The 57,671-nt window shown below is 51.6% G+C and carries 57 protein-coding genes and 1 tRNA gene (1 of these 58 running past the window's edge); 15 read left to right on the top strand and 43 right to left on the bottom strand.

Going from position 1 to position 57,671, the window contains the following annotated elements:
- Together alaA and yfbR are read left to right on the top strand one after the other, a co-directional pair.
- A protein-coding gene (gene alaA, locus ACJHX4_RS05095; protein WP_000074527.1) for an alanine transaminase AlaA crosses the window boundary here: on the top strand, positions 1-425 show its 3' portion. 793 nt of this gene lie to the left of the window's left edge; the window shows 425 of its 1,218 coding nt (coding positions 794-1,218); its start codon lies beyond the left edge, outside the window; its stop codon occupies positions 423-425.
- Positions 426-508: 83 nt separating this feature from the next.
- Entirely contained in the window at positions 509-1,108 is a 600-nt protein-coding gene (gene yfbR / locus ACJHX4_RS05090) for a 5'-deoxynucleotidase (RefSeq protein WP_000813854.1), read from the top strand.
- A 58-nt stretch (positions 1,109-1,166) separates the two neighbouring features.
- Here yfbR and ACJHX4_RS05085 read toward each other — a convergent pair whose 3' ends face one another.
- The 4 genes from ACJHX4_RS05085 to yfbV form a co-directional block, all read right to left on the bottom strand.
- On the bottom strand, positions 1,167-2,999 hold the full coding sequence (locus tag ACJHX4_RS05085) for an SLC13 family permease (RefSeq protein ID WP_001012895.1): 1,833 nt from the start codon (positions 2,997-2,999) through the stop codon (positions 1,167-1,169).
- An 86-nt stretch (positions 3,000-3,085) separates the two neighbouring features.
- Entirely contained in the window at positions 3,086-3,736 is a 651-nt protein-coding gene (hxpA, locus tag ACJHX4_RS05080) for a hexitol phosphatase HxpA (RefSeq protein ID WP_001203415.1), read from the bottom strand.
- 10 nt (positions 3,737-3,746) lie between these two features.
- Positions 3,747-4,241, bottom strand: coding sequence for a YfbU family protein (locus tag ACJHX4_RS05075; protein ID WP_000426124.1), 495 nt, complete (start codon positions 4,239-4,241; stop codon positions 3,747-3,749).
- 82 nt (positions 4,242-4,323) lie between these two features.
- Positions 4,324-4,779 carry a terminus macrodomain insulation protein YfbV gene (yfbV, locus tag ACJHX4_RS05070; RefSeq protein WP_000106627.1) on the bottom strand — a complete coding sequence of 152 codons (456 nt, stop codon included), beginning with the start codon at positions 4,777-4,779 and terminating at the stop codon, positions 4,324-4,326.
- A gap of 337 nt (positions 4,780-5,116) precedes the next feature.
- Here yfbV and ackA point away from each other — a divergent pair, with 337 nt between their 5' ends.
- The 3 genes from ackA to yfcC all read left to right on the top strand — a co-directional run bounded on the left by ackA (position 5,117) and on the right by yfcC (position 10,248).
- Positions 5,117-6,319, top strand: a complete 1,203-nt coding sequence (gene ackA / locus ACJHX4_RS05065; RefSeq protein WP_000095707.1) for an acetate kinase — start codon at positions 5,117-5,119, stop codon at positions 6,317-6,319.
- 74 nt (positions 6,320-6,393) lie between these two features.
- Positions 6,394-8,538 carry a phosphate acetyltransferase gene (gene pta / locus ACJHX4_RS05060; protein WP_000086709.1) on the top strand — a complete coding sequence of 715 codons (2,145 nt, stop codon included), beginning with the start codon at positions 6,394-6,396 and terminating at the stop codon, positions 8,536-8,538.
- A 189-nt stretch (positions 8,539-8,727) separates the two neighbouring features.
- Entirely contained in the window at positions 8,728-10,248 is a 1,521-nt protein-coding gene (yfcC, locus tag ACJHX4_RS05055; RefSeq protein ID WP_001274489.1) for a putative basic amino acid antiporter YfcC, read from the top strand.
- 32 nt (positions 10,249-10,280) lie between these two features.
- Here the strand turns inward: yfcC and yfcD are convergent, their stop codons facing one another.
- Genes yfcD through yfcF form a run of 3 tightly spaced genes read right to left on the bottom strand, consistent with a single transcriptional unit; the run spans position 10,281 to position 12,132 of the window.
- Positions 10,281-10,823, bottom strand: coding sequence for an NUDIX hydrolase YfcD (yfcD, locus tag ACJHX4_RS05050; protein ID WP_000437935.1), 543 nt, complete (start codon positions 10,821-10,823; stop codon positions 10,281-10,283).
- A gap of 57 nt (positions 10,824-10,880) precedes the next feature.
- Positions 10,881-11,432 (bottom strand): phosphodiesterase, encoded by a 552-nt coding sequence (gene yfcE, locus ACJHX4_RS05045; protein WP_000772452.1) that lies wholly within the window; start codon positions 11,430-11,432, stop codon positions 10,881-10,883.
- Positions 11,433-11,487: 55 nt separating this feature from the next.
- Complete coding sequence (yfcF, locus tag ACJHX4_RS05040; RefSeq protein ID WP_000042440.1) at positions 11,488-12,132, bottom strand: glutathione transferase; 645 nt, start codon at positions 12,130-12,132, stop codon at positions 11,488-11,490.
- Positions 12,133-12,267: 135 nt separating this feature from the next.
- Here yfcF and yfcG point away from each other — a divergent pair, with 135 nt between their 5' ends.
- Genes yfcG through ACJHX4_RS05025 form a run of 3 tightly spaced genes read left to right on the top strand, consistent with a single transcriptional unit; the run spans position 12,268 to position 14,248 of the window.
- Positions 12,268-12,915, top strand: coding sequence for a GSH-dependent disulfide bond oxidoreductase (yfcG, locus tag ACJHX4_RS05035; protein ID WP_000566494.1), 648 nt, complete (start codon positions 12,268-12,270; stop codon positions 12,913-12,915).
- 56 nt (positions 12,916-12,971) lie between these two features.
- Entirely contained in the window at positions 12,972-13,334 is a 363-nt protein-coding gene (folX, locus tag ACJHX4_RS05030; RefSeq protein ID WP_000068458.1) for a dihydroneopterin triphosphate 2'-epimerase, read from the top strand.
- Positions 13,335-13,354: 20 nt separating this feature from the next.
- Entirely contained in the window at positions 13,355-14,248 is an 894-nt protein-coding gene (locus ACJHX4_RS05025) for a TIGR01777 family oxidoreductase (RefSeq protein WP_001028309.1), read from the top strand.
- Positions 14,249-14,406: 158 nt separating this feature from the next.
- On the opposite strand, the gene hisP is transcribed toward ACJHX4_RS05025, so the two are convergent.
- From hisP to pdxB, 15 genes are all read right to left on the bottom strand, one after another.
- On the bottom strand, positions 14,407-15,180 hold the full coding sequence (gene hisP, locus ACJHX4_RS05020; protein ID WP_001293592.1) for a histidine ABC transporter ATP-binding protein HisP: 774 nt from the start codon (positions 15,178-15,180) through the stop codon (positions 14,407-14,409).
- A gap of 7 nt (positions 15,181-15,187) precedes the next feature.
- Positions 15,188-15,904, bottom strand: a complete 717-nt coding sequence (locus tag ACJHX4_RS05015; protein WP_000569958.1) for an ABC transporter permease — start codon at positions 15,902-15,904, stop codon at positions 15,188-15,190.
- Entirely contained in the window at positions 15,901-16,587 is a 687-nt protein-coding gene (gene hisQ, locus ACJHX4_RS05010; protein WP_000965530.1) for a histidine ABC transporter permease HisQ, read from the bottom strand. The genes ACJHX4_RS05015 and hisQ overlap by 4 nt, the downstream gene beginning before the upstream one ends.
- 89 nt (positions 16,588-16,676) lie before the next feature.
- The gene (gene hisJ / locus ACJHX4_RS05005) at positions 16,677-17,459 is read right to left on the bottom strand and encodes a histidine ABC transporter substrate-binding protein HisJ (protein ID WP_000737621.1); all 783 of its coding nucleotides are present in this window, start codon (positions 17,457-17,459) and stop codon (positions 16,677-16,679) included.
- A 220-nt stretch (positions 17,460-17,679) separates the two neighbouring features.
- A complete protein-coding gene (argT, locus tag ACJHX4_RS05000; RefSeq protein WP_000748258.1) occupies positions 17,680-18,462 on the bottom strand; it encodes a lysine/arginine/ornithine ABC transporter substrate-binding protein ArgT in 783 nt (260 codons plus the stop codon).
- 265 nt (positions 18,463-18,727) lie between these two features.
- Complete coding sequence (gene ubiX, locus ACJHX4_RS04995; RefSeq protein ID WP_000825701.1) at positions 18,728-19,297, bottom strand: flavin prenyltransferase UbiX; 570 nt, start codon at positions 19,295-19,297, stop codon at positions 18,728-18,730.
- 94 nt (positions 19,298-19,391) lie between these two features.
- The gene (purF, locus tag ACJHX4_RS04990) at positions 19,392-20,909 is read right to left on the bottom strand and encodes an amidophosphoribosyltransferase (protein WP_000334229.1); all 1,518 of its coding nucleotides are present in this window, start codon (positions 20,907-20,909) and stop codon (positions 19,392-19,394) included.
- Between the two features lie 36 nt (positions 20,910-20,945).
- The gene (gene cvpA / locus ACJHX4_RS04985) at positions 20,946-21,434 is read right to left on the bottom strand and encodes a colicin V production protein (protein ID WP_000262113.1); all 489 of its coding nucleotides are present in this window, start codon (positions 21,432-21,434) and stop codon (positions 20,946-20,948) included.
- A 440-nt stretch (positions 21,435-21,874) separates the two neighbouring features.
- The gene (gene dedD / locus ACJHX4_RS04980; protein ID WP_332279019.1) at positions 21,875-22,537 is read right to left on the bottom strand and encodes a cell division protein DedD; all 663 of its coding nucleotides are present in this window, start codon (positions 22,535-22,537) and stop codon (positions 21,875-21,877) included.
- Positions 22,527-23,795, bottom strand: a complete 1,269-nt coding sequence (gene folC, locus ACJHX4_RS04975) for a bifunctional tetrahydrofolate synthase/dihydrofolate synthase (RefSeq protein WP_000584587.1) — start codon at positions 23,793-23,795, stop codon at positions 22,527-22,529. Before folC ends, dedD begins: the two co-directional genes overlap by 11 nt.
- A gap of 69 nt (positions 23,796-23,864) precedes the next feature.
- Complete coding sequence (accD, locus tag ACJHX4_RS04970; protein WP_000118404.1) at positions 23,865-24,779, bottom strand: acetyl-CoA carboxylase, carboxyltransferase subunit beta; 915 nt, start codon at positions 24,777-24,779, stop codon at positions 23,865-23,867.
- Positions 24,780-24,934: 155 nt separating this feature from the next.
- Positions 24,935-25,594 (bottom strand): DedA family protein, encoded by a 660-nt coding sequence (locus ACJHX4_RS04965; RefSeq protein WP_000364337.1) that lies wholly within the window; start codon positions 25,592-25,594, stop codon positions 24,935-24,937.
- A gap of 82 nt (positions 25,595-25,676) precedes the next feature.
- Positions 25,677-26,489: a tRNA pseudouridine(38-40) synthase TruA gene (truA, locus tag ACJHX4_RS04960; RefSeq protein WP_001283598.1), complete on the bottom strand. Its 813-nt coding sequence runs from the start codon at positions 26,487-26,489 to the stop codon at positions 25,677-25,679.
- Entirely contained in the window at positions 26,489-27,502 is a 1,014-nt protein-coding gene (locus ACJHX4_RS04955; protein ID WP_001289165.1) for an aspartate-semialdehyde dehydrogenase, read from the bottom strand. Before ACJHX4_RS04955 ends, truA begins: the two co-directional genes overlap by 1 nt.
- Positions 27,503-27,567: 65 nt before the next feature.
- On the bottom strand, positions 27,568-28,704 hold the full coding sequence (gene pdxB, locus ACJHX4_RS04950) for a 4-phosphoerythronate dehydrogenase PdxB (RefSeq protein WP_000699128.1): 1,137 nt from the start codon (positions 28,702-28,704) through the stop codon (positions 27,568-27,570).
- Positions 28,705-28,802: 98 nt separating this feature from the next.
- On the opposite strand from pdxB, the gene flk reads away from it, so the two are divergent.
- Entirely contained in the window at positions 28,803-29,798 is a 996-nt protein-coding gene (flk, locus tag ACJHX4_RS04945) for a flagella biosynthesis regulator Flk (RefSeq protein ID WP_000615816.1), read from the top strand.
- On the opposite strand, the gene ACJHX4_RS04940 is transcribed toward flk, so the two are convergent.
- On the bottom strand, positions 29,795-30,973 hold the full coding sequence (locus ACJHX4_RS04940; RefSeq protein ID WP_000127789.1) for an arabinose transporter: 1,179 nt from the start codon (positions 30,971-30,973) through the stop codon (positions 29,795-29,797). The two genes, flk and ACJHX4_RS04940, sit on opposite strands and share 4 nt — an antisense overlap.
- A 264-nt stretch (positions 30,974-31,237) precedes the next feature.
- Positions 31,238-32,458, bottom strand: a complete 1,221-nt coding sequence (gene fabB / locus ACJHX4_RS04935) for a beta-ketoacyl-ACP synthase I (RefSeq protein WP_000817178.1) — start codon at positions 32,456-32,458, stop codon at positions 31,238-31,240.
- Between the two features lie 158 nt (positions 32,459-32,616).
- Here fabB and mnmC point away from each other — a divergent pair, with 158 nt between their 5' ends.
- Positions 32,617-34,623, top strand: a complete 2,007-nt coding sequence (gene mnmC / locus ACJHX4_RS04930) for a bifunctional tRNA (5-methylaminomethyl-2-thiouridine)(34)-methyltransferase MnmD/FAD-dependent 5-carboxymethylaminomethyl-2-thiouridine(34) oxidoreductase MnmC (protein WP_000683761.1) — start codon at positions 32,617-32,619, stop codon at positions 34,621-34,623.
- 120 nt (positions 34,624-34,743) lie between these two features.
- Here the strand turns inward: mnmC and ACJHX4_RS04925 are convergent, their stop codons facing one another.
- From ACJHX4_RS04925 to prmB, 6 genes are read right to left on the bottom strand one after another with little or no spacing between them, the layout of a single operon-like run.
- Positions 34,744-35,022 (bottom strand): YfcL family protein, encoded by a 279-nt coding sequence (locus tag ACJHX4_RS04925; RefSeq protein WP_000559761.1) that lies wholly within the window; start codon positions 35,020-35,022, stop codon positions 34,744-34,746.
- 33 nt (positions 35,023-35,055) lie between these two features.
- Positions 35,056-35,604, bottom strand: coding sequence for an elongation factor P hydroxylase (epmC, locus tag ACJHX4_RS04920; RefSeq protein ID WP_001089235.1), 549 nt, complete (start codon positions 35,602-35,604; stop codon positions 35,056-35,058).
- Positions 35,604-36,413 (bottom strand): sulfite exporter TauE/SafE family protein, encoded by an 810-nt coding sequence (locus tag ACJHX4_RS04915; RefSeq protein WP_000447366.1) that lies wholly within the window; start codon positions 36,411-36,413, stop codon positions 35,604-35,606. The genes epmC and ACJHX4_RS04915 overlap by 1 nt, the downstream gene beginning before the upstream one ends.
- The gene (gene mepA / locus ACJHX4_RS04910) at positions 36,413-37,237 is read right to left on the bottom strand and encodes a penicillin-insensitive murein endopeptidase (RefSeq protein WP_001043795.1); all 825 of its coding nucleotides are present in this window, start codon (positions 37,235-37,237) and stop codon (positions 36,413-36,415) included. The genes ACJHX4_RS04915 and mepA overlap by 1 nt, the downstream gene beginning before the upstream one ends.
- Positions 37,238-37,240: 3 nt before the next feature.
- On the bottom strand, positions 37,241-38,326 hold the full coding sequence (aroC, locus tag ACJHX4_RS04905; protein WP_001296258.1) for a chorismate synthase: 1,086 nt from the start codon (positions 38,324-38,326) through the stop codon (positions 37,241-37,243).
- Between the two features lie 34 nt (positions 38,327-38,360).
- Entirely contained in the window at positions 38,361-39,293 is a 933-nt protein-coding gene (gene prmB, locus ACJHX4_RS04900; RefSeq protein ID WP_001296259.1) for a 50S ribosomal protein L3 N(5)-glutamine methyltransferase, read from the bottom strand.
- Between the two features lie 165 nt (positions 39,294-39,458).
- Here prmB and smrB point away from each other — a divergent pair, with 165 nt between their 5' ends.
- Complete coding sequence (gene smrB / locus ACJHX4_RS04895) at positions 39,459-40,010, top strand: endonuclease SmrB (RefSeq protein WP_000730806.1); 552 nt, start codon at positions 39,459-39,461, stop codon at positions 40,008-40,010.
- Between the two features lie 59 nt (positions 40,011-40,069).
- Here the strand turns inward: smrB and ACJHX4_RS04890 are convergent, their stop codons facing one another.
- From ACJHX4_RS04890 to ACJHX4_RS04840, 11 genes are all read right to left on the bottom strand, one after another.
- Positions 40,070-40,894, bottom strand: coding sequence for a StfH/YfcO family fimbrial adhesin (locus ACJHX4_RS04890; RefSeq protein ID WP_001527383.1), 825 nt, complete (start codon positions 40,892-40,894; stop codon positions 40,070-40,072).
- A gap of 1 nt (position 40,895) precedes the next feature.
- On the bottom strand, positions 40,896-41,423 hold the full coding sequence (locus ACJHX4_RS04885) for a fimbrial protein (RefSeq protein ID WP_000054000.1): 528 nt from the start codon (positions 41,421-41,423) through the stop codon (positions 40,896-40,898).
- Complete coding sequence (locus tag ACJHX4_RS04880) at positions 41,420-41,899, bottom strand: fimbrial protein (RefSeq protein ID WP_000819141.1); 480 nt, start codon at positions 41,897-41,899, stop codon at positions 41,420-41,422. The genes ACJHX4_RS04885 and ACJHX4_RS04880 overlap by 4 nt, the downstream gene beginning before the upstream one ends.
- Complete coding sequence (locus tag ACJHX4_RS04875; RefSeq protein WP_000679363.1) at positions 41,896-42,387, bottom strand: fimbrial protein; 492 nt, start codon at positions 42,385-42,387, stop codon at positions 41,896-41,898. The genes ACJHX4_RS04880 and ACJHX4_RS04875 overlap by 4 nt, the downstream gene beginning before the upstream one ends.
- Before the next feature lie 16 nt (positions 42,388-42,403).
- Positions 42,404-43,156: a fimbria/pilus periplasmic chaperone gene (locus tag ACJHX4_RS04870; protein WP_000499462.1), complete on the bottom strand. Its 753-nt coding sequence runs from the start codon at positions 43,154-43,156 to the stop codon at positions 42,404-42,406.
- Between the two features lie 19 nt (positions 43,157-43,175).
- Positions 43,176-45,824 carry a fimbrial biogenesis outer membrane usher protein gene (locus ACJHX4_RS04865; protein WP_001296260.1) on the bottom strand — a complete coding sequence of 883 codons (2,649 nt, stop codon included), beginning with the start codon at positions 45,822-45,824 and terminating at the stop codon, positions 43,176-43,178.
- 80 nt (positions 45,825-45,904) lie between these two features.
- A complete protein-coding gene (locus tag ACJHX4_RS04860) occupies positions 45,905-46,471 on the bottom strand; it encodes a fimbrial protein (RefSeq protein WP_000032632.1) in 567 nt (188 codons plus the stop codon).
- A gap of 558 nt (positions 46,472-47,029) precedes the next feature.
- On the bottom strand, positions 47,030-47,515 hold the full coding sequence (gene sixA, locus ACJHX4_RS04855) for a phosphohistidine phosphatase SixA (RefSeq protein WP_001195810.1): 486 nt from the start codon (positions 47,513-47,515) through the stop codon (positions 47,030-47,032).
- Positions 47,516-47,717: 202 nt separating this feature from the next.
- Positions 47,718-49,862, bottom strand: a complete 2,145-nt coding sequence (gene fadJ, locus ACJHX4_RS04850; RefSeq protein WP_001531850.1) for a fatty acid oxidation complex subunit alpha FadJ — start codon at positions 49,860-49,862, stop codon at positions 47,718-47,720.
- Complete coding sequence (gene fadI, locus ACJHX4_RS04845) at positions 49,862-51,172, bottom strand: acetyl-CoA C-acyltransferase FadI (protein ID WP_000531977.1); 1,311 nt, start codon at positions 51,170-51,172, stop codon at positions 49,862-49,864. Before fadI ends, fadJ begins: the two co-directional genes overlap by 1 nt.
- Before the next feature lie 180 nt (positions 51,173-51,352).
- On the bottom strand, positions 51,353-51,637 hold the full coding sequence (locus tag ACJHX4_RS04840) for a YfcZ/YiiS family protein (protein WP_001296261.1): 285 nt from the start codon (positions 51,635-51,637) through the stop codon (positions 51,353-51,355).
- 371 nt (positions 51,638-52,008) lie between these two features.
- Here ACJHX4_RS04840 and fadL point away from each other — a divergent pair, with 371 nt between their 5' ends.
- A complete protein-coding gene (gene fadL / locus ACJHX4_RS04835) occupies positions 52,009-53,349 on the top strand; it encodes a long-chain fatty acid transporter FadL (RefSeq protein ID WP_001296262.1) in 1,341 nt (446 codons plus the stop codon).
- 61 nt (positions 53,350-53,410) lie between these two features.
- On the opposite strand, the gene mlaA is transcribed toward fadL, so the two are convergent.
- Positions 53,411-54,166 (bottom strand): phospholipid-binding lipoprotein MlaA, encoded by a 756-nt coding sequence (mlaA, locus tag ACJHX4_RS04830; RefSeq protein ID WP_000776774.1) that lies wholly within the window; start codon positions 54,164-54,166, stop codon positions 53,411-53,413.
- A gap of 293 nt (positions 54,167-54,459) precedes the next feature.
- Here mlaA and ACJHX4_RS04825 point away from each other — a divergent pair, with 293 nt between their 5' ends.
- From ACJHX4_RS04825 to intS, 3 genes are all read left to right on the top strand, one after another.
- Positions 54,460-55,392 (top strand): formate/nitrite transporter family protein, encoded by a 933-nt coding sequence (locus ACJHX4_RS04825; RefSeq protein WP_000368123.1) that lies wholly within the window; start codon positions 54,460-54,462, stop codon positions 55,390-55,392.
- 75 nt (positions 55,393-55,467) lie between these two features.
- A tRNA-Arg gene (locus tag ACJHX4_RS04820) sits at positions 55,468-55,542 on the top strand.
- 161 nt (positions 55,543-55,703) lie between these two features.
- Positions 55,704-56,861 carry a prophage integrase IntS gene (gene intS / locus ACJHX4_RS04815; protein WP_000958678.1) on the top strand — a complete coding sequence of 386 codons (1,158 nt, stop codon included), beginning with the start codon at positions 55,704-55,706 and terminating at the stop codon, positions 56,859-56,861.
- A 197-nt stretch (positions 56,862-57,058) separates the two neighbouring features.
- Here intS and ACJHX4_RS04810 read toward each other — a convergent pair.
- The coding region (locus ACJHX4_RS04810; RefSeq protein ID WP_410239908.1) for a tail fiber domain-containing protein at positions 57,059-57,671 on the bottom strand (613 nt) is incomplete at its 5' end.

Here is a 57,671-nt window from a genome sequence, read left to right as displayed (position 1 = left end):
TCGAAGGTCTGGAAATGCTGGCTTCAATGCGCCTGTGTGCTAACGTTCCTGCGCAACACGCCATTCAGACCGCACTGGGTGGTTATCAGAGCATCAGTGAATTTATTACCCCTGGCGGTCGTCTTTATGAGCAGCGTAACCGCGCGTGGGAATTGATCAACGATATTCCGGGCGTTTCCTGCGTGAAACCTCGTGGTGCGCTGTATATGTTCCCGAAAATCGACGCCAAACGCTTTAACATTCACGACGATCAGAAAATGGTGCTGGATTTCCTGTTGCAGGAAAAAGTCCTGTTGGTGCAAGGGACGGCATTCAACTGGCCGTGGCCGGATCACTTCCGCATTGTCACGCTACCGCGTGTCGATGATATCGAGCTGTCTTTGAGTAAGTTCGCGCGTTTCCTTTCTGGTTATCATCAGCTGTAATCTTAATTTCACTGCCGGAGATTGCATCCGGCAGTGTTATCCCGCCACAATGACCTGATGATGTCATCATACGTAAGGTCACTATGAAACAGAGCCATTTTTTTGCCCATCTCTCCCGCCTGAAACTCATTAACCGCTGGCCGCTAATGCGCAACGTGCGGACGGAAAATGTGTCCGAACACAGTTTGCAGGTAGCGATGGTCGCCCATGCGCTGGCAGCTATCAAAAATCGTAAATTTGGCGGTAATGTCAACGCCGAACGTATCGCTTTACTGGCGATGTACCACGATGCTTCAGAAGTGCTCACCGGAGATCTCCCTACTCCGGTGAAATACTTCAATTCGCAAATCGCTCAGGAATACAAGGCTATTGAAAAAATCGCTCAGCAAAAACTGGTCGATATGGTTCCGGAAGAGCTACAGGATATCTTTGCGCCGTTAATTGACGAGCATGCATATAGCGATGAAGAAAAATCGCTGGTGAAACAGGCAGATGCACTGTGTGCATATCTGAAATGTCTGGAAGAACTCGCGGCCGGAAATAATGAATTCTTGCTGGCAAAAACGCGACTGGAAGCGACGCTTGAAGCGCGTCGCAGCCAGGAGATGGACTACTTCATGGAAGTATTTGTTCCCAGCTTCCATCTTTCGCTCGATGAGATTAGCCAGGATTCACCGCTGTAAGCAGCTGGAGTCTGCGTCGCATCAGGCAATAAGCGCCGGATGCGACATCAGGCTCTTGTCAAAACGGAAACAGCATCGGGATCATCACCACACAAACCGCCATCACGATAATGGTGAACGGTACCCCCAACTTAACAAAGTCACTGAAGCTGTAATTCCCCGGACCTAAAACCAGTGTGTTAACAGGTGAAGATATCGGTGTCATAAAGGCGGCGGATGCTGCCATCGCCACGACCATCGCAAATGGATAAGGCGACACCCCCATCGTTTTGGCAGCAGCCAGCGCAATCGGAGCCATCAACACCGCCGTCGCAGTATTAGAAATAAATAGCCCAATAACCGCCGACAAGACAAACAAACAACCCAGCATCATATGTGGCCCATAACCGCCGCCAATGTCCATCAGCCCTTTCACCGCCAGCGCGACACCTCCCGTTTTCTGTAATGCCACAGCAAACGGCATCATCCCAACGATCAAAATAATGCTCGGCCAGTGAATGGATTTATAGGCACTTTCGGCATCGATACAGCGGAATTTCCCCATCAGCAGGCAGGCGATGATAGCGGCAACAGGATTAGGAATTTCATCGGTCAGCATTAACGCCACCATTAGCACCAGACAGAAAATGGCATGGGGTGCCTGGCTGTGCGCGGGCGATGCTTCACTCACCTCTTCCGGTAAGTTCAGCGCCACGAAGTCGCGGCCCTGTTTGGCCAGCATACCGATCAGTTTCCAGTTACCAACAACCAGAATGATATCGCCCAGCAGCAGAGGCTCATCCGCCAGCGAACCTTCCAGCGCCACACCATTGCGCTTTAGCCCCACCACATTCAATCCGTAGCGGGTACGAAAACCAATTTCGCGCACCGATTTACCAATAAGTTCTGACTCAGGAATTAATGAAATCTCTGCCATGCCCACATCAAGGGCCTGGTCAGAAAAATACTCGCCGCGCAGTACCATCGGCTCCAGCAATTGCTCACTACAAAATTGCCGGAGATCGACATCAGCCGCAGACATATCAATAAGCAAAACGTCACGCGCGCGAAATTCAGAAACCCCATTAACGTTCACGATAACGCGACGAAAACGCCGCCAGCGTTCAACACCGATGACGTTAGCACCATAACGTTCACGTAATTTGAGATCGTCCAGTCGTTGACCAATCATTGGCGATCCGGGGCGAATAGCCAGACGTCGCGCACGCCCGGTCAGTCGATATTCACGGATAAGATCGCGAAAGGTTCGGCGCGTCCAGCCTTCGCGTTGTGGGGTCTGGGTATCCCCTTTCAGCATGAAACGCATCACTAACATATACAAAATACCCAGCACCAGCACGACCAGGCCAATAGGTGTTACGCTAAAGAAACTGAAGCCGTGATAGCCTTCACGCAGTAATTCACTGTTGACTACCAGGTTCGGCGGCGTCGCCACCAGCGTCATCATGCCGCTTATCAGCCCGGCAAAACTTAACGGCATCATCAGACGCGACGGCGACGTTTGCATACGCATGGCAACGCTTAACACCACGGGGATAAAGATAGCGACAACGCCGGTTGAACTCATAAACGCGCCAAGTCCCGCGACGGTCAGCATCAACAAAACCAACATTTTGATTTCACTGTTGCCCGCCACTTTGACCAGCCATGTCCCCATTACAGTGGCAACACCGGTACGGACCAAACCATCGCCAATAATGAACAAGGCGGCAATCAGGACAACGTTAGGATCGGAAAAGCCGGAAAATACTTCGGGGACCGTCAGCGTTCCGCTTAATGCAAACGCGACAATAACAAACAAAGCGACCGCATCCATACGCACTCTGCCCGTCGCAAACAAGACGATGGCAACGGCCAGTAATGAAAGAACCCAAATCAATTCACCGTTCACAACTTATCCTTGTTAATTGAGGGGGATAACTTGATTCTGCCATAAAAAAGCCCCGACGAGACGGGGCTAAATCATGATCAGGTGTTTCACTGAATAATAACATCGCCATTTGGCTGTTTGGTCACAGTAATTTGCTCCAGACTGTGGAGGACTAAATCGACTTCATTCAGGCGCGGGGTATCTGCCGGGGCATTAACCGCAATAACATGGCAACCCGCCGCCAGACCTGAAAGCACGCCAGCGGGAGCATCTTCCACCACAACACACTCCTGCGGCGCAAGCCCCAGCAGCTGCGCGCCTAACAGATACGCATCAGGTTCTGGTTTTCCGCGCTTCACCCGCTCAGCGGTTACAAACACCTCTGGCGCGGGAAGCCCCGCTATTTTATGACGCGCTCGCGCTACCGGCATGGAGCCAGAAGTCACAATAGCCCACGGAATACCTGCTTTATTCAAATGATTGAGTAAGGCGATTGCCCCCGGAAGCGCGGTAATACCTTCGGTTTCCGTGGCCTCGATGTGTTCCAGACGCGTAAACTCGGCGGCAATGTCTGCCTCGGATTTGCCCGCCATAAAATGGCGCAGAGAGGTGATCGCCTGTTTACCGTGAATGAAAGCCAGCACCTCTTCCGGCGATAACCCATGACGTCTGGCCCAGTTGCTCCACGCCCGTTCTACCGCAGGCAGGGAATCCACCAGCGTTCCATCAAGATCAAACAGAAAACCTTTGCACCGCACGCGGGCCTCCTCAGGCGTTAATAATTTGATTAATTTCGTTGGCGCTCAAATGGTACTGACGCGGGCAGGCATGCCACACATTAAGCATGCGCTGATATTTTTCCCACATTGGCGTCTGGGCGTTAAAACCGTGAGTTCCAGCGTCAAAATGGGTATAGCGCCCTTCCACATTAACCATAAAGCGGACATAACCGAGGTAACGTGCTTCAGTGGCGGCGTCAAAGCCGAGGAAGGTGACACGACGTTCATCGATGGATTGCTGGTCCTGCAAATTAGACCAGGAAACATGCAACGCATGATACATCTCCATAATGTCGATGATAGTGCGGCAGGTTTCTTCTTTCAGCTCGCCAAACTCGCGATCCAGTTCACGCATCTGTAATCCATAACCACGCTCAATGATTGTTTGCAGGCGACGGTAACGTTCAGCATTTGCCGGATCGAGCATAGTCATCATCTTGTACTGGTTAGACAAAATAAGACGTTGCGCGTTGGTCATTTCCATTATTGACTCCTGTATCACTCTACTACGGTGAAAAAAAAGAAGGCTGAGTATGCCTTCTTTTATATGCGTAATCAGGGGTCAATTACAAATCATCAAGGAAAGTTTTATCCAGTTGTTTGAAGGCACGCTTAAGCGTGTCAGCTAATGCCTGGTAATCAGGCTTGCCTTCAACGGGTGCCAACACCTGTCCAGACTCCTGCAATTTACCGCGAACTTCATAAAACCAGTTGAGGATTGCAGGAGGTAATGGCGTTACAGAACGCTTGCCCAGCCACCACAATCCCTGCATGGGTAAACTTAAGGCGAACAGCGCAGTGGCAACTGCCGGCCCAAGCTGACCGCCCAGGGCAATCTGCCAGCAGAGAGTAAATACGGCGATCGGCGGCATAAAACGGATCGCATAACGCGTCATCTTGATAACGCGATTTTCGACAAAGACTGGGGCAAGGCGTTTTTCCAGCGGCCACGTCTTTGAGTAATGCTGTCCCCGGCGAAACAAGCTAAAAAAATTAACAGAACGATTATCCGGCGTTGACATGCTTCACCTCAACTTCACATATAAAGATTCAAAAATTTGTGCAAATTCACAACTCAGCGGGACAACGTTCAAAACATTTTGTCTTCCATACCCACTATCAGGTATCCTTTAGCAGCCTGAAGGCCTAAGTAGTACATATTCATTGAGTCGTCAAATTCATATACATTATGCCATTGGCTGAAAATTACGCAAAATGGCATAGACTCAAGATATTTCTTCCATCATGCAAAAAAAATTTGCAGTGCATGATGTTAATCATAAATGTCGGTGTCATCATGCGCTACGCTCTATGGCTCCCTGACGTTTTTTTAGCCACGTATCAATTATAGGTACTTCCATGTCGAGTAAGTTAGTACTGGTTCTGAACTGCGGTAGTTCTTCACTGAAATTTGCCATCATCGATGCAGTAAATGGTGAAGAGTACCTTTCTGGTTTAGCCGAATGTTTCCACCTGCCCGAAGCACGTATCAAATGGAAAATGGACGGCAATAAACAGGAAGCGGCTTTAGGTGCAGGCGCCGCTCACAGCGAAGCGCTCAACTTTATCGTTAATACTATTCTGGCACAAAAACCAGAACTGTCTGCGCAGCTGACTGCTATCGGTCACCGTATCGTACACGGCGGCGAAAAGTATACCAGCTCCGTAGTGATTGATGAGTCTGTTATTCAGGGTATCAAAGATGCAGCTTCTTTTGCACCGCTGCACAACCCGGCTCACCTGATCGGTATCGAAGAAGCTCTGAAATCTTTCCCACAGCTGAAAGACAAAAACGTTGCTGTATTTGACACCGCATTCCACCAGACTATGCCGGAAGAGTCTTATCTCTACGCCCTGCCGTACAACCTGTACAAAGAGCACGGCATCCGTCGTTACGGCGCGCACGGCACCAGCCACTTCTATGTAACCCAGGAAGCGGCAAAAATGCTGAACAAACCGGTAGAAGAACTGAACATCATCACCTGCCACCTGGGCAACGGTGGTTCCGTTTCTGCTATCCGCAACGGTAAATGCGTTGACACCTCTATGGGCCTGACCCCGCTGGAAGGTCTGGTCATGGGTACCCGTTCTGGTGATATCGATCCGGCGATCATCTTCCACCTGCACGACACCCTGGGCATGAGCGTTGACGCAATCAACAAACTGCTGACCAAAGAGTCTGGCCTGCTGGGTCTGACCGAAGTGACCAGCGACTGCCGCTATGTTGAAGACAACTACGCGACGAAAGAAGACGCGAAGCGCGCAATGGACGTTTACTGCCACCGCCTGGCCAAATACATCGGTGCCTACACTGCGCTGATGGATGGTCGTCTGGACGCTGTTGTATTCACCGGTGGTATCGGTGAAAATGCCGCGATGGTTCGTGAACTGTCTCTGGGCAAACTGGGCGTGCTGGGCTTTGAAGTTGATCATGAACGCAACCTGGCTGCACGTTTCGGCAAATCTGGTTTCATCAACAAAGAAGGTACCCGTCCTGCGGTGGTTATCCCAACCAACGAAGAACTGGTTATCGCGCAAGACGCGAGCCGCCTGACTGCCTGATTTCACACCGCCAGCTCAGCTGGCGGTGCTGTTTTGTAACCCGCCAAATCGGCGGTAACGAAAGAGGATAAACCGTGTCCCGTATTATTATGCTGATCCCTACCGGAACCAGCGTCGGTCTGACCAGCGTCAGCCTTGGCGTGATCCGTGCAATGGAACGCAAAGGCGTTCGTCTGAGCGTTTTCAAACCTATCGCTCAGCCGCGTACCGGTGGCGATGCGCCCGATCAGACTACGACTATCGTGCGTGCGAACTCTTCCACCACGACGGCCGCTGAACCGCTGAAAATGAGCTACGTTGAAGGTCTGCTTTCCAGCAATCAGAAAGATGTGCTGATGGAAGAGATCATCGCGAACTACCACGCTAACACCAAAGACGCTGAAGTCGTTCTGGTGGAAGGTCTGGTCCCGACACGTAAGCACCAGTTTGCCCAGTCTCTGAACTACGAAATCGCCAAAACGCTGAACGCAGAAATCGTCTTCGTTATGTCTCAGGGCACTGATACTCCGGAACAGTTGAAAGAGCGTATCGAACTGACTCGCAACAGCTTCGGCGGTGCAAAAAACACCAATATTACCGGCGTTATCGTTAACAAACTGAACGCTCCGGTTGATGAGCAGGGTCGTACCCGTCCGGATCTGTCCGAGATTTTTGACGACTCCACCAAAGCAAAAGTGAACAACGTTGATCCGGCGAAGCTGCAAGAATCCAGCCCGCTGCCGGTTCTCGGCGCTGTGCCGTGGAGCTTTGACCTGATCGCGACTCGTGCGATCGATATGGCTCGCCACCTGAATGCGACCATCATCAACGAAGGCGACATCAATACTCGCCGCGTTAAATCCGTCACTTTCTGCGCACGCAGCATTCCGCACATGCTGGAGCACTTCCGTGCCGGTTCTCTGCTGGTGACTTCCGCAGACCGCCCTGACGTGCTGGTTGCCGCTTGCCTGGCTGCCATGAACGGCGTAGAAATCGGTGCCCTGCTGCTGACTGGCGGCTACGAAATGGACGCGCGCATTTCTAAACTGTGCGAACGTGCTTTCGCTACCGGCCTGCCGGTATTTATGGTGAACACCAACACCTGGCAGACTTCTCTGAGCCTGCAGAGCTTCAACCTGGAAGTTCCGGTTGACGATCACGAGCGTATCGAGAAAGTTCAGGAATACGTTGCTAACTACATCAACGCTGACTGGATCGATTCTCTGACTGCCACTTCTGAGCGCAGCCGTCGTCTGTCTCCGCCAGCGTTCCGTTATCAGCTGACTGAACTTGCGCGCAAAGCGGGCAAACGTATCGTTCTGCCGGAAGGTGACGAACCGCGTACCGTTAAAGCAGCCGCTATCTGTGCTGAACGTGGTATCGCAACTTGCGTACTGCTGGGTAATCCGGCAGAGATCAACCGTGTTGCAGCCTCTCAGGGTGTAGAACTGGGTGCAGGCATTGAAATCGTTGATCCAGAAGTGGTTCGCGAAAACTATGTTGGTCGTCTGGTCGAACTGCGTAAGAACAAAGGCATGACCGAAACCGTTGCCCGCGAACAGCTGGAAGACAACGTGGTTCTCGGTACGCTGATGCTGGAACAAGATGAAGTTGATGGTCTGGTTTCCGGTGCTGTTCACACCACCGCAAACACCATCCGTCCGCCGCTGCAACTGATCAAAACTGCACCGGGCAGCTCCCTGGTATCTTCCGTGTTCTTCATGCTGTTGCCGGAACAGGTTTACGTTTACGGTGACTGTGCGATCAACCCGGATCCGACCGCAGAACAGCTGGCAGAAATCGCGATTCAGTCCGCTGATTCCGCTGCGGCCTTCGGTATCGAACCGCGCGTTGCTATGCTCTCCTACTCCACCGGTACTTCTGGTGCTGGTAGCGACGTAGAAAAAGTTCGCGAAGCAACTCGTCTGGCGCAGGAAAAACGTCCTGATCTGATGATCGACGGTCCGCTGCAGTACGACGCTGCGGTAATGGCTGACGTTGCGAAATCCAAAGCACCGAACTCTCCGGTTGCAGGTCGCGCTACCGTGTTCATCTTCCCGGATCTGAACACCGGTAACACCACCTACAAAGCGGTACAGCGTTCTGCTGACCTGATCTCTATCGGACCGATGCTGCAGGGCATGCGCAAGCCGGTTAACGACCTGTCCCGTGGCGCACTGGTTGATGATATCGTCTACACCATCGCGCTGACTGCAATTCAGTCTGCACAGCAGCAGTAATCTCGTCATCATCCGCAGCTTTGCGCTGCGGATATCTGAACCGGAAATAGTCACTATTTCCGGTTTTTTATTCTCTTAATTTGCATTAATCCTTTCTGATTATCTTGCTTAACTGCGCTGCATCAATGAATTGCGCCATCTCACTTTGCATACTTACCACTTTGTTTTGTGCAAGGGAATATTTGCGCTATGTCCGCAATCACTGAATCTAAACCAACAAGAAGATGGGCAATGCCCGATACGTTGGTGATTATCTTTTTTGTTGCCATTTTAACCAGCCTTGCCACCTGGGTAGTTCCGGTGGGCATGTTTGACAGTCAGGAAGTGCAGTATCAGGTTGATGGTCAAACAAAAACACGCAAAGTCGTAGATCCACACTCATTTCGCATTCTGACTAACGAAGCAGGCGAACCTGAGTATCACCGCGTACAGCTGTTCACGACGGGCGATGAACGCCCGGGTCTGATGAACTTCCCGTTTGAAGGGTTAACCTCAGGATCGAAATACGGGACAGCCGTTGGCATCATCATGTTTATGCTGGTGATTGGCGGCGCGTTTGGCATTGTGATGCGTACAGGAACCATTGATAACGGTATCCTGGCGCTTATTCGCCATACCCGCGGAAATGAAATTCTCTTTATTCCTGCGCTGTTTATTCTGTTTTCACTTGGCGGCGCAATATTTGGTATGGGAGAAGAGGCCGTCGCCTTTGCCATTATCATCGCACCGCTAATGGTCCGGCTGGGCTATGACAGTATTACCACCGTCCTTGTGACCTATATTGCCACGCAAATCGGTTTTGCCAGTTCGTGGATGAACCCGTTTTGTGTGGTTGTTGCTCAGGGTATTGCCGGCGTTCCGGTGCTTTCTGGCTCCGGGTTGCGCATCGTGGTGTGGGTTATCGCCACTCTGATTGGCCTGATCTTTACCATGGTGTACGCCTCACGAGTGAAAAAGAATCCTCTTCTGTCACGCGTGCATGAGTCCGACCGCTTCTTTCGTGAAAAGCAGGCTGATGTTGAACAACGTCCGTTTACCTTTGGTGACTGGCTGGTATTGATTGTCCTGACCGCCGTAATGGTCTGGGTTATTTGGGGCGTGATCGTTAATGCCTGGTTTATTCCTGAAATTGCCAGCCAGTTCTTCACCATGGGTCTGGTGATTGGCATCATCGGCGTTGTTTTCCGCCTTAACGGCATGACGGTTAATACCATGGCTTCATCCTTTACCGAAGGGGCGCGAATGATGATCGCCCCTGCCCTGCTGGTGGGTTTCGCCAAAGGGATTTTGCTGCTGGTCGGTAATGGTGAAGCGGGTGATGCCAGCGTGTTAAATACCATCCTCAACAGCATTGCCAATGCCATTAGCGGTCTGGATAACGCAGTCGCGGCCTGGTTTATGTTGCTCTTCCAGGCGGTATTTAATTTCTTCGTGACGTCCGGTTCTGGTCAGGCGGCGTTAACCATGCCGTTACTGGCACCGCTTGGCGATCTGGTCGGTGTTAACCGTCAGGTTACCGTGCTGGCGTTCCAGTTTGGTGATGGCTTCAGCCACATCATTTACCCAACCTCAGCTTCGTTAATGGCGACGCTCGGTGTTTGCCGGGTGGACTTCCGTAACTGGCTGAAGGTGGGTGCGACCCTGCTTGGACTGCTGTTTATTATGTCCAGCGTCGTGGTGATCGGCGCTCAGTTGATGGGCTACCACTAAAAATGTTAAGAGCCGCGATTGCGGCTCTTTTTTCATTCTGCCGTTTCAGTCTCGACGGCTTCATTTTTGGCATTGCGCTTCATCCACAACGCCAGCGCTTTCAGCGAGTCTGGAGTGAACTCATCGCAGCGTGCGGTGATTTCTTCCGGCGTCAGCCAGCAAACTTCACTGACTTCATCTTCCTGTAGAGCGAAGGGACCGTGAGAGACGCAGCTGAACAACGCGCCCCAGACACGGCAATTTTTATCTTCGAAATAGAACTGCCCGTGCTCGGCAAAGGGGACACCGGCAATGCCCAACTCTTCTTCCGCTTCGCGACGCGCGGATTCCAGCAGCTGCTCATCGGCCTGGACTACACCGCCTGCGGTCGCATCTAACATGCCGGGTAAAAAGTCTTTTGTCTCGGTACGACGCTGGACCAGAATTTTGCCCATGCCATCATGCACGACGATATAAGTTGCACGATGACGCAGACACTGTGCCCGCATTTGTTCCCGGCTGGCTTGTGCAATGACTTCGTTCTCTTCATTGACAATATCCACCCATTCAGTACTTGCCAAACGACGCTGTTCCATTATCAGGAAACCTTCTTTTTCTGGCGCTCTTACGGCGCATTTTGAGTTGTGGGTAAATTACGGATTAATCGCGACCTGCGCAATGATACTTTGATCATTGAGTGCGATTACACTAAGTACGTCATTATCCAGCATGCCATAACTCGCCGGATTACCGCCTTTCGGAATACTCACCGAGCCGGGGTTGAAGTGGAAAATCTCCCCCCGCTGTTCTGCCACTGGCAGATGGGTATGACCGTACACCAGCACATCGTTCTGGTTTAAAGCAGGTAGATTTTCCGGGCCAAAAAGATGACCATGCGTCAAAAACAGACGTTGTTTTTCCAGTAATACCTGTTGCCACGGCGCGGTTATCGGGAAATGCAGCAGCATTTGATCCACTTCGCTGTCGCAGTTGCCGCGCACAGCGATAACCTTATGTGCCACTTCATTAAGCCGTTCAGCGACTTTGGCTGGCGCGTAACCCTCCGGTAAAGCATTACGCGGGCCATGATTCAACACGTCGCCAAGGATCACCAGCCACTGGGCACCGCTTTGGGCAAACAACTCCAGAACACGTTCCGTCGCCGGTAACGACCCATGAATGTCCGATGCAAACATCAGTTTCATCACTCACTCCTCGTCGAAAAAACGTAAGCTATGATACTGGATTCTGTCGTTGCTATCAGCCAGATTGCTTCGCCGAAAGTGCAATAAAACGCTGGACAGACGCTCGCTGCCACTGGAATGTCGCATAATCCACCAGGCGTTCCGGCACCTCATCGCCATGTAGTACCAGGCGGTTAATCATTAGCGCCAGATCAGTATCAGCAATGCACCATTCACCAAATAAATTCGGCTGACCCAGTGCTAACAAATGCTCTGCCATCGCGAACAGTTTCTCTGCACTGGCTTTTCCCTCGGCCGTTAGTGGCGCTTTTTTCGCCCCCGCAAAGACAACATCCGTCGGGCGTTCTTCGCGGATGGGCATCAGATCGCTGCGCAGCCAGGCCTGAATCTGTCGTGCACGCGCACGATTTTCTAAATCAAGCGGATAAATACGTTCCCAGGTCGGTGGCGCAAATCGATCTTCCAGATACTCCGCAATGGCAGAAGATTCACTCAACTCAAAATCATCGATTTGTAATAACGGCACACGGCGTGTCTGACCGTAACCTTGCCACGTCGGCTGCAAATGTTCACCGCTGTCGAGGTCGATGGTCTTGATATGAAACGACAGGCCTTTCTCCTGCAACGCCACCCAGGCGGATAACACATAAGGGGAGAAAAAATGGGCATCTGACCAAAGCGTAATAGCGGGTTTACTCATTATGTCCTCGGCAATAAAGGGGGCTTGCTATCAAACTATAGAGCCTTTTTGTCACTGTCACGTGACGAATACTCACGCAAGTCGCCGCGCTTTCTATACTTGTGGTGTTCAGATGATTAGACAACCGGAGCTGCAATGATCGATCTCTATTTCGCCCCGACACCCAATGGTCACAAAATTACGCTGTTTCTCGAAGAAGCAGGGCTGGATTATCGCTTGATAAAGGTAGACCTGGGGAAAGGAGGTCAGTTTCGCCCGGAATTTTTGCGCATTTCGCCTAACAACAAAATTCCGGCAATTGTTGATCATTCTCCAGCCGATGGCGGCGAACCGCTAAGCCTCTTTGAGTCTGGTGCCATTTTGTTGTATCTGGCTGAGAAAACGGGACTCTTTTTGAATCATGAAACGCGTGAACGCGCCGTCACATTACAGTGGTTATTCTGGCAGGTAGGCGGACTGGGGCCGATGCTTGGGCAAAATCATCATTTTAATCACGCAGCCCCCCAAACCATTCCTTACGCTATTGAACGTTATCAGGTTGAAACTCAGCGTCTGTACCATGTACTGAACAAGCGGCTGGAAAATTCGCCCTGGCTGGGAGGCGAGAACTACAGCATTGCGGATATTGCCTGCTGGCCGTGGGTTAATGCCTGGACTCGCCAGCGAATTGACCTCGCAATGTATCCGGCAGTCAAGAACTGGCATGAGCGGATCCGTTCGCGCCCTGCCACCGGGCAGGCACTGCTAAAAGCACAACACGGTGATGAGCGTTCGGATAGTTAACAGAAACAGGTTCTCGTGTATTATTTCATTCTAAGTAAAACAACGGAGAACCTGCAATGGCACAACCTGCCGCTATTATTCGTATAAAGAACCTTCGTTTACGTACGTTTATCGGAATTAAGGAAGAAGAAATTAACAACCGTCAGGATATTGTTATCAATGTGACGATCCACTACCCCGCCGATAAAGCGCGCACTAGCGAAGATATCAACGATGCGCTGAATTATCGCACCGTAACGAAAAACATTATTCAGCATGTAGAGAATAACCGTTTCTCTTTGCTGGAAAAATTAACTCAGGATGTGCTCGATATCGCACGCGAACATCACTGGGTGACGTATGCTGAAGTGGAGATCGATAAACTGCACGCGCTGCGCTACACCGATTCGGTATCCATGACCTTAAGCTGGCAGCGTTAACCACCATATCGGGAGGCTGCATGAACATAGTGATCACCGGAGGGACGGGATTAATTGGTCGCCATTTGATTCCACGTTTGCTGGACCTGGGCCATCAAATCACGGTAGTGACGCGTAACCCGCAGAAAGCCAGTTCCGTTCTCGGCCCCCGAGTGACACTATGGCAAGGGCTTGCCGAACAAAGCAACCTCAACGGCGTTGATGCGGTAATCAACCTGGCCGGAGAACCGATTGCTGATAAACGCTGGACTCACGAGCGAAAAGAGCGTCTCTGCCAAAGCCGCTGGAATACCACGCAAAAACTGGTCGATTTGATTAATGCCAGCGACACGCCACCGTCGGTACTCATTTCCGGCTCGGCAACGGGCTATTATGGCGACTTAGGTGAAGTGGTGGTTACCGAAGAGGAACCGCCGCATAACGAATTTACCCATAAACTCTGCGCCCGCTGGGAAGAGATTGCCTGTCGGGCGCAAAGTGACAAAACGCGAGTGTGCCTGCTGCGTACCGGCGTAGTGCTGGCACCAGACGGTGGTATCCTCGGTAAAATGCTGCCGCCATTTCGTTTTGGCCTGGGCGGGCCGATTGGCTCCGGTCGGCAGTATCTGGCCTGGATTCATATTGATGATATGGTCAACGGCATTCTCTGGCTGCTGGATAACGAGCTGCGCGGGCCATTTAATATGGTTTCGCCCTACCCGGTACGCAATGAACAATTTGCCCATGCGCTCGGTCATGCGCTGCATCGCCCGACCATTTTGCGCGTCCCCGCGACCGCCATTCGACTGTTAATGGGCGAATCTTCAGTACTGGTATTAGGTGGACAACGCGCGCTGCCAAAAAAGCTGGAAGAAGCGGGTTTTGCGTTTCGCTGGTACGATTTAGAAGAGGCGCTGGCGGATGTCGTTCGCTGATGTGGTTTACTGCAAACATCCGCCAGCGGAAACGCTGATGAATAAATATAGATAATTCAGAACTATTTTTAGCGGACTGCAACTTTTACATTTCAGCGGAAGCGGACTCGCAAATTCCCCATGAAATACTCCGGCAGCGTTAACCACCGGAGAGGAAATTATTTCAGCGAACCTTTAAGGAACTGTTGCAGACGAGGGCTTTGCGGGTTACCGAATAACTGCTCCGGCGCCCCTTCTTCTTCTATTTTCCCCTGATGGAGGAAAATGACGTGAGTAGAAACATGACGAGCAAAGCCCATTTCGTGAGTCACTACCACCATGGTTTTCCCCTCTTCTGCCAGTTGCTGCATAATACGCAACACTTCGCCTACCAGTTCAGGATCGAGCGCTGAAGTAGGTTCATCAAACAGTAAAACTTCCGGTTCCATCGCTAGCGCCCGCGCGATAGAAACACGCTGTTGCTGACCACCGGACAGGTGCACCGGGTATTTCCCCTGCGCACGTTCGTCTATCCCGACTTTTGCCAGATACTTCACCGCCCGCTCGCGCGCTTCCTGCTTGCTCAGGCCCAACACCTGAATCGGCGCTTCCATGACGTTTTCCAGCACCGTCATATGGCTCCAGAGATTGAAGTGCTGAAATACCATCGTCAGGCGTGTGCGCAATAAGCGCAGCTGATTTTTATCGGCGACTTTGAGTTGACCATCTTTATCGCGCACCAGATTGATCGTCTGGCCATTGACCACGATCGATCCATCGCTCGGTTTTTCGAGGAAGTTAATGCAGCGCAGAAAGGTACTTTTCCCCGATCCCGACGATCCGATGATGCTTATGACATCTCCGGCATTCGCTTGCAATGAGACCCCTTTCAGCACTTCGTGTTCGCCGTAGCGTTTGTGCAAATCGATAACGTTTAATTTATTCTCGGACATCGTATTCTCAGTGCGTTGAAGAAGGTTTCACATGCTGCAACCAGCGTTTTTCAGCTCTACGAAAGAGGCTGATCAGAACATAAGAGATGATTAAATAGAGCACCGCGGCAATGCCGAAAGCGGTAAAAGGTTGATATGTGGCGGCGTTAATATCGCGGGCAATTTTCAGCAGATCCGGCACCGTGGCAGTAAATGCCAGCGCAGTAGAGTGCAGCATCAGGATCACTTCGTTGCTGTATGCCGGTAACGCAATACGCAGCGCAGAAGGCAAAATAATGCAGCGATACATTTTAAAGGTCGAGAAGCCATAGGCTCTGGCGGCTTCAATTTCCCCATGCGGCACTGAACGGATTGCCCCGGCAAAAATCTCGGTAGTGTAAGCGCAGGTGTTAAGCGTCAGCGCCAGCACGGTACAGTTCAGGCCACTGCGAAAAAAGGCGTTAAGGAACTCGGTTCCCTTAACAATCTCCAGCGTGTACATGCCGGAATAGAACACCAGCAACTGAACATACAGCGGCGTACCGCGAAAAATATAGGTAAATAACCAGATTGGAAACTGGATGTATTTATTACTTGAGACGCGACCAATCGCCAGAAACAGCGCCAGAACTCCGCCTATCACTACCGACAAAATCAGCAGCCACAGGGTGATCGCCACGCCAGTAAAGCGATAACCGTCAGTCCACAGCAGTGGTTTCCAGTATTCATGTAAGATTTCGATCACAGGTCAGCCCTCTTCACACCCACGGAGTAGCGGCGCTCAAGGAACAGCAGCACACCATTGGAAACGGTGGTGAAAACAAGATAAATCACGCCGCAGACGATAGCGAAATAGAACGGTTCCCAGGTACTTTTGCCTGCCAGCTGCGTGGCTTTGACCACATCTTCCAGGCCGAGTAACGAAACCAGTGCGGTAGATTTGAGGATCACCTGCCAGTTGTTGCCAATGCCTGGCAGGGCGTAACGCATCATCGCCGGAAACATGATCCGCCGAAACACTTGCCCACGAGTAAAACCGAACGCCGTCGCCGCCTCTATATGTCCTTTCGGCACTGCCATAAACGCGCCACGAAACGTTTCGGTAAAATAAGCACCGTAGATAAAACCGAGAGTGATAATACCTGCGACCATCGGATCAATATCAATCTGCCCGACGCCCATCGCCTCCGTCACCGTGTTTAGCGCAATCTGCAAACCGTAGAAAATCAGCAGCATCAATACTAAATCCGGCACGCCTCGAATCAGCGTGGTGTACCCTTCGAAAATAAGGCCCGAAAGCCGATTTTGTGAGAGCTTACCGCCAGCGCCAATTAAACCGATGATTACAGCGAGCACTACAGAGCTGATAGCCAGCTCCAGCGTGACGAGCGCACCCTGTAAAATAACACTTGAAAACCCATACAACATGCTGCCTGTCCTGTCGTGTGTGGTGAATTACCGCCTCTTGTCTCCCTCCGGTTACCCGAAGGGAGCGGGCTTTCTTTCACCGATGGCGATTAACCACCATAAACATCAAAATCGAAGTACTTTTTCGCTAATTTCTCGTAAGTACCGTCAGCGCGCATTTCGGCAAAGGCTTTGTTCAGTGCCTCGCGCAGTTCGTTATCTTCTTTACGCAGGCCCATGCCGGTCCCTACGCCAAACAGTTTTTCATCTTTAACAGACGGGCCACCGAATTTGTAATCTTTACCGACGGGTTGTTTGAGGAAACCTTCGCTGGCTGCGACCTCATCCTGGAACGCGGCATCAATACGTCCGGCAGTCAGGTCAGAATAAATGTTGTCCTGCCCCTGATAAGAAACGATTTCAATGCCTTTTGGTGCCCAGTGTTCGTTACCGAACGTCTCCTGGGTGGTGCCCTGCAATACGCCTACCCGTTTGCCTTTCAGCGATTCGACTGTCGGCTGAATGTCGGAATTTTTCGCCACCACCAGACGAGAATCGGCTGCGTACAGTTTGTCGGTGAAGGCTATTTCTTGCTGACGTTTTTCCGTAATGGAAAGCGATGACATGATGGCGTCAATCTTCTTCGCTTTTAAGGACGGGATTAACGCATCCAGTGGGTTTTCGACAAACGTACATTGCGTATTGATGCGTTTGCACAACTCCTTGGCCAGATCGATATCGAAGCCAACCAGTTCACCTTGTGAATTTTTTGATTCAAATGGCGCATAGGTCGGATCGGTACCGATGCGGATGTTTTGCGGAATCGCAGCAAATGCTGCAGTTGCGCTGGAGAAGGCCAGAACCAGAGAGAGCGATAGCACCAGTTTTTTCATAATGTCCTCAACTGACAGTCTTTTTATCGGGAATATTTACAGGTTTGTTACACTTATCGTGCCATAAAATTGACCATCAAGGCAAAATATCCCGCCCCGCTAGACGTATTATTTTTCATTAAAAATGCTTAAGTATGCATTTCAATGCACCACGATAGTGCAACAAACCTGGCGTGCACCATGATGATCATTCCATCAGGTACAGCTTCCCTGCGACGTATCAGTCACCGTAGACATTAAAGTCAAAATACTTTTTCGCCATCTTGTCGTAGGTGCCGTCCTGACGCAGCTCGCCAAGCGCCTTATTAAACGCAGCCGTCAGTTCCGCATCATCTTTACGTAGCCCTACACCGGTGCCGTCACCGAAGTATTTTTTGTCTTTCACTGATGGGCCTGCAAAGGCGAAATCTTTACCGGCGGGTTGCTTAAGGAAACCTTCGCTGGCAGCAACTTCATCTTGTAACGCAGCATCCAGACGTCCTGCAGCCAGATCGGAATAGACTAAATCCTGGTTGGCATAGGCCACCACATCCACGCCTTTGCTACGCCAGGTCTCGTTAGCGTAAGCTTCCTGGGTTGATCCCTGCAGCACACCAACATGTTTACCTTTCAGTGAATCCAGCGTTGGCTGAATCGGTGAACCTTTGGCGGCAATCAAACGAGAATCTGCGGCGTACAGCTTGTCGGAGAAAGCAATCTCCTGCTGACGTTTATCGGTAATGGAGAGCGACGAAATAATGGCGTCGATTTTTTTCGCTTTCAGTGAGGGGATCAGCGCGTCAAAGTCGCTGGCAACCCAGGTACATTTCACCTGCATCCGTTTGCACATCTCGTTACCGAGATCGATATCAAAGCCAACAAAGTCACCTTTGGCATCTTTCGATGAGAACGGTGCGTAGGTGGTATCGGTTCCGATACGTACCGTCTCCGGTAGCGCCGCATAGCTGGAAGCCGCTGCGGAGAGACCGACTAACAAAGACAGAGCGAGAATCGACTTCTTCATACATAACCCTCAAGTGAAAATGGCTTTTTTATGTTGTGTATTGTGTTGTGTGTTTGCAGGCTCTTTCATGCAGGTCTTATGCCATCTTGACGACAGCAGTAACATTCAACGTTAAATATGTTAATAAGAAGTTGCATTATTGTCCTAAAGTTGAAGATAGCAGGTATAGCGGTTGAATCGCAGCGTTTCGATTGAATGGCAGAAACAAAATGTCGAGGATTTGATCGCGGTTGCAAAATTGCCCTGAAACAGGGCAACAGCGGAGTTATGCGCCCTGCCAGCGGGCAAAGAGATCTTCAGGAAGGGTTACCGCAAACTGGTCAAGAACACGATTAACCGTCTGATTTATCACATCATCAAGGGATTGTGGGCGATGATAAAACGCCGGAACGGGAGGCATAATCACCGCACCGATTTCTGCCGCCTGAGTCATTAAACGCAGATGGCCTAAGTGCAGTGGCGTTTCACGCACGCAGAGCACCAACGGGCGACGCTCTTTCAGCACCACATCTGCCGCACGGGTCAGTAAGCCATCAGTATAGCTATGGACAATGCCGGACAGGGTTTTGATTGAACAGGGTAAAATCACCATCCCCAACGTCTGGAAAGAACCGGAAGAAATGCTGGCAGCAATATCGCGCGCATCGTGTGTCACATCAGCTAACGCCTGCACTTCGCGCAGGGAAAAATCCGTTTCGAGGGATAAGGTCTGGCGCGCCGCCTGGCTCATTACCAGATGCGTTTCGATATCTGTGACATCGCGCAGAACCTGTAATAAACGCACGCCATAAATCGCGCCGCTGGCACCGCTGATGCCTACAATGAGTCGTTTCATAAATAGTTGCCCTGTCAGACTTGCAGGCAGACTTTGCAGGATTTCGGCGGGAGTTGCAAGTCAGGGTGCCAGACCGGCACCCTGAGCGAAGGCATCATCCTTCGTTATGCATTTCGAGATTTTCCACTTCGTTCTGACGTTGCACTGCTTTGGCGTCGTCATTACGTAAAGTATCGAGGAAATCGAGGTAGCCCTGATCAACGTCTTTGGTGACGTAGACGCCGTTGAACACCGAGCATTCAAACTGCTGGATATCCGGGTTTTCAGCGCGAACGGCTTCGATCAGATCGTTCAGATCCTGGAAAATCAACCCGTCAGCACCGATGATCTGGCGAATTTCATCTACTTCGCGACCGTGAGCGATCAGTTCCGTGGCGCTCGGCATATCGATACCGTAAACGTTCGGGAAGCGAATTTCCGGTGCCGCAGAAGCGAGGTACACTTTCTTCGCTCCGGCTTCGCGTGCCATCTCGATAATCTGCTCAGAAGTGGTGCCACGGACGATAGAGTCGTCGACCAGCAGGACGTTTTTATCGCGGAACTCGGCGCGGTTGGCGTTCAGTTTACGGCGCACGGACTTACGACGCAGCTGCTGACCCGGCATGATGAAGGTGCGGCCAACATAGCGGTTTTTAACGAAGCCCTGGCGGTACGGTTTGCCCAGAATACGCGCAATTTCCAGCGCGATATCGCAGGAAGTTTCCGGGATCGGGATCACCACGTCGATATCCAGATCTTCCCATTCGCGGGCAATTTTCTCGCCCAGCTTCGTGCCCATATTCACACGCGCGCTGTAAACGGAAATTTTGTCGATGAACGAGTCCGGGCGAGCAAAGTATACATACTCAAACAGGCACGGATTGCTGACCGGATTGTCAGCACACTGACGGGTAAACAACTGCCCTTCTTCAGTGATGTAAATCGCTTCGCCAGGGGCGACATCACGCAGGAACTCAAAGCCCAGCGTATCGAGCGCAACGCTTTCGGAAGCGACCATATATTCTGTGCGATTATCGTCAATATCACGTTTGCCCAGTACAAGCGGACGAATCCCGTTAGGATCGCGGAAAGCAACCATACCGTGGCCGATAATCATCACCACACAGGCATACGCGCCGCGGATTAAGCGGTTTGTAGCAGCGATGGCGGCGAAAATGTTGTCGGCTTCCAGCGGGTAGTGGCGGAAGTTGTCCAGCTCGCTGGCGAAGATATTAAGCAGAATTTCCGAGTCGGAAGTGGTGTTGATGTGGCGGCGTTTTTCTTCAAACAGTTTTTTACGCAACTCGTGAGCGTTGGTCAGATTGCCGTTGTGGGCAAGCGTAATGCCATACGGAGAGTTAACGTAAAACGGCTGCGCTTCAGAGGCGCTGGAGCTGCCAGCCGTAGGGTAACGCACATGACCAATGCCCATATTGCCCTGCAAACGCTGCATATGGCGAGCTTCAAATACATCGCTCACCAGCCCGTTCGCTTTCCGCAAACGGAAGCAGTTATTGGCATCTATGGTGATGATGCCGGCGGCATCCTGACCGCGATGCTGAAGCACCGTTAAGGCATCATAAATCGACTGGTTAACCGGCATAACACCGGCGATACCGACAATACCGCACATACGTCTTTTTCCTCGTTAAGCCACATCTCAGAGCACTTACGCTCTGGGCAAGAAACTTGACGAGCTTTGCAGATAATCAAAAAACCATCTGATGATAAAACTGAACTGCGGGATCAGCTGTGATTTGCTCCAGTCTTCGCTTTTCGACACCCCGGTAAAGGAGTCGAGAAAGAAGAGAATGGCAGCAACAATCAACACACCGCGCAAGGCACCGAAACAGACGCCCAACACCCGATCGGTGCCTGACAACCCCGTTTTCTCCACCAACTGGCCTATCACGAAGTTCACGATAGCACCAACGATCAGGGTAGCGATAAACAGTACCGCGATGGCAATCCCATTTCGAACCAGTTCGTCTTCAAAGCCCGTAAACCAGACTGACAGGTAAGTGTAGTAATGACTGGCAACAAAGAAAGCACAACCCCATGTCACCAGCGATAACGCTTCACGAACAAAGCCGCGGATCAGGCTAACCAGAGAGGAAAAAGCAATCACCGCGATTATGGCGTAATCAATCCAGACCATATGTGTCCCACGATTTTACGCCCTGTCATCCTGTTCGGGGCGCATTCTAACAGAAAAAGAAAACGTTTGCGTAGGGATTTCCTTCCCGCGCATCAATAAAAATGGCGCTGAAAAAATATTCAACGCCATCGACTTTTTATGCCTTTGCGGCATCGGGCAATGCGTGTCGGATGCGGCGTGAACGCCTTATCCGACCTACGGCTCTACCCCTGCACAGGCCTGATAAGACGCACTGGCGTCACATCAGGCAACGGCTGTCGGATGCAGCGTGAACGCCTTATCCGACCTACGGTTCTACCCCTGCACAGGCCTGATAAGACGCGCTGGCGTCGCATCAGGCAACGGCTGTCGGATGCGGCGTGAACGCCTTATCCGACCTACGGTTCTACCCCTGCACAGGCCTGATAAGATGCGCCAGCGTCGCATCAGGCAAAACCGTATTAATTCGGTGTATAGCCCATTACCACACCACTTAAGCCAGAAAGCTGCTTGAGCTCACCCAGCGATCCTTTCAGCTTCTCTTTGGAAGCATCTGGCCCAACCAGAATACGGGTAATTTTACCCTGCACTGGCGTGGATGGCGACGTATAAACCCGATAACCGGCACCGCGCAGCTTACCGACAATCTCATTCACTTTATCGGCATTTTTCAGCGCGCCCAGTTGCACAACATAGGCTTTACCCGTTGGCGCTGCTTTTTCTTCCACGACCGGCTTCGGTTCTGGCTTCGGCGCAGGTGGTGCTTCAACCTTCGGTTTAGGCGACTCCACCGGTTTCGGCTTCGGTGGGACGACCGGTGCAGGTTCCGGTTCAAACTCGGTGTTATTGGCTGTAATAGTGGCCGGATCGAGCGACGGTGCTGCGGCATCGCCTGCCCGCACCTCTTCCGCTGCGCCTTCCGGCGGCTGCGTCGGCAACGCCTGGGTGGCGGCTGGCATCATATCAGGCTCATCGCGATCGCCCGCTTTCGGCACCAGCGGGATAGCCGCGAACTCATCCTGATAATGTTTTTTCTGCCCGTCCAGCAGCCCTGGAAGTACAATCACCCCCAGCGCCACCAGCACGATCGTGCCCACTAACCGATTCTGAAACTTACTTGCCACCGCTTCTCCTCGCGTCAATCACTTCCATGACATGTGCGACCGTGTGGAACGAACCACACACCAGCACGGTGTCTTCCGCTTTAGCGTCCGCCATTGCGGCATCCCATGCCTGCGCAACGCTATCAAATGATTTGCCGTTACCCAAATGCTCAAGCAGTTGTTCTGCCGTGGCACCGCGCGGCCCTTCCAGTGGCGCACAATACCAGTCATCAACCACGCTTTTCAACCAGGCCAGAGTTCCGGCAATATCTTTATCATGTAGCATACCGATAACCGCCAGCACGCGCCCGTTTTTCGGTAGCGCTTTCATACGCCCGGTGAGATATTCCGCCGCATGTGGATTATGCGCGACATCAAAAATAACGCGTGGCGACTCGCTCACAATCTGGAAACGTCCCGGCAAAATTGCGCTGGCAATCCCGTCGCGAATGGCATTTTCACTGACCTCCAGCCCGCTGGCACGCAGTGCCGCCAGCGCCGTTGCGGCATTCGGTTGCGGGACAAGCGGCAACGGCAGATTTTCCAGCGTGCCGTGAGCATCGCTAAACGTCCAGTCATGATCGGTGACGGAATAGTTCCACTCAACGCCCCGACGTTGTAGCAGTGCACCTTTTTCCTGCCCCACATCAGCAATGGTAGAAGGCATTTCCGGCTCACCGACAATTGCCGGTTTTTCGCTGCGAAAGATACCTGCTTTCTCGCGACCAATACTTTCGCGATCTGGCCCCAGCCAGTCGGTATGATCCAGCGCAATACTGGTTACTACCGCGACATCGGCATCGACAATATTGGTTGCGTCCAGACGACCGCCCAGCCCTACTTCCAGAATCACTACGTCAAGTTGTGCCTGCTTGAACAGCCACAATGCCGACAGCGTACCGTACTCGAAATAGGTCAGGGAAATATCACCGCGTGCCGATTCAATCTCCGCAAAAGAAGCGGTGTGGGCCGATTCCGGCAATTCCTGCCCCTGCACACGTACGCGCTCGGTATAACGCACCAGATGCGGCGAACTGTAGACGCCCACTTTGTACCCTGCCGCCATCAGAATCGACTCCAGCGTACGGCAGGTGGTGCCTTTGCCATTCGTACCCGCAACGGTAAACACAAATGGCGCTGGTTTCAGAACGCCAAGACGCGCCGCGACCTGGCTCACGCGCTCAAGGCCGAGATCGATAGTTTTACTGTGCAGGTTTTCCAGATAAGAAAGCCACGAAGCCAGAGGCGACGCGGCTTGAGGAGTGCGTTTGATAATCATGGTATCCGCTGATTCGTTACGGTGAGAATAGCAAAAGGGCAGAGCCAGTGGCCCTGCCCTTATCAGTTATCAGGCCTCAGGTTCCTGATCCGGTACCGGTGGCACCACTACGCCTTCACGCGGCGCTTCAGGATTCGGCGCTGGCAGATTCATCAACTTCGCCAGAATGCTCGCCAGTTTCAGACGCATTTCCGGACGACGGACGATCATGTCGATCGCGCCTTTCTCGATCAGGAATTCACTGCGCTGGAATCCTGGCGGCAGTTTTTCGCGAACAGTCTGTTCGATAACACGCGGACCGGCAAAGCCAATTAACGCTTTCGGTTCAGCGATGTTGAGATCGCCCAGCATGGCGAAACTTGCAGAAACACCGCCCATGGTCGGGTCGGTCAGCACGGAGATGTACGGCAAGCCGCGCTCCTGCATTTTTGCCAGTGCCGCAGAGGTTTTCGCCATCTGCATCAGCGACATCAGTGCTTCCTGCATACGTGCGCCACCAGAGGCGGAGAAGCAGATCAGTGGGCAGTTATCTTCCAGCGCCTGCTCAACGGCACGCACGAAACGCGCACCTACCACAGACCCCATGGAACCGCCCATAAAGGCGAACTCGAATGCCGCAGCGACAACCGGCATTCCATACAGAGTGCCTTTCATCACCACCAGCGCATCTTTTTCGCCGGTTTCTTTCTGCGCAGATGCCAGACGGTCTTTATACTTCTTGGAGTCACGAAACTTCAGCACATCTTTCGGCTCAAGCTCGCTACCCAGCTCCACAAGGCTTCCTTCATCTAACAGGCTATGCAGGCGATTACGCGCTGTCATACGCATGTGATGGTCACACTTCGGACAGACCTCAAGATTACGTTCCAGCTCAGCGCGGTATAAAACCTGACCGCAGCTATCACACTTAGTCCACACCCCTTCAGGAATGCTCGCCTTGCGGGTGGGAGTAATGTTGCTTTTAATTCGTTCAATCCAGCTCATTAGGGACCTTTCTGTCTGAACCTGGTTCGATGCCAGTTTTATCTTTGGGGACGCATAATGCCATTTTTGCCCCCAACAGACCATGAATGTTGCACATTAAAACATAACAGCCCGAAACTTTGGATAAAAAAGTGGTCGAACCGCAGAGTTACTTTTTATTTTGCGGCGCGTGCCGCTGCGCGTTTGTGGCGAATAAATTCGAAAACACCTGGCAATATTGAAACAAAAATAATGCCAACAATCATCAGTTTAAGGTTGCTCTGAATGAAGGGGAGCGTGCCGAAGAAATAGCCTGCGTAGGTAAAAAGCAGTACCCACAACAGTGCGCCAATCACGTTATAAGCGGCGAAATGACGGTACGACATGTGGCCCATTCCCGCAACAAACGGGGCGAACGTTCTGACGATCGGCACAAAACGGGCGAGAATAATCGTTTTGCCGCCATGTTTCTCATAAAACTGATGGGTTTTGTCGAGATAACTGCGACGGAAAATTTTCGAATTGGGATTACTGAATAACTTTTCACCGAACAACCGCCCGATAGTGTAATTGACCGCGTCACCCACAATCGCGGCGATCAGCATCAGCACCACCATCATATGGACGTTGAGATCGTTGGTCTCCAGTGATGCCAACGCTCCGGCAACAAACAGCAATGAATCACCCGGTAAAAACGGCGTTACCACCAGACCGGTTTCACAGAACAAAATTAAGAACAAAATGGCATAAACCCAGACGCCGTACTCCGCGACCAGCTCTGCCAGATGCACGTCAATGTGCAGGATAAAATCGATGAGGAAATAAATCAGGTCCATATTTGCCTATGCCTTGTACTCGTCATCTATCAGGCTGTAACTACGTTGGCTACAGCCTGAAATGTTCCGAGCATTATTCTCGTTAGTCCGCCAGAAATAGCGGGCCCATTGGCGGTTTTGGAAGATCATATCGGTCAGGGTAATCCACCGCGACCAGATATAGCCCTTCCGCTTTTGCCGTTGCTGCCGCCAGCGTTCTGTCCTTTGCCGCCAGCAACTCTGCTATCCAGCTCTCCGGCTGGTTGTGGGCACCGACTTCCATCAGGCTGCCGACAATATTCCTGACCATATGATGTACAAAGGCATTCGCTTTGATATCTACCACCACATAAGGACCGTGACGCGTGACATTAATATGCATAACGTTGCGCCACGGGGTCCGGGACTGGCACTGCACCGCACGGAACGAGGTGAAATCATTCTCGCCCAGCAAACATTGCGCAGCCCGATGCATCCGTTCAGCGTCCAGCGGTTCGTAAAAATGGGTTACCCCTTTACTCAGTACCGCCGGGCGCAGCCGATGATTGTAGATGATGTAGCGATAACGGCGAGCCGTGGCGCTAAATCGGGCATGAAAATCATCAGGTACAGCTTTAACCCAACGCACGGCGATGTCACCAGGTAAATTCGCATTTACGCCCAACGTCCACGCAGCGTCTTTGCGCTGCGCGGTCGTTTCGAAATGCACAACCTGCCCGGTACCGTGTACACCGGCGTCAGTACGCCCGGCGCAGAAGACGGTGATGGGTTCGTTCGCCACCTGGGAGAGCGCCTTTTCCAGCTTCTCCTGCACACTGCGGACTTCATTCTGCCGTTGCCAGCCGTAATACCTACTGCCGTCGTACTCAATGCCCAGCGCAATTTTATAAACTGGCGGTTGTTGCTGGTCGGACATTAGTACAGATACTCCTGCACCAGTTTCTCGGCAATTTTTACTGCCATCAGCGCGCCGCCAAAGCGAACGTTATCGGCCACCGACCAGAACTGAACTTGCTCCGGCATACCGTAGTCATTACGTACGCAGCCAACAGAAAGATGCGGCGTACCAGAAGCATCCCCTACCTGAGTCGGGAATTCGTTCTCTTCAGAGAGCACAATATCTTCGCCCTGAGCAAACGCATCACGCGCTTCTTCTGCCGCCAGCGGACGCAGTGCTTCAAAGTTGACCATCTGGGCATGACCGTAGAATACCGGTGCCTGGACGACGCTTGCCGAAATCATCAGCCCTTCGTCCTGCAGGATTTTGCGTACTTCGTCAACGATACGACGTTCTTCACGCACGCTACCTTCGCTATCCGGCAGTAACGGCAGCATGTTGAACGCCAGCTGACGCCCGAAGAAATCTTCTTCGTCAATCGGAATGCCATTGAGTAATTTAGCACTCTGCCCCGCTAACGCATCGACCGCTTTTTTGCCCTGGGCGGAGGCTGAAATCAGGCTGGTAACGCTGATACGTGATAAACCGCCCTGATCAATTAGCGGTTTCAGTGCCGCCAGCAGCTGGCTGGTCAGACTGTCTGGTACGGCGATGACATTCCGGTTGCGGTAATCGGTCAGTACAAACGGGTTTACTTCCGGCACCACCAGCGGTACGTCGGGTTCGAGAGCAAACAATCCGCTGCTGTCGATCACCAGACAACCTGAGTTGGTCGCTTCTTCAACCCAGGCAGCGGTAGCCTCTTTGCCTGCGACAAAAAATGCCAGCTGCGCCTGCGTCCAGTCGAATTCAGCAGCATCCTGCACGGTGATTGTCTTACCACCAAAGCGCAGTTGTTCGCCTGCGCTTTCGTTACGTGCCAGTGCATAAATTTCCCCAACCGGGAACTGACGTTCAGCCAGCGTTTCAAGCAGGGCTTCGCCCACAGCGCCAGTTGCGCCCAGGACGGCAATGTTCCAGCCTTCAGACATGGTGGTTTACTCCAGAAATAGCAAAGCTCCCTGCCAATATTACAGCAGAGAGCATGAAGAAGAGATTAACGTGCCGGATGATGAACGGCGTTAAAACCCAGTTTACACAGCAATGATGCCGCGCTGGCGTCATCACAAATCACATACAGAGATGACCATTCACGGCGCTCAAGATAGTTTTTGCGCAGCTTATCGAACTCACCCGGTATTCCGGCGACTTTACGCAGCGGTGCGTCATCGCGGCGCACATCATACACCAAATGCACCAGCCTTTTTAGCGTCGGTTGATCGAGCGGACCATGCAGCGTAATGCGGCCAAACTCTGGCGCGGGCAGCAACGTATCCAGCGCAACGTGTTGTTCATGCCCAATAAGCTTGCTATAGGCTTCAAACACTTGCGTAGTACCGCGTGCTTTACCTTCCAGGGTATAGCCTGCGATATGCGGTGTGCCGATATCCACTTTTTTCAGCAATTCCACGTTGAGTTCCGGTTCGCCTTCCCAGACATCCAGCACTACGCTTAACTTCTGGCCTTCGTTCAGACAGGTCAATAGGGCAGTATTATCGACGACTGCGCCACGGCAGGCGTTAATCAGAATCGCTCCTGGTTTCAGGCTACGGATCAGTTTTTCATCCGCCAGATGCAGCGTTTTGTACGGCCCGTCTTTGAAGAGTGGCGTATGGAAAGTCAGAATATCCGCATGCTGAACTAATTCATCCAGCGAGCGGAAATCCCCCTCATCCCCGCGGTCGGCGCGAGGCGGATCGCAAAGCAAGGTTGTAATCCCTAACGCTTCCAGTCGCGCCTGTAAACGGCGACCAACGTTACCAACGCCCACGATCCCCACTGTACGGTCGTGCAGTGAAAATCCATCGCGTTCGGCAAGCATCAGCAGTGAGGAGAAAACATATTCCACCACCGCAATCGCATTACAGCCAGGTGCAGCGGAAAAACCAATTCCCGCCTGCTTTAACCATGCTTCATCGACATGGTCGGTCCCCGCGGTGGCAGTGCCAACAAATTTAATGGGTTTTCCTGCCAGCAAAGATTCATTCACTTTCGTGACCGAACGCACCATAAGCGCATCCGCGTCTGCCAGTTGAGCGACAGGAATTGGACGCCCGGGAACCGCGGTCACCTCACCCAAACGGCTAAATAAGTCGCGGGCATAAGGCATATTTTCATCAACAAGGATTTTCACGTTTGTGTTACCTGTATGAGACGAGAGTTAACCAGACAAGTGTGCCATAATCTCGCGGCCAGGCATACTTGCGAAGATTTCAGGTATAAGGATACGTAATGATACAACCTATTTCCGGCCCTCCTCCTGGGCAACCACCAGGCCAGGGAGATAACCTGCCGTCTGGCGCGGGCAATCAGCCTTTATCCAGTCAGCAACGTACTTCGCTGGAAAGCTTAATGACGAAAGTGACCTCACTGACGCAACAACAAAGAGCAGAACTGTGGGCGGGTATCAGGCACGATATTGGTCTGTCGGGAGATTCACCGCTGCTTTCGCGTCACTTCCCTGCCGCTGAGCACAATCTGGCGCAACGTCTGCTGGCCGCGCAAAAAAGCCATTCTGCCCGCCAGCTTTTAGCGCAATTAGGGGAGTATTTACGTCTGGGGAATAATCGTCAGGCGGTCACGGATTATATCCGTCATAACTTTGGTCAGACGCCGCTGAATCAGCTCTCACCGGAGCAATTAAAGACCATTCTCACCCTGTTGCAGGAAGGGAAGATGGTTATTCCGCAACCTCAGCAGCGCGAGGCGACCGACCGTCCGTTATTACCGGCGGAGCACAATGCGCTCAAACAGCTGGTGACCAAACTTGCGGCGGCAACGGGAGAACCCAGCAAGCAGATCTGGCAATCGATGCTGGAACTTTCCGGGGTGAAAGATGGCGAGTTAATTCCAGCGAAACTGTTTAACCATCTGGTGACCTGGCTACAGGCGCGTCAGACGCTAAGCCAGCAAAATACGCCGACGCTGGAATCACTCCAGATGGCGCTAAAACAACCTTTAGATGCCAGTGAACTGGCGGCGTTATCGGCATATATCCAGCAAAAATATGGCCTTTCTGCGCAATCATCGCTTTCTTCTGCCCAGGCCGAGGATATTCTTAATCAGCTTTATCAACGGCGGGTTAAAGGGATTGAGCCGCGTGATATGCAACCGCTGCTTAATCCTTTTCCACCGATGATGGACACGTTGCAAAATATGGCAACGCGTCCCGCGCTGTGGATACTGTTAGTCGCGATTATCCTGATGCTGGTCTGGCTGGTTCGTTAGCCCCGACGAAATGACAGTATCGTGACAATAATTCCCAGCACCGCAGAGATCGCCCCGGCAAGAAATACCGAAGAGTAACCAAACGTGGTCGCCAGCATTCCCGCCAGCGGCCCGGAGACGCCGAGGGCGATATCCTGAAACGCGGCGTAACCGCCCAGTGCGGTGCCGCGAACTTGTGAGGGGACGCGTTTAACCACCTCCACGCCCAGCGCAGGAAAGATAAGCGAACATCCGGCTCCGGTTAACGCCGCGCCCGCTAATGCGACCCACGCACCAGGGGCTTGCCAGAGCAGCAACAAGCCCACCGTTTCTACAAGCAGAGAGACGATCGCCACTTTCACGCCGCCAAAACGGTCCGGCATCCAGCCAAACATGACGCGCATCACGACAAATGCGCCGCCAAACGCGGTAAGAGTAAAGCCCGCCATCGCCCATCCTTTACTGGCAAAGTAGAGCGAAACGAAAGTCCCGATAACCGCAAAACCAACGCCTTGTAGTGCCAGACCTAACCCTGGTTTCCAGATAAGCCCGACAACGCTCCACAGCGATGGACGTTCTCCCGCCAGGGCCGGTACTTTGCGCACTGTGCCGTTACAGGCCCACGCCAGTAAGGGTAATGCCATTGTGGTGAGCGCCAGTGCGGCAAAACCGTAATGGCTATGAATCAACAGGCCAAGCGGCGCACCAACAGCGAGGGCACCGTAAATCGCCATTCCGTTCCATGACATCACTTTGCCGGAATGTTTTGGCCCAACGATGCCTAATCCCCAGGTCAGAGCGCCCGTCAGTAACTGGCTTTCACCAAAGCCAAGAATCAAACGCCCGACGACCAACAGGGCAAATTTGAACGGTGCGGAGACGGGCAAAATCGCCGCCAACAGCAGCGCGCCGCCAGCCAGACCACAAGCTAACATCCCCTGAAGCGCCGAACGTTTTGCGCCATATTGATCGGCCAGTCGCCCGGCGTAACCACGCGTCAGCACCGTAGCCAGAAACTGAATGCCGACGGCAATACCGACCATGGTGTTGCCATAGCCCAGTTCATGATGAACAAACAGCGGGATAACCGGCAACGGCAGCCCTACGGTCATGTAGGTGAGAAAAACCGCAAAAGCGATGCGGAAGAGCGAAAAATTGGCAGAAGATCGTGTTTCGGTTTGGCTTACAGCAGTCATGCATTACTCCAGAATGCAGCGCAAGGCGAGGAATTTCCCCGTCTCATCTCTCTGGTTTCAGGGTTACGGTGCGTTGGCAGGATTTAACGCGTACGTCTTTTCAGAAGGAAATCGACAAAGCGGGAAGTTTGCCTGGAACAGGCGGCGATTGTCAATAATGTGAAAAAGGGAACCATCAGGTTCCCTTTTGCGTTAGTGTCGGATGCCGCATTGGCGCGTAATGTCGGATGCGACGCTGGCGCGTCTTATCCGACCTACTCCGAATTAATCTTTCAGCTTGCGCATTACCAGCGTGGCGTTGGTGCCGCCGAAGCCGAAGCTGTTAGACATAACTGTGGTCAGTTCGCGATCGGTCGTTTCGGTCACGATGTTCAGACCCGCAGCCTGCTCGTCCAGCTCTTCAATGTTGATGCTCGGGGCGATAAAACCGTGTTCCAGCATCAGCAGAGAGTAGATAGCTTCCTGTACGCCAGCAGCGCCCAGAGAGTGACCGGTCATTGCTTTGGTTGCAGAAATCGCCGGGCTCTTATCGCCGAACACTTCACGGATAGCTGCCAGTTCTTTCACGTCGCCAACCGGAGTCGAAGTACCATGAGAGTTCAGGTAGTCGATTGGGGTATCAACACCGTGCATCGCCATCTTCATGCAGCGCACTGCACCTTCGCCAGACGGAGCAACCATGTCTGCGCCATCAGAGGTTGCGCCGTAGCCAACGATTTCAGCATAGATGTGAGCACCACGCGCCAGCGCGTGTTCCAGCTCTTCAACCACTACCATACCGCCACCGCCAGCGATAACGAAACCGTCACGGTGAGCGTCGTAAGTACGGGAGGCTTTTTCCGGGGTGTCGTTGTATTTAGTAGACAGCGCACCCATCGCGTCGAATTCGCAAGCCATTTCCCAGCACAGCTCTTCGCCGCCGCCAGCAAACACGATGTCCTGTTTGCCCAGTTGGATCTGCTCTACTGCGTTACCGATACAGTGTGCGGAAGTCGCACACGCGGAGCTGATGGAGTAGTTAACGCCGTGAATTTTAAACGGCGTGGCGAGGCAGGCAGAAACGCCGGATGCCATCGCTTTGGTGACCACATACGGGCCAACCGCTTTCAGGCCGCGCGGGCCGCGCATTGCGTCAGCGCCGAAAACCTGGAAACGCGGGGAGCCGCCGCCGGAACCTGCAATCAGGCCAACGCGCGGGTTATTCTGGTAAGCTTCCGGGGAGAGGCCAGCATCAGCAATTGCCTGCTCCATAGAAAGGAATGCATAAATGGATGCGTCGCTCATAAAGCGCACAACTTTGCGGTCAATGAGGCCAGTGGTATCCAGTTTTACGTTGCCCCAGACGTGGCTACGCATGCCGGAATCCTTCAGCTCCTGAGAGAAAGTGATCCCTGAACGTCCTTCACGCAGAGATGCCAGGACTTCCTGCTGGTTATTACCGATGCTGGAAACAATGCCCAGGCCAGTAATCACTGCACGTTTCATTCAATACCTCTGTAAGTCGCACATAGAGTAAGTTTCGAATGCACAATAGCGTACACTTGTACGCCGAACAAGTCCGATCAGCCAATTAATAGAGAAATTTGCGCAGCCTGACACACATCGCTAAGATCGAGCCACCGCCTGTAAGACGAGTAACTTACGTGAAACACTACTCCATACAACCTGCCAACCTCGAATTTAATGCTGAGGGTACACCTGTTTCCCGAGATTTTGACGATGTCTATTTTTCCAACGATAACGGACTGGAAGAGACGCGTTATGTTTTTCTCGGGGGTAACCATTTAGAGGCACGTTTTCCTGAACATCCACATCCTCTGTTTGTGGTAGCAGAGAGCGGCTTCGGCACCGGATTAAACTTCCTGACGCTATGGCAGGCATTTGATCAGTTTCGCGAAGCATATCCGCAAGCGCAATTACAACGCTTACATTTCATTAGTTTTGAGAAATTTCCCCTCGCCCGTGCGGATTTAGCGCTGGCGCATCAACACTGGCCGGAGCTGGCCCCGTGGGCGGAACAGCTTCAGGCGCAATGGCCTTTGCCCTTGCCCGGTTGCCATCGTTTATTGCTCGATGAAGGCCGCATAACGCTGGATTTATGGTTTGGCGATATAAACGAACTGACCAGCCAACTGGACGATTCGCTAAATCAAAAAGTAGATGCCTGGTTTCTGGACGGCTTTGCGCCAGCGAAAAACCCGGATATGTGGACGCAAAATCTGTTTAACGCCATGGCCCGGCTGGCGCGTCCGGGCGGCACGCTGGCGACCTTTACGTCTGCCGGTTTTGTCCGCCGCGGTTTGCAGGAAGCCGGATTCACTATGCAAAAACGTAAGGGCTTTGGGCGCAAACGGGAAATGCTTTGTGGGGTGATGGAACTGACATTACCCCTCCCCTGCTCCACGCCGTGGTTTAACCGTACGGGCAGCAGCAAACGGGAAGCGGCGATTATCGGCGGTGGTATTGCCAGCGCGTTGTTGTCGCTGGCGCTATTGCGTCGCGGCTGGCAGGTAACACTTTATTGCGCGGATGAGGCCCCCGCACTGGGTGCTTCCGGCAATCGCCAGGGGGCGCTGTATCCGCTTTTAAGTAAACACGATGAAGCGCTAAACCGTTTTTTCTCTAATGCGTTTACTTTTGCTCGTCGGTTTTACGATTTATTGCCCGTTAAATTTGATCATGACTGGTGCGGCGTCACGCAGTTAGGCTGGGATGAGAAAAGCCAGCATAAAATCGCACAGATGTTGTCGATGGATTTACCCACAGAACTGGCTGTAGCCGTTGAGGCAAATGCGGTTGAACAAATTACGGGCGTTGCGACAAATTGCAGCGGTATTACTTATCCGCAAGGTGGCTGGCTGTGTCCAGCAGAACTGACCCGTAATGTGCTGGAACTGGCGCAACAGCAGGGTTTGCAGATTCATTATCAATATCAGTTACAGGATTTATCCCGTAAGGATGACGGTTGGTTGTTGAATTTTGCAGGAGATCAGCAAGCAACACACAGTTTAGTGGTACTGGCGAACGGGCATCAAATCAGCCGTTTCAGCCAAACGTCATCTCTGCCAGTATATTCGGTGGCCGGTCAAGTCAGCCATATTCCGACAACGCCGGAGCTGGCGAAACTGAAGCAAGTGCTGTGCTATGACGGTTATCTCACGCCGCAAAATCCGGCGAATCAGCACCATTGTATTGGTGCCAGTTATCATCGCGGCAGCGAAGAGACGGCGTACAGTGATGAAGATCAGCAGCAGAATCGCCAGCGGTTGATTGATTGTTTCCCGCAGGTACAGTGGGCAAAAGAGGTTGATGTCAGTGGTAAAGAGGCGCGCTGCGGTGTGCGTTGTGCTACTCGCGATCATCTGCCAATGGTAGGCAACGTGCCTGATTATGACGCTACACTCGTGGAATATGCGTCGCTGGCGGAGAAGAAAGATGAAGCGGTAAGCGCGCCGGTTTATGACGATCTCTTTATGTTTGCTGCTTTAGGTTCGCGCGGTTTGTGTTCTGCCCCGCTGTGTGCCGAGATTCTGGCGGCACAGATGAGTGAAGAACCGATTCCGATGGATGCCAGCACGCTGGCGGCGTTAAACCCGAATCGGTTATGGGTGCGGAAGTTGTTGAAGGGTAAAGCGGTTAAGGCGGGGTAATCTGCTCTGGCATTGTTTGTCGGATGCGGCGTAAACGCCTTATCCGACCTACGCGTTACCTGTAGGCCTGATAAGACGCGATAAGCGTCGCATCAGGCATGGTGCTCCAGACGTCACAACTTACTGCTGTGAGGCCTGCTGAAACAGGTGTTCCCACATATCGGTCACCAGCGCCTGGTCACGCGGCGACAATTCACCGGCACCAATGGCTTTTTCCAGACTCTGGCTAACGGTTGTATGTACCGCCTGAGCGGAGTGGTCGTCACCACTTTCCAGTTCTGCGATGGCTAATGTCAGGTGGCCACGCAAATACCCACTGGCAAACAACTCATCATCACTGGCATGGTCAACCATACCGTCGATTAATGCCAGAATGCGTGATTCAAACTCCGCGATCATCTTCTTTCCTCATTGTAAAACGTGGCGCTGGCTTCAGTTGAGCGCTTCCGGCCACGGGAACTGTTCCGCCGTAAGTTCCGGCGTGTGATAATAATTTTGTAGTGCTTTAATGAAGCGTGCCGGACGTTCGGGAATGCCGTTTGCCAGATAATCCATCACCTGCGCATGTACCCGCCGTTGAAACACCACGCGGTCCGGTTCGAAATCCCCTTCCAGATTGTCGCAGCTAACATTAAACGGATATCCCGCTGCCACGCAGAACAACCAGTCCAGCGCCTGCGGCTTCACTTCAACATCTTCAAACTGGCTTTGTGTCTGGGCATCGCGTCCGTCCGGGCAATACCAGTAGCCGAAATCAACCAGCTCACGGCGCGCTTTCCCGGCAATACACCAGTGCGAAATCTCGTGGATGGCGCTGGCATAAAAGCCATGAGCGAAGACGATTCTGTTATACGGTACTTCCGCATCAGCAGGAAGATAGATCGGTTCGTCGTCGCCTTTAATCAGACGGGTATTAAATTCATCGGCAAAGCAGCTATTAAAAATCTCAATCAACTGCTCATAGTGGTGTGTACTGTTCATTAGTTCATCCCCAACCAGTGGAGGATCTCCTGTCCATGGCTATCGTAAAGTAATTTGGCACTCATCACCGCCGAGACGATAACGATCATCGGGCGGATCAGCTTTTGTCCTTTGCTCAACACCAGTCTTGAACCCATGCGCGCGCCGAGGAACTGCCCCACCAGCATCACAAAGCCCGTCGCCCAAATCACTTTGCCGCCGAGAATAAACAGCAGCAGACCGCCAATGTTTGACGTTGCGTTAAGTAATTTGGCGTGAGCAGTGGCTTTGGCGAGGTTGAATCCGCACAGCGTAACGAAGGCCAGCGCGTAAAACGATCCGGCAGCCGGGCCAAAAAATCCATCGTAAAAACCGACGCAGCCCCCCGCCACCAGCGCAAATGGCAGTCCATACATCCGACGCTGGCGATCTTCTTCACCCAGCTTTGGCATCAGCAAGAAATAGAGGCCGATACAAATCACCAGAATAGGCAAAATCTGCCGTAAGACATCGGCCTGAACATACTGCACCAGTAGCGCGCCGCTCATTGAGCCGACAAAGGTCATGGCGATATTGAGTTTTTGATCGCTTAAACTAACCACTTTACGGCGAATAAAGTAGATAGTGGCGGAAATAGAGCCACCGCAGGCTTGCAGTTTATTGGTTGCCAGCGCGTTAGCGGGAGACATCCCCGCCGCCATCAATGCCGGAATGGTGAGTAACCCACCGCCACCGGCAATCGAGTCGATAAATCCCGCCAGCATGGCGACAAAAAAGAGAACTCCCAGCAGCAGCGGGGAAACCATAAACAGGCTATTAAACGTTTCCATTAGATCACGTGCTCATCCAGTAGCGCCTGGCAGGAAGGCGGCAACGGAGGCGGTGTCTTCTTCTCAGGCTTTGTTGTTCCCGGTTTTGGAGGTTCAAACCAGCTTTGCAGTTCTGCCCCGCAACCATCGCCTGGTGGCGGTAAAGGTTGATCCTCACACTCCAGACTATCGGCAGGACAACGTAATCGTACATGCATATGCGCGCGATGCTGGAACCAGGGTCGCACTTTGCGCAACCAGTCGCGATCGGTGCCCGCATCAAGGCAAAGTTGTTGCTTAATCGCCGGATTAACAAAAATGCGCGTGACGTCTTTATCCTGGGCGGCGAGTTTGATCAAGCTGAAAATTTCTGGCTTCCACAGCGTCGGGACAACGTGTTTACCGTCGCGGGAAACTAAATCTAACGCTTGCGGGCGCAAGAGTTGCGCGGAGGTCCAGCGTGTTTTCGGCAGTTGCAGGAAGATATCGACATCCAGTCCGGTCTGGTGGCTGGCGTGACCGCCGTTGAAACGACCACCAGCAGGCATCCCCATATCGCCAATCAGCACCGTACCCATGCCCAGATTGCTCACCTGGCGACTCAGACGCTGGATAAACATCACCAGGTCTGGGTGACCGAAATAGCGACGCTGATCGGTACGCATGACCTGATAATGTTCGGACTGTATCGGCAACGTGTCAGCACCGATGATACAGCCATTAGAAAAACTGCCTATCGATTGTGCGCTACCCGGCACAGGTTGGGTTATTTTTTGCCACGGCGTCGCTGCCAGGCTGGCGCTACTGGCAAGCAGAGCCAGCAGCGCAATCGCGGTTTTGTTCATTTTTTACCAGCGTGGAATTTCAGTCTTCACATCGGCATTTTGCGCCCGCTGCCGTAACAGGTGATCCATCAAAACGATCGCCAGCATCGCTTCTGCGATCGGCACCGCGCGGATCCCAACACAAGGATCGTGACGGCCTTTGGTGATCATCTCAACTTCTTCGCCAAAGCGGTTAATAGTGCGCCCCGGCACGGTAATGCTGGAGGTCGGTTTCAGCGCCATGTGGGCAATGATTTGCTGCCCGCTGCTGATACCACCAAGAATGCCGCCCGCATGGTTGCTCTGGAAACCGTCTTTGGTGATTTCGTCGCGGTTCTGGCTGCCACGCAGCGCTACCACGTCAAAACCATCACCAATTTCCACGCCTTTCACCGCGTTAATGCTCATTAGCGCATGGGCGATGTCGGCATCCAGGCGGTCAAAGACCGGCTCGCCAAGTCCGGCGGGTACGCCACTGGCAACGACGGTGACTTTCGCACCAATAGAGTCGCCTTCTTTTTTCAGCGCGCGCATCAGTTCATCTAACGCGTCGATTTTGTCCGGGTCCGGGCAGAAGAATGGATTTTGCTCGACCTGAGACCAGTCTTTGATTTCCAGCGGAATGTCGCCCATCTGGGTCAGGCAACCGCGAATCTCAATGCCAAATTTCTCGGCGAGATATTTTTTGGCAATCGCCCCTGCTGCAACGCGCATAGCGGTTTCACGGGCGGAAGAACGTCCACCGCCGCGATAATCACGCAGGCCGTATTTTTGTTCGTAAGTGTAATCGGCATGACCTGGACGGAAAACGTCCTTAATCGCACTATAATCCTGAGAACGCTGGTCGGTATTTTCGATCAACAATCCGATGCTGGTGCCAGTAGTAACACCTTCAAAAACACCGGAGAGAATTTTGACCTGATCCGGCTCGCGGCGCTGGGTGGTATAGCGCGATGTCCCAGGGCGACGACGATCAAGGTCATGTTGCAGGTCCGCTTCCGTCAGCGGAATGCCTGGCGGAACACCATCGACGATGCAGCCGAGCGCCAGCCCGTGCGATTCGCCGAAGGTGGTTACGCGAAAGAGTTGTCCAATTGTGTTTCCAGCCATCACGGCTCCGTTATTGTTGTGTTTGCGTGTTTACTTAATCTTTATAAATCGCGAAATGTTCTCGTGCGGCAATAAGCTGCTCTTTAGTGAGCATAAACACACCATCGCCGCCGTTATCAAACTCCAGCCAGGTGAACGGAACATCCGGATATTGTTCCATAAGATGTACCATGCTGTTGCCGACTTCACAAATCAGCACGCCATCATCAGCGAGGTAATCTGCCGCGTTTCCGAGAATGCGACGCGTCAGTTTCAGGCCGTCGGTGCCAGATGCCAGGCCCAGTTCCGGCTCGTGGCGATATTCGTTTGGCAGGTCGGACATATCTTCCGCATCGACATACGGCGGGTTAGTGACAATCAGGTCGTACTGCACTTTCGGCAAGTCGCGGAACAAATCGGACCGAATAGGAATGACGTTGTGGATCAGACCGTGTTCTTCGATGTTCTGTTCAGCAACCGCCAGCGCGTCGGGAGAGATGTCCACCGCGTCGACTTCCGCTTCCGGGAAGGCATAAGCACAGGCAATGGCGATGCAGCCGCTACCGGTACACATATCTAAAATGTGCTGCGGTTGCTTGCTGATGAGTCCGGCAAATTTATTGTTGATCAGTTCACCAATCGGCGAGCGCGGCACCAGCACGCGTTCATCGACGTAAAATTCATGGCCGCAGAACCAGGCTCTGTTGGTCAGGTAAGCCACCGGAATGCGTTCGTTGACGCGGCGGATCACGCGCTCAACAATACGGTGTTTTTCGCTGGAGGTCAGACGCGCGGTGCGCATGTCTTCCGGAATATCCAGCGGCAGGTAGAGTGAAGGCAACACCAGTTGCACGGCTTCATCCCACGGGTTATCGGTGCCGTGGCCGTACCAGATATTCGCCGCGCTGAAGCGGCTCACCGACCAGCGCAACATGTCCTGAATGGTTTGCAGCTCATTTACTGCTTCATCAACGAAAATTTTATCCACGTATTCCTCCAGGGCATGATCGCAATAATTTCGGCGGCTAGTTTGCCATGAAGATGACGATAAATCAGCATTCACGCGCGGTGAGTGAGGAAAAATACGTTTAAAACGATCGATTGCGCTACGAGTCGGGTAAACTGTAGGAAAATTAGAAATAGAGAAAGATAAATGAAAAAGAAAACAACACTTAGCGAGGAGGACCAGGCGCTGTTTCGCCAGTTGATGGCGGGTACTCGCAAGATTAAGCAGGACACGATTGTCCACCGACCGCAGCGTAAAAAAATCAGCGAAGTACCAGTAAAGCGGTTGATTCAGGAGCAGGCCGATGCCAGCCACTATTTTTCGGACGAGTTTCAACCATTATTAAATACTGAAGGTCCGGTGAAATATGTTCGCCCGGATGTCAGCCATTTTGAGGCGAAGAAGTTACGCCGTGGCGATTATTCACCGGAGTTGTTTCTTGATTTGCACGGTCTGACGCAGCTACAAGCCAAACAGGAACTGGGGGCGTTGATTGCCGCCTGCCGCCGTGAACATGTGTTTTGTGCCTGCGTGATGCATGGGCACGGGAAGCATATTTTGAAGCAGCAAACGCCGCTGTGGCTGGCGCAACATCCACATGTGATGGCATTTCACCAGGCACCAAAAGAGTATGGTGGTGATGCGGCTTTGTTGGTGTTGATTGAAGTGGAAGAGTGGCTGCCGCCGGAATTGCCCTAATAAATATTGCGGTATAAACGTCTTCTCCGACCAGGATACTGACCGGAGAAGAATTAACCCTACAACTCATTCAAAATGTACTGGAAACGACAGGTGGCATCGATTGGCTGCTGACTGCTGGTGTCGATCCGTATTTGCATATCATGCAGTTGCTTATCGGTAATTGGATGTGCTACCGGCGTTACTGTGACTTTGCTGTCGTCACACCCCGACGTGCTGAATGTGATCATATACGACATAAAGCGACAATAAGCGCCACGATCGTCCATTCGGCTTCCATCACACACCCGCCCGTCGCGCATCAGGTAAGTCGAGAGCGTTTGTGTTATGACTCCCCCCGTCGATTGCAGCGTTAGCATCTTGTTATGGAGGACGTAGTTCTCATTCCAGGAGATATCATAGGGGCCAACCGGCTCCGTTGGGCACCGGGTTTGTTTTGCTGATGGACCAATGTAAGTATAACCTCTCGCAGCAGTACTCACCGTGTTGGTACTGACCAACCACGGGCACCCGTGAGTTTCACCATGCACGATGATATCGACCCCCAGATCAACACATGACCATCCATCCGTAATCCCTGGGCAATTGGAGTTATCCACAGTATTACTCTGATGAGTGATGTTCATCGTTGGTGCTGATCCCGGTCCCGTCCAAACCGTGTTAGGGATATTCCCCAACCACAACGTATATCCATCCTGTGCATATTCGCCATAATAGACCCCTTCCGGCGTCAAGACATCGATACGAAAGACAACTTTTGTTGTAGCCCCGTTACCCCAAAATCCGGTATAAGTCTTCACATCCCTGAATGTGACGTCCGCCCAGGCGGTTGCACTCAGTAGCCCGGTCAGCAGTAAAAAAAACAGTCCGCTCATTTTTTTCATGTTAAATATACTCAAACGTCGCAGTGAGGGAGGCCGTAAAGTCACCCATCGTCACATCCCGCCCGCTTTTTGCCTGTAGCCAGGCATTAAAATGCAGATCATTGTTGCCGCTGCTCAGCACAAATGTCGCCCCGCTGGTATTGTTGATTAGCACAGCAGTGCCGTCGGTCTTTTCCATGCCAATCCCCACACCTTGTGCTGTCGAAGCGGCATCCAGCGCCAGAAAACCGGGCTGCTCGCTGTCTTCCGTTCCGGTAAGTGTCACCCGAACCTCATACTGAGCAGGCCCTTTGCAATCTTTAAGCTGAAACACCACCGGTACGCGCGCAGATTGCCCGGTCACCATCAGATCTCTACGGCTGACCGTGGGGAAATGCACTTCCGCCAGCACCTCGCCCTGAACCACCAGCGTGCAGGACTTACTGAGTAAATTGCCGTAGAAATGCAGGTTGTCTGCCGCCTGAACATTCGGCGTCAGCAGCACCGCGGCCAGCGCAGCCGCGCAGTGAAATATCCGTTTTAGGCTCATTGGTAATCCACCTGTAATGTTGCCCAGGCAGAAAAGGTTCCTTCGCTGAGTGAAGCATCACTGGCTTTCACCGGTACAGCTTGCAGCGTTGGCGGCGTTGACGGGTTGATTTTCAGCGGCGTACCCAACGTGAACGGCTGGCCATTTTGTTGCAGCTCAATCCCCAGCCCGGTGACGTTTGTCTCAATAGCCGCGTTATCGTAGCTGGTCTGGCTGCCCGTCCAGCTCAGCGTCATCTCCCAGGCATCGTCGCGCACGTCGGGATCGCATGTAATGGTATAGGGCACATTCTGGCGGAAGTTATTGCCGTTGATGTTGTCGATAATGACGTCACGAAACTCAACTTCAACGGTTTTCCCGTCACTGATGGCACAGGCGGGCGGCGAAACCAATGTGCCATGAAATGTGATATCGCTATCGGCCGCCTGTGCAATACCGCAATAACAACCGAATAAGCAGAGCGCAAATCGTTTCATTGATACTCCACCACCATTGTCATGGTTGCGCTAAACTCTGATGCCGTAAGCTGTGTGCCGCTTTGTTTCACCGGCACGGCTTCGAAACCCGGGCGCGAATTAACGTTAAACGGCAGCCAGTTATTACCCGCCAACGCAACCGGCGCATGGCTGGACGCATCCTGTATGCGAATGCCAAAACCATTGATGCCCGTACTGAGGACCGTTTCACCGTTAATGGTGGTGGTGGTCCCCTGTAACTGCATCTGTAGGTCATCGCTGACGCTGTTCGAACAGTTCAGGGTGTAACCAACAGGCTGCCGATAGTTGCTGCCGTCGATGTTTTTAATAATGACATTGCCAAACTCCACCGCGCTGCCTTTTACCGTACAGGGCGGCGGTGCATCCACCAGTATACGAAGCGTTAAGTTGACCGTTTTACTATCGGCCCAGGCGGAGCCGCAGGCCAGTAACACCATGCCAGCGACGGGTAATAAAACTCCTTTCATGCTGGATCTCCTGTCATTAGCCTTTTAGGCTTTGAGCTTCATCCACCTTGCAGGTGTCTCCTTCACAACGGAAGACCAGCGGTAAACGTGCGCCGTAGTCGTTGATGTAGGTCAGCACCGGAGCGCTGTTCATTTTTGCCTTTAACGGTTGTGACGTTTTCGGCGGCATCACCAGTGGTTTAAAGCCCGCAGCAGTTAGCCCCTTTTTCTGCGTACTGGCATCGCTGATGATGACGTGGTACGGCGTCGGGTTATTGACGATATAGTCCTGGCCGCTGCGCGTGAGTGTGACCTTAAACTGCCACGGTTTTCTCATGTCAATCTTCTCCAGCGCCTTTGGTCGCCAGAACAGCTTGATGCGGGTTTGCAGCGCAATTTGCAGGGTGTTGGCTTTCCCGGACTTTGGCGGGATCTCACGCACATTGTAGTAGAACAGGCTTTCACGGTCAGACGGCAGCGTGTGAATGTCCGGCAGCGCCTGAATCTTCACCTGACCGTTCATCATGGCGTCAATACGCTGCACCGGCGGCAGTACCGCCAGCGGCGAAGTGATTTTGTTGCCCTTCTCGTCTTCCAGCCAGCTTTGCGCCAGATAAGGCAGCTTTTCGTTATTGTTGCGCAGGGTTACGCTTATCGATTTATCACTTTCGTTAAACACCAGACGGGTGCGATCCGGAGTGACTGATGCGTGCGCCGCCAGGTTGGTGGTGGTCAACAGTACCGCCAGCGTCGTGCTGACCACCATTGAACAGGATAATTTATAAAACATTGATTGTTCCTTAATCATATTATTGAGTGGCTGAAATTGACGTCGGCGCTTCAGATGGCGTGACCTGCCGAGTCTGGTCCTGAATAACGGGCTTAATTTCCGGCGCTAAAGAATCGGGGGCTGTCGTTCCCTTTTGTTCACACGGCAACAACAGGCCGCGGAACAGATCGGCAGGTAGCGGCTTCGGCAATACGATCTCGCATTGTGCGCTGCCTTCCCAGAACACCATCATATGCTCACCCGCATTGATCCCCGCCAGATAGACATTGCCTTCATCATCCACAATGCCAACCTGCTGCTGCTCGTCGTTTTTTACTTCCGCGCCAAACGGCGGGTAGCTACCGTCACGCAACCGCAGTACCGCCATCGCTTTTTGCCCGCTGATCACTTTGAATTTACGATAGCCGATTGCGCCTTCCGTCAGAGTCGCCTGCACCACCGACTGGGTGGCTTCCGCATCTTCCGGCAAGTTGTTTAAATCTATATACGCCTGATTGCGATAGTAGTTGTTAATATCGGCGACCACCGCCTTGCCAAACATATTGGTGTACACCGGCGCGCCGTTGCTTTCGACCGGCACGTTGGCAATACCGTCGGCGTCAATCAGCAGGCGTGTGCCGCCCATGTTTTGAGTGCGATGCAGCGCCCCACCGTGCGCGGTCAGCGTTGCCCCGCCCTGTAAGGCGATCCCCGCCGAACGGTATTCTCCTTCATGGTAGTTGGCGCTGAGATCTACCTTCGCCAACGTGCCGTCGTGGCTCAGATAACCATCCACGCTACCGTGCTGTTCGCTGGTGCCGACGTTAATCTGGTAGTGCGTTGCGTCATCGATGCGATTAAAGTAGCCGACCTGACTGCTGTCCGACCCGCTACCGTAAGAGCCGTTGTAGGTCACGGTGCTGCTGTCGCTCCACGGAATGCTCATGCTGAGGTACATTCCCTTATCCGTATTATCGTCATATTCGTAGCGATAGCCGGTCACCGAGATGCTCATATTGCGAATGCTCCCCATATTAAAATAGTGGGAAAACATCAGGTTATAGTTTGTCTGTTCCGGGCGATCCCAGTAAGTACGATGGGAGTAGTTGAGATAGACCGAGACACCCGCTGCGGCAAAGTTCTGGTTATACGTGATCGTATACATCTCTTTGTCGTTTCCGGTCCGCGCCATGTCCGACTGGCTCGCGTCCAGATACTCGCTCATAGTCATAAAGTTCTTTTCGGAGAAACGGTAGCCTGCAAAGGTGACGCGGCTGTTAAGTTCGTCAAAGTCTTTGGCATAGCTCACGCGAAAGGAGTTGCCGTCCAGTTTTCCTTTGCCGTATGCGCTGTCATGATCCAGGTTGACGTGCGAGTGAGTCACATCGAACGCCAGCGCGCCAAACTGTGCGAGGTCGCGCCCCACCCCCATCGCCGCCGACTGGTAGTGCTCATCTGCCAGCGCGCCACCGTAAAGCGACCAGCCATCTGCCACCCCCCATGATGCTTCTCCGCCGGAAAAAAATCCGCCTTCGGTCTTGTGGTTCCAGTCTTCCGGACGCCCCATCATCACTTTGTAACGCACCTGCCCCTGACGCGTGAGGAATGGCATGGATGCGGTGGTGACGTCATATTCCTGCACCTGACCATTCTGTTCTTCAACACGGACGTGTAGTGTGCCAGAGACAGAATCGCCGATATCCTGAATGCGGAATGGCCCGGCGGGAACCTGGGTTTCGTAAAGTACCCGGCCCATCTGGCTGATGGTCACTTTTGCGCTGCTGTGCGCCACGCCAGAAACATCTGGCGCATAGCCGCGCAGATTGGGCGGCAGCATCTGGTCATCGGTGCTGACACTGCTGCCGATATAGTTAAAGCCGTCGAAAATATCGGAATTGAGATAATCTTCTCCCAGCGACAGCTTCGCTTTTAAAGAGGGTAAAGCTCGCCAGGCGTAATAACGGCTCCAGTCCCAGTTTTTACTCGTTGTACTGTTACTGCTGTCATCTTCATCGTCGTTGCTGCGGGTGTGCTGATAATCACTTTGCCAGTCTGCACGGAAACGCCATGCCCCAAGGTTTGCCCCAACTGTACCGTTACCGCTGATATCATGTGAGTCCTCGCCCCCTTGCTCCTGATGGCGAGTTTGCGCATTGAGGCTGTAGTCGGCAATCAGCCCAGAAATACCATCGTCCCAGCGTGAGGGAGGGTCCCAGTCGCTGCTGGTATATTCGAGGTAAGCCTGTGGCACTGTCAGCAGCAAAGCCGACTGGCTTAAATCATTCTCGACTTCCATCCCGTCTAATTGCCCCGGTTTAAGGCATTCATCGTTGTGCGTCCACTGCAGGCTTTTTGCTATCCCTTCTTTCAGCCCCAGCGCCGCCACTAACTCAGGTGTCAGGCAGGCATAAGTTTTTGTTGGATCGTTTTCAGAGACATACCAATTAATGTCGTATTCATCAGAAAGGGATTGTTTATTTATAAATACACGTAAATTATATTTACCCGCGTCGACATACCCTTTTTTTGAAAACTTACCGAGATCAATTTTCGTGTCGCCCTTTAACTCAAGGAAACGGGGGTCAAATTGAATGGAATCATCAGCCCATGCATTGACTGATCCACCAGAGATTGCCAGCGCAATATAGCAGGCGATTCCCCGCAGCCGAAAATTTGAGTGATTAGGCATACACATATCCGTTTGTGAAACAGTCGTAAATCCGTTGTGCGTTGAATAACCCCACAGCAGAACGCTGTGGGGTTGTCACATCAGAGATAGGTAATCTGGAATGTGGTCAGGGTTTCGAACTGGCCGAGATCCGGCGCATCGGTTTCACCCACCAGCCAGGCTTTAAAGTTCAGCGTTTGCTTGTCTTTACCCTTGCTAGTTGAAGCATCCATCACGATTGGCTGAACAATCTTTTCGCCCACTTTATAACCTTTGCCATGGGTATCGCCGATTACCAGGCTCACGTGGTTCATGGCAACACCGCTGTCAACATTGAATAACGCATAGTTATCTGCGTTGGCTGGCCCCGCGTAGTTAGTGCCGGTGAACGTGGTCTCCATGTTTGATTCAGTGGTAAACACGCAATCCTGTAAATGGATCTGGAAATCTTTCGGTGTGGTAGTGCCGCCGCCAGTCAGTTTAGCCGCACCGATATCGCCCATATCGACTTCCAGTTTATGATCGTCTGGAACGATGGAGCACGGGGAGTCTTCAATAGTGCCGTAAAAACGTGCGGTACCGTTGTTACCTGCGGCAAAAGCAGAACTGGAGACGACTGCGCCCATGACCATTGCGGCAGCAATGGCTGTTTTGGCAAACTTACTCATTATTTGTCCTTAAATCATTAAAAGTCATAATATAAGTACCTGACATAAAATTAATATATGTTATGTCCAATACTTATAGTTAGCCATTGAACATATACATTCCAATATAATTATAGAATGTAAACAAGTATTCTCTGGTGTGTCTTTATGTTGGTCTTATCTATAAAAAAACTCAATTTAGTAATACTTAAAGACTTTATGTAGATTTTATTAATTAATACATCGGCAAAATACTTTCACCACTTTCCAACAAAAAAACATGCGAATTATCAACAAAAAACAAACTATCATAATCAACAAAAATGAATTGCTTATAAAGCACACTAAAAAATTATAATGACCTTACCATTATTTATTGCTAAAATTTAATATTAATTAAATCAATAAATATATATTCAAGACACAAAACCATTATCTTCTTTATTTTATTACGGGATTCAATAATGGGAAAATAACTATCGAGAGTTGTTAAATATTAACAACATTTAGACAAAAAAAGAATGATTGTATGACGGAGAAACTGCCCGGTGTACGCGCACGTAACCGGGCATTGATTGCTTAAATTGCTTTTGCCATCTTCAAATTACAAGGGCTCATCTGCCAGTTGAATTGGCCTTTTCCGCTTTCATCAAGCGTTACGCTGGCAATCGCTGACGTGGTAAACATAGGCGGCGTTTCGCCCGGACATAACTCGGCAACCAGATACCCAACTAACGGTAAGTGGGAGATCACCAGTACCGAAGCAACACCTTCATTGGTCAACGCCTGCAAATAGGCACCGACCAGACCAACATCGCCGCAGGGCGTTAACTCCGGCAGAACTTCTGCACTGGAAGGCAGGTTCAGACAATCCCCTACTTCTTCAAGTGTTTGCTCGGCTCGCAGGAACGGGCTCACCAGAACGCGTTCGATTTCCACTTTTTGACCTTTCAGCCAGTTCGCCATCAGGCGAGATTCGTCACAACCATGAGTGGTCAGAGGACGAACCGAATCACTGGCGGCATCGAGGGCTGCGTCGCCGTGACGCATGATAAAAACTTGCATATTGCACCGCTTTTGTTAACCAGATTCGCCCGTTTTCTTTCATCTGAAACCAGAGAAAGAAAACGGTGGCCGGCATTGTGCCTTATCCATTCACCGAATGAAACGCTGTTTTTTACCTCAATGGCGTAAGTATAGTCAATATGCGTTTACATTTTGAGCAACACTCCGCCATTCAGCGCGGATTCATATAACTTTGACCTTCTTATTGCAGGTCAGTTGCAGTTGTTTTCCAAAAACTTTCCCCACGCTCGCTCATCTCAACTAAACGATCGCAAGGGGTAAAACGGGAACCATACTGCGTGGCCAGTCGTTGCATTATTGCAACCACTTCGCCTGCGCCGAGAGAATCGATATAGCGGAACGGTCCACCGAGAAATGGCGGAAAACCAATGCCAAATACCGCACCAATATCCCCGTCACGCACGCTACGGATAACCTGCTCGTCCAGACAACGTACTGCTTCATTCAGCATCAACATCACACACCGTTCAGCAACCTGCGGTGCGGAGAGTCGCCCCTGCCCTTGTACGCCAATGAGCGGGTAAATGGCGGGATCGACCTGTTTTTTGCTTTTACGCCCTTTCTGACCATAAAGATAGAAACCCCGACCATTTTTTCTGCCTTTGCGATCGTCGTTCAAAATTGAAGAAACAACATTTGCAGACGCGCTAAAACGTTCTCCATAAGCGGCTTCCAGTACAGGCATAATTTTAGTCCCTGTGTCGATTCCTACCTCATCCAAAAGTTGGATTGGGCCTACCGGAAAACCAAATTTCACTAGCGCGGCATCGATATGCTCAATACGCTCGCCTTCGGTCAACATGCGGATAGCTTCATTGATGTAAGGCGCTAAGATGCGATTGACGTAAAACCCAGCTTTGTCACGCACGACAATTGGCATTTTGCCCTGTTTTTTCGCCAGTTTTACCGTGGTGGCGATGGTTTGCGCCGATGTACTCGCATGAGGAATAATCTCCACCAGCGGCATTTTTTCCACCGGACTGAAGAAATGCAGGCCAATAACTTGCTCAGGTCGCGTGGCGTGAGCGGCGATATCGCCAATCGGTAAAGATGACGTGTTCGAAGCAAAGATGGTATGAGTAGCGCAATTTTGCTCCACTTCCGCCACCATCTGTTGTTTTAATTCGAGATTTTCAAACACCGCTTCAATAATCAGATCGCGATGGGCAAAGCCGCAATAGTCCGTCGTTCCGGAGATTAATGCCAGCTGTTTGTCACGTTCGCTGGCTTTGAGATGACGACGGCGAACTTTGCCCTCAAGCTGATCCCAACTGAACTTCAGCGCATGATTTATGCCCTGCGGGTTGATATCTTTAATTCTGACCGGAAGCCCCGCTTTACAAGCAGTGACATAAGCAATACCGCCGCCCATCAAGCCACCACCTAGAATCCCCACGCTGTTTAATGGCGCAGGCGGCGCATCACTGCCGGGATCTTTTTTCACGTCCGTACTGGCAAAAAAGATATTGCGCAGCGCCTGCGATTGCGGCGTCATCGCCAGTTCACCAAACGCCCGAGCTTCGGCGTCATAGCCACTGCTGGTCCCCTGCGCTAATCCCGTTTCGACAACCTCCAGGATGCGTTCTGTCGCCGGATAGTTACCTTGCGTTTTGTGTTCTGTTTTCTTGCCGACCATTTTGAACAGCAGCGCACGACCTAACGGCCCCGCCAGAATACGCTCGCGAACAGGTAGAGGGCGTGAAGATGGGCGATCCTGCTTTGCCAGCTCAACAGCGGCTTCCAGCAATATGGAGTGCGGAACGACGTCATCCACCAACCCCAGCTTTACCGCCTGTTTCGCCCGAAGTTGTTTTCCGGTGAGGATCATCTCTAATGCTGTGCTGACACCTATCAGGCGCGGTAAACGCTGGGTACCTCCTGAACCGGGTAACAATCCAAGTTGTACTTCAGGCAAACCGAGCACCGTTTTAGGATCGTCAGTACAAACACGACCGTGGCACGCCAGCGCCAACTCCAGCCCGCCGCCCAGGCAAGCGCCATGAATAGCCGCGATAACCGGAATGGGCAAAGCATGAATCTCCGCCATTAACTGTTGCCCCTGCCGCGCCAGTACTTCCGCTTCTTGCGCCGTTTTGCAGTTGCCGATCATGTTGATGTCTGCGCCAGCAATGAAGTTGTCTGGTTTCGCGGAGACAAACACCACGCCACGCAACTCTTTGTTTTCACGGAGTTGCTTAATAATGGCGCGTACCTGCGAGGCAAATTCCGCCTTCAGGGTATTCATTTTCTCACCCGGTACGTCGATGGTGATGATAGCAATGTTGTCCAGACGAACATTAAGAGTAAACGCTAATGCCATTTCCATTATTCCGCCTCCAGAACCATTGCTGCGCCAAGCCCACCCGCAGCACAGGCGGTCACTAAACCAAATCCACCGCCACGACGGCGAAGTTCATGCAATGTCTGGGTAATCATCCGCGCGCCGGTCGCTGCGAAGGGATGCCCGTAAGCAATCGAACCGCCAAGCACGTTAAATTTGCTCTCGTCCACTTCGCCAGTGGCATGTGCACGCCCCAGTACGTCGCGAGCAAAACGTTCGCTACCCAGCAACTGAATATTGGCCAGCGTCTGGGCGGCAAAGGCTTCGTGCATATCGATCAATGTCAGATCGCCCATCGTCAATCCGGCACGTTCCAGCGCCAGCGGTGTTGACCAGGCTGGACCGAGCAACATGTCCTGCCAGACATCTATCGCAGTAAATGCGTAGCTGCGCAGATAGCCCAGCGGTACCAGCCCTAATTCTTTCGCCCGGGATTCAGTCATCAGGATCACCGCTGCCGCGCCATCGGTCAGCGGCGTACTGTTCGCCGCCGTTACCGTCCCGTGTTTACGATCAAACGCCGGACGCAACTTTGCGTAATCAGCAAGAGAGGAATTACCGCGAATATTGTTGTCTTCGACAAGCGGTTGTTTATAAGGAGGGATAAAGGCAGTCATCACCTCTTCTTTGAGTTTACCTTCTGACCACGCCTGAGCGGCACGCTGATGCGAACGGTGCGCCAGTGCATCTTGCTGTTCTCGGGTGATGCCGTAGGTTTTCGCCATTTGCTCTGCGGTGTCCCCCATCCGCAAGCCGGTAGAATATTCTGCTACCGCAGGCGGTACGGGCATTAAGTCGCGCAAACGCAGGCGAGAGAAGAGTTTCAGGCGCTGGCTCATTGTGCGGGCTTTGTTGACATCAACCAGTACGCGCGCCAGTTTTTTACTGACGCCAATTGGCAATACGGAAGAGGAATCTGCCCCACCGGCAATCCCCGCTCGAATAGTTCCCGCCATCAGGCTTTCGGCAACGTTCGCAACCGCCTGAAAACTGGTGGCGCAAGCGCGGCTGACGCTGTAAGCATCAGTATGCACATTCATTCCAGTGCCAAGAACAATTTCACGGGCAATGTTGGGCGCTTCCGGCATTTGCACAACCTGACCGAAGACCAATTGTTCAATCACTTCAGCGGGGATCTCGGTGCGTGCCAGCAGTTCGCCTACCACCATCTTCCCTAAATCAACCGCGGGAATGCCATGAAAAGCCGTCGCCTGTCGGGCAAAAGGCGTACGTAAACCGCTAACAATGGCGATACGATCGCCCTGGCGGGTAACCAGCGGTAAAACCTGACCCATAACACTCCCCTGTAAAAAAATAAATAAAGTGGTCTGACCTGATCATAGTCTTAACCATTTTTTTACATTTAGCCAAGTGGAGAAAAGGGAAAGTGGGAGCTATGACACAGAGAGAAAAGAGGAGGAGAAAATAAAACGCCCCTGTCAGCAGCTGACAGGGGCGTATGTACCCGAGAGGAATTAACGCAGACCCAGCTGGAAGATCAGCATTTCAGCTTCGCAGGCAAAAGTGAAATCGATATCCAGGCGCACACCGTCAGACTCTTCAGTGAAAGTCGGGGTGATTTTGCACGGTTCGGATTCCACGCTACGGGCTTTTTCAGTCAGCGCCGCCAGCGTTTGTTCTGCTTCTGCGCGGTTTGCAAACACACGGCTGTAAGACGCGGTGCAGTCGGAGTTGTCCATAATGGTGCCAACATCCATACAGCAGCAAACCGGGGTTTCATCAGCACTACATTTACTCATCGTTGATTTCCTCTGTATGTGCACCCAAGGTGCCAGATAAACGTTGTGGATATTTTACGCTTCCGGAAAGTGCTGCTCCAGTTGTTAATTCTGCAAAATCGGATAAGTGACCGAAATCACACTTAAAAATGATCTAAAACAAAATTCACCCGAATCCATGAGTGCGCCACCTCCCAATTTTGCCAGCTGGATCGCGTTTCTTAGATCATATCTGAAAAAAGATAGAAACATACTTGCAACATCCCAGCTGGTCCGACCTATACTCTCGCCACTGGTCTGATTTCTAAGATGTACCTCAGACCCTACACTTCGCGCTCCTGTTACAGCACGTAACATAGTTTGTATAAAAATAAATCATTGAGGTTATGGTCATGAGCCAGAAAACCCTGTTTACAAAGTCTGCTCTCGCAGTCGCAGTGGCACTTATCTCCACCCAGGCCTGGTCGGCAGGCTTTCAGTTAAACGAATTTTCTTCCTCTGGCCTGGGCCGGGCTTATTCAGGGGAAGGTGCAATTGCCGATGATGCAGGTAACGTTAGCCGTAACCCCGCATTGATTACCATGTTTGACCGCCCGACATTTTCTGCGGGTGCGGTTTATATTGATCCGGATGTAGATATTACCGGACATTCTAATTTAACCGGTCAGAGTGCAAATGCTAAAAATATCGCGCCGACAGCGTGGGTACCTAACCTGCACTTTGTCGCGCCTATTAACGATCAGTTTGGTTGGGGAGCGTCAATAACTTCCAACTATGGCCTGGCTACGGAATTTACCGACAACTACGCTGCTGGTATCTATGGCGGTAAAACCGATCTGCAAACAATCAACCTTAACCTTAGCGGGGCTTATCGCCTTAACAATAGCTGGAGTTTTGGTCTTGGTTTTGATGCAGTTTATGCCAAGGCAAAAATTGAGCGTTACGCCGGTTCGCTGGGGCCATTGTTGTCTCAACAGTTGATTGCCCAGGGTGTACCCGCTTCATTAACCAATGGTATTAATACTCCGGACTCTCAAATTGCTCATTTGAAAGGTGACGAATGGGGCTTTGGCTGGAACGCGGGTATTCTTTATGAACTGGATAAAGATAACCGTTGGGGGCTGACATATCGTTCAGAAGTTAAAATCGACTTCGATGGGGATTACAAAAGCTCCATTAACCCAAATCTGAACAATATTTTGGGTAACATGGGCTTACCGTATGGCACGATGGGGGCAACCCAAAATGGATCCTTAACGCTGAACCTGCCTGAGATGTGGGAGATTTCTGGTTATAACCGTGTTGCGCCGCAGTGGGCAATTCACTACAGCATGGCCTATACCAGTTGGAGCCAGTTCCAGGAATTGAAAGCGAAAGGCGATAGTGGTCAGACTCTGTTCTATAAAGATGAAGGATTCCGGGACGCGTATCGTATCGCGTTGGGTACAACCTACTATTATGATAAAAACTGGACCTTCCGTACCGGTATCGCTTATGACGACAGCCCGGTTCCGGCAGATAAACGTTCTATTTCCATTCCTGACCAGGATCGTTTGTGGTTAAGTGCTGGGTTAACCTACGCATTTAATGAAGATGCATCCATTGATGTTGGCGCATCTTATATGCATGGTCAGAAAGTGAAATTCACCGAAGGTGAAGGAGCGGCAGCTTATTCCTTCGAGTCTGAAGGTAAAGCCTGGCTGTTCGGTACTAACTTTAACTACGCGTTCTGATAACGCGTTAGCTTAATAAGAAAAAAGGTGAGTTTTGCGACTCACCTTTTTTGTTTGTTTCTTATTCAGAATCGATATCTTTTAAATCATCCTGAATCGCTTGCGCGTTCGGATTTTCCTGCGGTTTGAGTTCACCGCCATTAGCGATGAAATCATGACGCTGGAAGTACGCTTCACGCACCATAATATAAGGATCGGAGGACTGACGCAGCAGACCGTCGGAATCCAACAACTGCGCACGAGTTTCTATCCCTTCAAGCGTCCATTTACCCACAGACATCGGCCAGGTCAGCCAGGAAAGAACCGGGTAAAGACTATCCGCCATATCACCACCGTCATCACGCAGCGTGAAGCTACCGTAGAACGGTAACTGAACGTACGGCCCATAACCCACACCATAATGACCAAGCGTACTACCGAAGCGGTGAGGTTCAGTCCGTTGCAGTTTCGGGTTCGCCATCCCTGCAACATCAATAAAGCCGCCCATTCCCAAAATGGTATTCAGGAAAAAGCGGGTAAAGTGGACCATCCCCTGATAAGGGTCGCCCTGCAAGAAGTAGTTAACCATCACCGCAGGTTCTTCAAGGTTGCCGGTAAAGTTGCTCAAACCGTTACGCGCAGGTTGCGGAACATAATCACGCCAGGCGACAGCGACCGGTCGAACAATATACGGGTCTAATACATTGAAGTTGAAGTTGTACATAGTGCGGTTAAACCCTTCTAACGGGTCAGAACGCCCTTGCTGATCTGTACCGGAACTCGCACACCCCACCAGAAGCGTAGTTCCCAGAGCAAGCGCCGACAGGCGAAGCTTCATAAATGTCTCCCTGTTTTTTTATGGCTTATGCAGTTTGCCATCCATGACGGAACGATACCGTATCCGCCTGTTTAGGTGTGGGCGATTGTAACAGCACGTCAACTGATGTCCAGACGCCCTGATTTGCTGATTTGATCATAGCCTGGTAATCGCCGCCCTGTAGGCTACTTGATTCAATAGAAACAGAAAAAGGCAAACGCGGCCTTTTCTACATTTTCAGAGTAACTCCCGCCAGTTGCGAGCAAAAAAGCCGCTACGCTTTAGCTATACGTGCTAATTCAAGAGAAGAGACCATGGACAACGACAAAATTGATCAACACAGCGACGAAATTGAAGTTGAGAGCGAAGAAAAAGAGCGCGGTAAAAAAATAGAAATAGATGAAGACCGACTCCCCTCCCGGGCGATGGCAATTCATGAGCATATCCGCCAGGATGGTGAAAAAGAGCTGGAACGCGACGCAATGGCGCTACTGTGGTCAGCCATTGCGGCGGGCCTGTCGATGGGCGCTTCGTTACTGGCAAAAGGGATATTTCATGTCGAACTGGAAGGCGTGCCGGGCAGCTTCTTGCTGGAGAATCTCGGTTATACCTTTGGTTTTATTATCGTCATAATGGCCCGCCAGCAATTATTTACCGAAAACACCGTAACTGCGGTACTACCCGTCATGCAAAAACCGACAATGAGCAACGTCGGCTTACTTATGCGGTTATGGGGCATCGTGCTGCTGGGTAATATTCTCGGGACAGGTATTGCTGCGTGGGCATTTGAATATATGCCTATCTTCAATGAAGAAACTCGCGATGCATTTGTCAAAATCGGCATGGATGTGATGAAGAACACCCCCAGCGAGATGTTTGCCAACGCGATTATTTCCGGCTGGCTGATCGCCACTATGGTATGGATGTTTCCTGCAGCGGGTGCGGCAAAGATTGTGGTGATTATATTGATGACCTGGCTTATTGCCCTGGGTGACACCACCCACATCGTTGTCGGTTCTGTTGAAATCCTCTATCTGGTGTTTAACGGCACGCTGCACTGGAGCGATTTCATCTGGCCCTTCGCACTACCTACTTTAGCGGGGAACATCTGCGGCGGCACCTTTATCTTCGCGTTAATGAGTCATGCACAGATTCGTAACGACATGAGCAACAAGCGCAAAGCAGAAGCACGTCAAAAAGCAGAACGTGCGGAAAACATTAAGAAAAATGATAAAAACCCGGCATAAATGGCGAGGGTTTAAGCAATCGAGCGGCTGTGTACTTACCCCGTAGTCCATTAGCGGGTATACTCATGCCGCATTGTCCTCTTAGTTAAATGGATATAACGAGCCCCTCCTAAGGGCTAATTGCAGGTTCGATTCCTGCAGGGGACACCATTTATCAGTTCGCTCCCATCCGTACCAGTCCGCAAAATCCCCTGAATATCAAGCCTTCCGTAGATTCGCAGTTCGTCATGGTTCGCGTCAGATCGTTGACAGCCGCACTCCATGACGGGTAAAAAGTGGATAAAATAATTTTACCCACCGGATTTTTACCCATGCTCACCGTTAAGCAGATTGAAGCAGCAAAGCCGAAAGAAAAACCATATCGCCTTCTCGATGGTAATGGCCTGTACCTTTATGTCCCTGTATCCGGGAAAAAGGTATGGCAGCTTCGCTACAAGATTGACGGTAAGGAGAAAATCCTGACCGTCGGAAAATATCCGCTTATGACTTTGCAGGAAGCAAGGGATAAAGCATGGACCGCGAGGAAAGACATCTCGGTTGGCATCGATCCGGTAAAGGCGAAAAAGGCTTCGTCTAACAACAATTCATTTAGTGCGATTTACAAGGAATGGTACGAGCACAAGAAGCAAGTCTGGTCAGTAGGCTATGCAACTGAACTTGCCAAAATGTTTGATGACGACATTTTACCCATCATCGGCGGCCTTGAGATTCAGGATATTGAGCCGATGCAACTGCTGGAAGTAATCCGCAGATTCGAAGATCGCGGTGCAATGGAGCGAGCCAACAAAGCCCGCAGAAGATGCGGCGAGGTTTTCCGTTACGCTATTGTCACCGGCAGGGCTAAATATAACCCAGCACCTGACCTTGCTGACGCCATGAAGGGATACCGCAAGAAGAACTTCCCGTTTCTTCCTGCAGACCAGATCCCGGCATTTAACAAAGCACTGGCAACATTTTCAGGAAGTATCGTATCGCTCATTGCCACCAAGGTTTTACGCTATACAGCTCTAAGAACGAAAGAGCTTCGTTCCATGCAATGGAAGAACGTCGATTTTGAAAACAGGATTATCACCATCGACGCCAGTGTGATGAAGGGACGCAAAATTCATGTGGTCCCGATGTCAGACCAGGTGGTTGAACTTCTCACTACGCTAAGCTCAATCACCAAACCAGTATCAGAGTTTGTTTTTGCCGGACGCAACGATAAGAAAAAGCCAATCTGCGAGAACGCGGTGCTACTTGTGATCAAACAAATCGGCTATGAAGGTCTGGAAAGCGGTCACGGATTCAGGCATGAATTCAGCACGATTATGAACGAGCACGAATGGCCTGCTGATGCTATTGAAGTGCAACTGGCACATGCCAACGGCGGATCTGTGCGCGGGATTTACAACCATGCTCAGTATCTCGATAAGCGCAGAGAAATGATGCAGTGGTGGGCGGACTGGATTGATGAAAAGGTGGAGTGATCCACCTTAACCACTATCGAAGAGCACAAAGCCTTGCAATCCAGTGCAAAGCTTTGTGTGTCTCAGTTTTGTTTCATAGGTAATCATGCGTTCACTACGATGCAAGAATCCATACCACATTTTATTTAAAACTCACAAATACACTAGATAAAAACAATCCCGCAGTTTTCATGCGGGATATACTGCATTTATTGCAACTACATTGCCATTAATATAAACATAGCCAATTCGTCATAACGAATTCCGTAGCGTCCACCTGCTTTTTTTACAAGAATCATATTTCCTGTTTTATATTGAGAATAAATTTTCTCACCTGTATCAGGATCTGTGCTCTCTTCAGTTATCACCTCTTCATCCCATACGTCTGGCCATTCATCGTAACACCAAAAAGCATATTGCTCAGGATTTAAACCATGCCTTCTAAGAATATCTCCTACGGTTTGAGCGCCAACTCCAAAATGATACCTTGATAACTCCAATCCTTTCAAATTAATCGACTCATTAAACCTGAACTTGCATATAATTCCCTTTATTTCCAGCGCAGCATCACGCTCTGCCTGAGTAATGTCATATATTGTTTTAAGTGTTTCATCTGATGTGCTTATAGTCCCGGATGCAGAATAAATCTGAGCCCATCTAAATGATGGTGCACCAAGAGATTTGCTGTTATCAATAATTGGTGAAAAATTACCTTTAATAGCAATATTTCCAGAGTCGCCGAATATATTAATAACTGCAGAGTCATCACCATGGTTTTTTACGCTTAAGTTTCTTGATGAAATATTTATATCTTTGTTATATCCACTAACA

It is taken from the genome of Escherichia sp. WS2035 (assembly GCF_046487065.1).
Taxonomy (GTDB): Bacteria; Pseudomonadota; Gammaproteobacteria; order Enterobacterales; family Enterobacteriaceae; genus Escherichia; species Escherichia coli.
The sequence above is the reverse complement of the archived record's forward strand: the minus strand, read 5'-3'. Positions and strand labels throughout refer to the sequence as shown.

Excerpts from the sequence above, each read along its gene's own strand:
- yfcE (WP_000772452.1), bottom strand. The coding sequence starts at position 11,432 with ATGAAACTGATGTTTGCATCGGACATTCATGGGTCGTTACCGGCGACG.
- ACJHX4_RS04965 (WP_000364337.1), bottom strand. The coding sequence starts at position 25,594 with ATGGACCTGATTTATTTCCTCATCGATTTTATCCTGCACATTGACGTG.
- yfbR (WP_000813854.1), top strand. The coding sequence starts at position 509 with ATGAAACAGAGCCATTTTTTTGCCCATCTCTCCCGCCTGAAACTCATT.
- folC (WP_000584587.1), bottom strand. The coding sequence starts at position 23,795 with ATGATTATCAAACGCACTCCTCAAGCCGCGTCGCCTCTGGCTTCGTGG.
- ACJHX4_RS04840 (WP_001296261.1), bottom strand. The coding sequence starts at position 51,637 with ATGAGTAAATGTAGTGCTGATGAAACCCCGGTTTGCTGCTGTATGGAT.
- yfcC (WP_001274489.1), top strand. The coding sequence starts at position 8,728 with ATGTCCGCAATCACTGAATCTAAACCAACAAGAAGATGGGCAATGCCC.
- hisJ (WP_000737621.1), bottom strand. The coding sequence starts at position 17,459 with ATGAAAAAACTGGTGCTATCGCTCTCTCTGGTTCTGGCCTTCTCCAGC.
- intS (WP_000958678.1), top strand. The coding sequence starts at position 55,704 with ATGCTCACCGTTAAGCAGATTGAAGCAGCAAAGCCGAAAGAAAAACCA.
- ACJHX4_RS04955 (WP_001289165.1), bottom strand. The coding sequence starts at position 27,502 with ATGTCTGAAGGCTGGAACATTGCCGTCCTGGGCGCAACTGGCGCTGTG.
- mepA (WP_001043795.1), bottom strand. The coding sequence starts at position 37,237 with ATGAACAAAACCGCGATTGCGCTGCTGGCTCTGCTTGCCAGTAGCGCC.
- ACJHX4_RS04875 (WP_000679363.1), bottom strand. The coding sequence starts at position 42,387 with ATGAAAGGAGTTTTATTACCCGTCGCTGGCATGGTGTTACTGGCCTGC.
- truA (WP_001283598.1), bottom strand. The coding sequence starts at position 26,489 with ATGTCCGACCAGCAACAACCGCCAGTTTATAAAATTGCGCTGGGCATT.
- ACJHX4_RS04890 (WP_001527383.1), bottom strand. The coding sequence starts at position 40,894 with ATGAAAAAAATGAGCGGACTGTTTTTTTTACTGCTGACCGGGCTACTG.
- yfcD (WP_000437935.1), bottom strand. The coding sequence starts at position 10,823 with ATGGAACAGCGTCGTTTGGCAAGTACTGAATGGGTGGATATTGTCAAT.
- ACJHX4_RS04880 (WP_000819141.1), bottom strand. The coding sequence starts at position 41,899 with ATGAAACGATTTGCGCTCTGCTTATTCGGTTGTTATTGCGGTATTGCA.
- yfbV (WP_000106627.1), bottom strand. The coding sequence starts at position 4,779 with ATGTCAACGCCGGATAATCGTTCTGTTAATTTTTTTAGCTTGTTTCGC.
- ACJHX4_RS04865 (WP_001296260.1), bottom strand. The coding sequence starts at position 45,824 with ATGCCTAATCACTCAAATTTTCGGCTGCGGGGAATCGCCTGCTATATT.
- ACJHX4_RS04925 (WP_000559761.1), bottom strand. The coding sequence starts at position 35,022 with ATGATCGCGGAGTTTGAATCACGCATTCTGGCATTAATCGACGGTATG.
- yfcF (WP_000042440.1), bottom strand. The coding sequence starts at position 12,132 with ATGAGTAAACCCGCTATTACGCTTTGGTCAGATGCCCATTTTTTCTCC.
- argT (WP_000748258.1), bottom strand. The coding sequence starts at position 18,462 with ATGAAGAAGTCGATTCTCGCTCTGTCTTTGTTAGTCGGTCTCTCCGCA.
- cvpA (WP_000262113.1), bottom strand. The coding sequence starts at position 21,434 with ATGGTCTGGATTGATTACGCCATAATCGCGGTGATTGCTTTTTCCTCT.
- folX (WP_000068458.1), top strand. The coding sequence starts at position 12,972 with ATGGCACAACCTGCCGCTATTATTCGTATAAAGAACCTTCGTTTACGT.
- ackA (WP_000095707.1), top strand. The coding sequence starts at position 5,117 with ATGTCGAGTAAGTTAGTACTGGTTCTGAACTGCGGTAGTTCTTCACTG.
- epmC (WP_001089235.1), bottom strand. The coding sequence starts at position 35,604 with ATGAACAGTACACACCACTATGAGCAGTTGATTGAGATTTTTAATAGC.
- fadL (WP_001296262.1), top strand. The coding sequence starts at position 52,009 with ATGAGCCAGAAAACCCTGTTTACAAAGTCTGCTCTCGCAGTCGCAGTG.
- fabB (WP_000817178.1), bottom strand. The coding sequence starts at position 32,458 with ATGAAACGTGCAGTGATTACTGGCCTGGGCATTGTTTCCAGCATCGGT.
- flk (WP_000615816.1), top strand. The coding sequence starts at position 28,803 with ATGATACAACCTATTTCCGGCCCTCCTCCTGGGCAACCACCAGGCCAG.
- ACJHX4_RS04885 (WP_000054000.1), bottom strand. The coding sequence starts at position 41,423 with ATGAGCCTAAAACGGATATTTCACTGCGCGGCTGCGCTGGCCGCGGTG.
- accD (WP_000118404.1), bottom strand. The coding sequence starts at position 24,779 with ATGAGCTGGATTGAACGAATTAAAAGCAACATTACTCCCACCCGCAAG.
- sixA (WP_001195810.1), bottom strand. The coding sequence starts at position 47,515 with ATGCAAGTTTTTATCATGCGTCACGGCGACGCAGCCCTCGATGCCGCC.
- ACJHX4_RS05075 (WP_000426124.1), bottom strand. The coding sequence starts at position 4,241 with ATGGAAATGACCAACGCGCAACGTCTTATTTTGTCTAACCAGTACAAG.
- ACJHX4_RS04870 (WP_000499462.1), bottom strand. The coding sequence starts at position 43,156 with ATGTTTTATAAATTATCCTGTTCAATGGTGGTCAGCACGACGCTGGCG.
- ubiX (WP_000825701.1), bottom strand. The coding sequence starts at position 19,297 with ATGAAACGACTCATTGTAGGCATCAGCGGTGCCAGCGGCGCGATTTAT.
- ACJHX4_RS04940 (WP_000127789.1), bottom strand. The coding sequence starts at position 30,973 with ATGACTGCTGTAAGCCAAACCGAAACACGATCTTCTGCCAATTTTTCG.
- purF (WP_000334229.1), bottom strand. The coding sequence starts at position 20,909 with ATGTGCGGTATTGTCGGTATCGCCGGTGTTATGCCGGTTAACCAGTCG.
- fadI (WP_000531977.1), bottom strand. The coding sequence starts at position 51,172 with ATGGGTCAGGTTTTACCGCTGGTTACCCGCCAGGGCGATCGTATCGCC.
- yfcG (WP_000566494.1), top strand. The coding sequence starts at position 12,268 with ATGATCGATCTCTATTTCGCCCCGACACCCAATGGTCACAAAATTACG.
- smrB (WP_000730806.1), top strand. The coding sequence starts at position 39,459 with ATGAAAAAGAAAACAACACTTAGCGAGGAGGACCAGGCGCTGTTTCGC.
- ACJHX4_RS04860 (WP_000032632.1), bottom strand. The coding sequence starts at position 46,471 with ATGAGTAAGTTTGCCAAAACAGCCATTGCTGCCGCAATGGTCATGGGC.
- mlaA (WP_000776774.1), bottom strand. The coding sequence starts at position 54,166 with ATGAAGCTTCGCCTGTCGGCGCTTGCTCTGGGAACTACGCTTCTGGTG.
- ACJHX4_RS04915 (WP_000447366.1), bottom strand. The coding sequence starts at position 36,413 with ATGGAAACGTTTAATAGCCTGTTTATGGTTTCCCCGCTGCTGCTGGGA.
- hisP (WP_001293592.1), bottom strand. The coding sequence starts at position 15,180 with ATGTCCGAGAATAAATTAAACGTTATCGATTTGCACAAACGCTACGGC.
- ACJHX4_RS05025 (WP_001028309.1), top strand. The coding sequence starts at position 13,355 with ATGAACATAGTGATCACCGGAGGGACGGGATTAATTGGTCGCCATTTG.
- hisQ (WP_000965530.1), bottom strand. The coding sequence starts at position 16,587 with ATGTTGTATGGGTTTTCAAGTGTTATTTTACAGGGTGCGCTCGTCACG.
- aroC (WP_001296258.1), bottom strand. The coding sequence starts at position 38,326 with ATGGCTGGAAACACAATTGGACAACTCTTTCGCGTAACCACCTTCGGC.
- fadJ (WP_001531850.1), bottom strand. The coding sequence starts at position 49,862 with ATGGAAATGGCATTAGCGTTTACTCTTAATGTTCGTCTGGACAACATT.
- ACJHX4_RS04825 (WP_000368123.1), top strand. The coding sequence starts at position 54,460 with ATGGACAACGACAAAATTGATCAACACAGCGACGAAATTGAAGTTGAG.